A 56,486-nucleotide genomic window follows, 5' to 3' on the forward strand; every position below is an offset into this window, starting at 1 on the left:
TGGTGTTCATTTTCATGCACACGATCCCGCCCGGAACCCACCCAACGATGCCGAGATTCACGACAAAACGCTGCCAGATTTCACGACCAAAGCCAGAGCACAGTCGCGATCAGCCCCGGTGAGCGCACGCGAGTGTGTCCGTCGACGGGTCGGCACTCAGCGGACTTCGATGATGCCGCCGACGATCACGCCACGGTGCTTGGCCTGGTAGTGGACCTCGATCGCGGAATCAGCGCCGGACTCGGTCAGCCATCCGGTGATCCAGCGACACTCACCGCAGTGCCGCCGGAACCGTCGATTCTGGCGTTCGGCGCAAAGGTAGATGAACAGCGCGATGATAGCGCCGACGAACAGTAGACACAGCAGGCCGCCGTCCATAATCTGCCCGTCACCGGTTGACGCCGGCGCAGCCGGCGAGGCCGTCGGCGGCACCGGCACCCGCGCGTTGACGGGCCCTGTGCCGGGCTTCGGCGAGGCTGTTGCCCCAGTCCGAGTACCAGAGCCCCCGAGCCGAGCGGGCCGAGGCGCCACACTTGGTGCTGGGCCAGTAACTGCTCCAGCCGCAGTCGCGGTAGCCGCACGAGAGGTTGGCTGCCGCCGCGGCCGATTGCCACGTCGGATGGCCGGCAGCGATAGCCGAAGAGTAGCCGTTGTTACCGACTGAGATCGCCGCCCAGGTGACGGATGGATCGGCATCAGCCGTGCCAGGAGTCAGTGCCAGTAGAGCTGCTGCTACGGACATAAGCAGCGCTTTAGGGGAACGCATATGAAACTCCATAGAGATATCGGAGGGATTCGGACTCGTCCGGTCGACTGCGGCCGTTCGAGTCGTCTCCAACAGTGACCGGGCTGAGCGAACTGGACAGAAACAACCAGCATCCGTGCTGGTCAGAGCTGAAAGATGGTTTCCTGAACGGAAACGGCGCTGCGCCGAGGAGTTCTGGACCAGAAACGAAAGCTCCTGCACAACACCGCCGCTCGGGACTCACCTCGACGGTGCAACCCGGCCGGGCGCGCCTAGGATGATCGGGTTCGAACAGACAGGCGTGTCCAGGGGGAATGGTGGCCGAGGAATCACCCACACCGCGTGTGGAATTCGCGTCTCGACTGACGGAGCTGTTCGCTGCCGTACAGAATCCGGGCCTCGAGCGGGTCGCAGCGGCAGCCAACGCCCAGGCTCGACTCGTCCGCGGAGCCGCAGCGCCCGACGTTGTGAGGTATCAGAAGATTCACGCGTGGCGATCAGGGGTCAACCTGCCCAAGGACTTCGAGCAGATGCGGTTCGTCGTGGTGGCCCTGCGGGCGCACGCGAGCAAGAACAACATTCGGCCCGCACCGATTCTTGTCGACCTGGCCGCGTGGGAGGCACTGTGGGAGCAAGCCCGCAAACAGCCGGCCGTTGACGAGGCGTGCCCATACCCAGGGCTACGCGCCTACCGAAGTGAGGACGCGCACCGCTTCTTCGGTCGCACCGACGACACAGCCAAGCTCGTCGCCCAGATCAACTCAACCATCGAATCGGCCGACTCCACCGGCATCATCATGGTCATCGCAGCCTCAGGTGCAGGCAAATCCTCCCTGCTCTCGGCCGGGGTCTTGCCTGCGCTGCGCGACAGCGACGGGCCCGAATGGACCATCGCGACGATGTCGCCCGGGGCGCGACCATCAGCGGCGCTGACCGATGCGCTGAGATCGCCGACGTGGCCCGAAGGCGGCCGCGGGCTGCTGATCGTCGACCAGTTCGAAGAGCTGTTCACCGCGGCCGCGCTCTTCCGTCTCGCCCTGGAACAAGCCCAAGCCGGCACCTCCTGGCATGCGGGAGCCGAGCAGAGAGTCAGAGTCGGTGACATCGCCGAGGTCATCGGCCGCCGGCTGAGCGTGGCGGTCGAATCGGTTCCGGCACACACCTACGGTCCGCTCGGCCCCATCCTCGCCACAGACCAGCCCGCCTCCAGCGCCCACACCCAGCAAACCCTCGGCTGGAAACCCCAGCGACCCGGCCTTCTTCAGGACCTGGAAATATCCAGCCCTGATCGGCGAAGTCGCGAACGGCGCCCGCCGTGTGGCAGCGGGCGCCAGCCCGGTCGCGCGTCGGTGAATCGCACCGGCGAAACCTGCGCTCCACCCGGCCCGGTGGCCCACCTCACCGCTTGCACCCGGCGAAGCGAACCACCGACAGCCGATCGGGCAAAGGCCAGCCGTGCGTTCGGGCTCGATCGCTACGGTGATCCGGTGGCACCGCACAGCAGGAGAACTCAGGTTTGCCGGGGGCCGCGGTGGGTGACCTTCACTCTGAGAACACGCCCGTGATGGTTGGCCTCGACGATTTCGCCGACGCGTGCCACGAGCAATGCCGAACTCAGCGGCGCGGACTGTCCGAACCATCCGTGCAGCGGATCGGCGAGATTGTCCGGGACGACGTCCACGCCGAAGACCGGTTCGCGCGGGTGATTCAGGTCCTGGAGCAGGAATCGTTGGTTCATCGTGTGTCGCAATCCCCATCGATGTGTGCAGGCGGCCATGCCCAGTCCAGTCACGAGTCTGGAGCTCGGATGCCGACGACGCCTGTTGCCGGATGCTCCGACAGCCTGTCATGGGCGCAGTCCTCGAGCCAGGCCGACACGCTCAAGCGCCATCACCGATCCCCGACGGCGCTCGAGGCGGCGGGGCGCCCCGAGCGTCACCGGGTCGGTCGTTGTAGGCCACCGCTCGAGTCACCAGCGCGGGCAGTAGTGCTGTCCTCCACGGCGGTCTCAGGTGCGTTGGACTGTTCGACTGCGGTGATCCAGAGCCCGATCATCTCGGCGGTCTGGTCGATCACGGCATCGCGGTCCATGCCCTCTTCTTCCATCTTGACCGAGCGCAGCGCGGTGGAAAAGCCCGCGTTGAGCACTATGTAGGCCATGGTGTCGATGTCGATGCTGTGTGTCGGGCCCAGCGATTGGATCAGGTAGAGCTTGATCAGCGTTCGCAGCCGCACTTCGAACTGGGGGATGCCGCTGCCGTAGAACTGCAGATCGGCCACCAGGGCCCGCACGAGCGGGCCGTTGGCGACAAGGATTTCGACCCCGATGCGGATGATCGCGGCAACCGCGTCGCGCCGGGGCATGTCGAGGACCGAGGTGCTGAGCAACCGAGCGTACTGTTCCTCCGCCTCCACGAACAGGCTGTCGTTGAGTTCCTTGACGATCTCATCGCGGTCGGCGAAGTACCGATACAAGGTACCGATGCTCATGCCAGCTTCGGCGGCGATCCGGTTGGTCGAGGTGTTGGCGATACCGCGGGCGCCGAAGAGCCGGGCGGCCGCGTCGAGAATCCGCGCTCGCGTCTGCTTCGCACGCTCCTGCTGGGGCCGTCTGCGCTGTTGATCGGTGGGAGCTGGCATCAGATCGACCTCGAGACAAAGCGGAACAAGTGAGCGATAGCTCCGCATCATGATCACGAAAGCTCCGGGGCAGGTCAATTCGCGCCCACTGCAAAGCGCTCCCGACGCTTGGCACACGATCTCGATTCCGTGGTCGTGACACCTCATTCCGATGCTCGGCGCCGTGGCAGGCTGTCACCGATGCCGATCGGGCCAGACAGATGGCGGCGAGATCCCGCCCGGATCGGCCAGGAGTACGGCGCGAGGCGACTGTGATGGCCTGCCCCAGGTCTATCCCCTGATCAGCCCAAGTTGGTGGGGTTTCGCTGGGGCGAGCGCCTGTCAGTCGGTCGGTCGGCACACTCTGGCGCGGTATTCGGCCGGTGTCATCGATTCCGCTCGGCGGAACGTGCGGTAGAGCGAACGTTCATCGCGAAATCCGGCTTCGGCGGCGATCGCGGTGACCGTCTTGTCCGGATACGCCTTCAGGAGCCGTCGGACGTGCTCGGTGCGTAGCCGGCGCAGCGTGCCGGAAACACCTTCCGGTCCGACCACGCGGAACAGCGTTCGCCGCGATACCAGCAAGGCTCGGGCTACCTCGTCGGCGGTGAGATCCGGATTCCGGTAATTGGCACGCAGAAAGGCCTTCGCTCGCCGTCGCAGATCGGCTTCACTCTCATGCGCGGGCCTGTCCCGCCTTGCGGCCACATCGACCGCTGACCCCAACAGCCCGGGCACATGTTCGACCAGCACTCGTGCATGGTCAGGTTCGGTCACGGCCAGCTCGGCCACAGAGGTCAAGAAGCCGGCGACAAGTTGGGCCGCCGCTGGTGGCACCTGGATCGAGGGGCCGCCGAACAGGTCATTTCCCTGGGCGCAGCGCTGTGCCACCAGCTCCCTGCGAGCACGGACGACGATCATGGTCCGTGGCCGCTCGATCACCAGCCGTGCCGGGCGGGAGGTGTCGAACAATGTCAATGCGCCGGGGATCAATGCCGTACCCGGCTGCGGCGACGTACCCGAAATATCGACGATCGCGACGATGTATTCGTCGTCAGCGCCAGCGATGTGCTTGGCCGTGCGGGTCGAGAGCTGTCCACCACAACAGGACCAGATCATCTCGACCGAGTCGGTCGAGGCCAATCCGACGATCTCACCGAAGAATTCTTGTCCTCGCAGTGGAGTCAACGTCACCGGTGCGGCGCTACTTCCGACGACCTTCTGCCAGAAGTCCACAGCGATAGAGGATTCGACCTGCTCTGTGCTGATACGAGTCAGCCCTGCGGTCACGTTCCCTCCCCACGGTTTCCCAGCGGATTTCACCGTATCAATGGAATGTCTATGTCGCGCCGCCAGACGCCACGAGTGGGTTGTCATGATCTGGCGCCGCCCGCTGCGCATAGTCTCAGCAGCGTCGTCAATCGGCGGCGACCAGCAGCGCCGCTGAGCTGCGTCCTGCTCAGTGCCGTAACTCGTCTCGAAGCGTTGGCCAGCAACTCGAGTCCGCCCACGACTCGCTCCGTCCGTCTACATTCTGGCTGTAGGCGCGAATCGCAGATGACCGAGCAAGCGCACACAGTACCGCCAACCTAGGATCGTGGTCGGCGCCCAGGTCGTTCGCCGCGTCCGCCAGTTCTGTGTTTATGGTGTCGCAGAGGGTCTGAAGGCTGATCCCCTCGGCGGCGCACCGCGCTGCGAGCTGGTGCAGTTGGTCGAGCGTGGCCGCAGCGCCGATGGCCGCCGCGACAAGTTTGCGGTCGATCAAACGCTTTCCTCGCCAACCGTTTTGCGTCACAGCCCAGCCTCCGTTGTGCGTGTCCGACGAGGTCGAGCATACGGCGGCGCCAGACGGCGCGGCGCACTGTTGGGTGTGATCGCAAGAGCGTTTGCCAGATGGTTGTGATGCGCCACTGAATAGCCATTTGCCTGCGGTGATGTGCCGATCATCGAAGTAGCTGGGCGAGGATTTCACCGTGAGTGTTCGCCGTTGGCGCGCCGGATCCTCTGAGCCGACACAGGCGCACTCGGCAGCTGAATTCCTCCCGGGTCACGCCCGGATAGGCAGGTAAGGGCGGGGAGCATCCTTGACGTACAATACGGGTAGACCCGTATTGTACGTCGAATGAACGATTCCATCCGCGGGCGCCCTCGCGATCACCGCACCCACATCGCCATCCTCCAAGCCGCAGAGCAACTCGTCGGGGAGGTCGGCTATTCGGCGGCCTCGGTGACCGCGATCGCGGCGCGCGCCGGCGTCGGCAAAGACGCGATCTATCGTCGCTGGTCGGGCAAGCCCGAGCTGATCTATGAAGCCCTGTTCACTCGCGTCGACTTGGGGCCCGTGCCCGACAAGGGGACCGCCCAAGCTGACCTGACCGCACTGGTCGCGGCCTTGGTCGCCGAGTTCAGCGCACCCACGGCCGCCGCGGCGTTGCCGGGACTGCTCGCCGACTTCGCCGCCGACCCGACACTGCGCGCGGTACTGCGTGATTCGTTCCTGGCTCCGGCGAAACGCCGGATGGCAGAGATCTTCGAGCGCGCGCGTGCGCGCGGCGAAGTGGGCGACGATGTCGCGGTCGAACTCGTCCTCGATGCTGTCGCGGGTGCGGTCTTCTTCCATCTGGGTGTGCTCGGCGAGCCGGTGACCCCGGACTTGGCCGAGCGGCTCGGCAGGATCCTCTCCGCGGGAATCGGGCCGCGATGAACGGTTATCTGTTCGCCGCCGGCCTGGCCGCAGCGATGGTGGCGGTCATCCACATCGTCGCCGGGCACATCGACCCTGTGCGCCCGCTGCTGTCCAGCTCCCTGGCCGAGATCCCCAAGCGGACCCTGCACGCGGTGTGGCACCTGGTCAGCGTCGATCTGGTCGCCACCGCGACGACGCTCCTAGCGATCGCGTGGTGGCAACCGGCGGGGACCGAATTGGTCGCGGCGCTGACTGCCGCACGATTTGCGGCCTATTCGATCGTCTTCGTCGTGATCGCGTCGCGCGTACAGGCGAGCGCGCCGCTGCTACGCCTACCTCAATGGTCCCTGCTGGCACCAGTGGCGATATCGGCCGGGCTCGGCGCCTGGTAGACCCCGACTCGGTTCGCCGACGAGGCGATCACAGCCACTCCTCGCGCGGCGCGAGGCCCAGCATTGACCAGGTGGCGGTGAGGATGCGCCGCCTGCGTTCCGGTGGCCACGGATGGCCATTGTCGAAGGCTCCGATGATCAGGCCGTCGACTATCACATTGATCAGATCGGCGGCCTGGTCGGTGTCGGTGCGGCCGGTCGCGGCCAGGGCGTGGCGCAGGCGGGTATCCCACCAGTTGTTGAACACGTCGAGTTCCTCGCGCAGCGCGGGCTCGTCGGCGGAGCCGACGACCAGCGCGAGCCAGAACCGGTGAATGCCGTGGTCCTCGGCGGTGGTCAGGATTGCCCACTCGACCAACGTGCGCAGTGCGACAGTGCCCACCGCGCCCGCGATCGTGCGGTCGGCTTCTCGGCACCGAGCCTCGACCACGCGCCGCACGGCCAAACGCAGGATGTCGTCGCGGTGTCCGACGTAGTGGGTGACCAGCGAGGTGGAGGCACCGATTCTCTCCGCGACCGAGCGGATGGTCACCGCTGCGAAGCCGTGTTCGGTGGCGATCGCGACGACGGCGTCGCTGATGGCGGACAGGCGTTCGGGGCGGTCGACGCTACGGGGCATGGCGAAAGCCTAGCAGTTGTGCAACACTCGTTGTAAAACATGTGTTTGATAATGAGGAGTGACAGTGATGGACCATACGACCGTGGCAGTCGTCGGCGCCGGATTCGCGGGATTGACAGCTGCGCGCACGCTGCGTGCGGCCGGAGTCGACGTGGTCGTCCTGGAGGCAGCCGACCGGGCCGGCGGACGCGCGCTCACCGAGATATCCAGTGCCGGAACAGCACTGGATATCGGCGCGCAATGGATAGGGCATGATCACATCCAGATGATCGCGCTGGCCCGAGAATTCGCTCGCCCCTTGTTCCCCACACCGCAGTTCGGGAAGAGTCTCGTCCTGGCCCACCGCGGCCCGGTGCGCCTCGCCCCACTGACCGTCGCGGCGACCGGATGGGCGCTGCTGCGTCTGGAATTGATGGCCCGCACGACAGCGCGGGCACGATGGGACCGTGTCACGCTCGCGGAGTTCGTGGCGAGGATTCCCGGGGCGCGGGCACAGCGATTGACATCGGTGATCTTGTCGGAGGCTTTCTCGTGCGACCCCGGCGAAATCTCGGTTGCCGCTGTCGCGCACGGGATCCGGTCGGTCGGGGGCCTGCGGGTCATGCTGGGTACCAAAGGCGGCGTCCAGCAATCACTGCTGACCGGAGGCACGGGCGCATTGGCCCAGGCGCTGGCCGCCGAGCTGGGCTCGGTCGTGCGGCTCAATCGTCGAGTCAGCGCCATCGAGCGTTCACCGGCAGGTGTGGTCGTGCGATCCTCGGGCGGTGCGGTGGCGGCTGAGCGGGTTGTCGTCGCAGTGCCGCCGCCGGTCGCCGCCAGTATCGAACACCGACCGGCATTGCCCGCCGAACGCCGCCACGTTCAGCAGAACATGGCGATGGGGACGATCTACAAGGCGATCGCCGTCTACCGGACTCCCTTCTGGCGAGAACGGGGACTCAGTGGCGAGTCGATCGGGCTAGAAGGCGCGCTGTCGTCGACGTTCGACGTCTCACCACCGGCAGGGGCGGGGCACCTGTGCATTCTGGCGCCCGGCGAATCAGCCCGGGCGCTCGATCGTCTCGGACCCGATGAACGCAGAGACACCCTCCTGCGCGAGGTCGCCCGCCACTTCGGCTCCGGCGCTCTCGATACCGTCGACTGGTACGAGAAGTCCTGGCACACAGACCCCTACGTCATGGGTGGCTACTCCGCGCTTCCGCGACCGGGTCAGCTGGATGCGCTGATGTCGGCGGCGGCGGCGACCTGCAGCATCCATTGGGCGGGCACCGAGACAGCGCGCCGCTGCAACGGCTACCTCGAGGGAGCTGTCGAGTCGGGGAAACGCGCCGCCCACGAGGTCCTCACCGCACTCGGTGCCCGATGATAGCGATGGAGGCGTCGCACGTCGGCGAATCCTGATGCGCTCCGCAGTCGCGCGATGGCCGGGTCTGGCTCACTCCATGTTCGTATCGAATCCGGGTGGTGTCCTCGATCGCGCAGCTGCTGGACTTGTCCGACGACGGCCGACAAGCACTGCCCGACTCGACTGACGTCGTCGGGTCGCCCCGGCGTCGAAGCCGCGGCTGCCGAGCGGGATCACCGGCAATCACACTGCCGGGTCAGGGCCCGTTCGGACCTCCTCCGGATCGATGCCTCGAACGCTCCCCCGGCAGGGGCGGGAATTGGCCTCAGTGGTTCCATGTCGTCGCCAGCCACGCCGTCGGCGAGCAGCCGACCTTCTGGGTGAAGACCCTCGACAGCGCCGAGCTGTTGGCGTATCCGAGTTCGGCGGCGATCGATTTCACCGGATGCCCTGCCTGTAGTCGCAGCTGGGCCAGCGACAGGCGCCACCCGGTCAGGTATTCCAGCGGCGTCGCTCCGACGGTCTCGCGGAACCGGGCCGCGAAGGCGCTGCGCGACATGACAGAAAGGCGGGCCATCGAGTCGAGCGTCCAGTTGTCGCCGGGTGATGCGTGCACGGCGAGCAGGGCGGGGGCGAGCTGTGGGTCGGCGATCCCGGTGAGCAAACCTGGTGGCATCGCGACGGCGGCGGGGTTGTCGAGCATCCAGCGCAGCAACTGCAGCATCACGACCTCGAACAGGCGGTCGGCGACCACCCGGTGGCCGCACCGGTGCCGATCGATCTCACCGAACAGCAGTCGCAGCGCGTCGTCGAGTCCTTCGACTTGTGCCAGAGCGACGACAACGACCGTGGGAAGTGCCCGCGCCAGCGGATGATGCACGCCGCCTTCGAACTCGACTGTGGCGCACGCGAAGTCGCAATCCCCGCGCGGGTCGCTGTGGAAGTCGTGAGCGAGGGGTCGGGGATAGAACAGCACGCTGGGTCGCGAGACCGTCAGCCGTCGCAGACCGACCGACGGGACCGAATGCTCGACCGTGAGCTCCCCGGCACGAATCAGGTGCAAGAACCCGCGCCCTTCGCCGGCGCCGAAACGGGTGACCCCACACAGGGGGCCGGTGTGCAGCAGGTGGGCCCGCATCCGGAACTGATCCAGCAGCGGCGAGAGCCGGTCGAACGAGGACATCGCACGATGCTAGACGATCGGGCATTCAATCGATACTTTCGGTATCTATTCGGCGCGCATGGGCAGTGACGATGGAACTGCGCCCGAATCGATCGGTTCCCGCGCTTCACCGACACCACGGAGGCACACCATGTCGCACCTCTCACTCATCGCCCGCACCGATACCACCGGCACGACCCGCGAGCTGCTCGACCAGATCACCGGCGCTTTCGGCGCCACCCCGGCCATGTTCGCCGCGGTGGCGAATTCGCCTGCGGCACTGCGCAGCATGTGGGGTTCGTTCCAGGCACTGGGCGAGGGAACCCTCGGCCCGGCACTGGGCGAGCAGATCGCGGTGGCGGTGGCCAACCGAAACGGGTGCGAGTACTGCCTGGCCGCTCATACCGGTCTGGGCCGCAAAGCCGGACTCAGCACCGCGGCACTGCGTGCCGCCCAGACCGGTGACGCCGAGGACCCGAAGACCGCCGCGCTGCTGGGCTTCGCCCTCGAGCTCGTCGAGCAGCGCGGCCATGTCGGCGACGAACAGATCGCGGCGGTGCGCGAGCAGGGCTGGACCGATCCGGAACTGGTCGAACTCATCGCGCACGTGGCGTTGAACCTGTTCACCAACTATGTGAACGTCGCGCTGCGGGTGCCGGTCGATTTCCCGGCGGTTGCCTTGCGCTAGGCCGGGACGGACCGGTGTGCGCCGGATGGCCTACCACCGGCGCACAAGGGCCGAACAGGGAAGTGAATCAGAATCGGCGCCAGACCACCACCCCGGCCGGGCGCCCTGGACGCACCGTCCGTGATGACCGCCGCCCTCACCAGCGAGGACGCCCCGGAGGGAGTCGAATCCGCCCACCGCGTGACCCCGCCGGTGCGGCCCGGCGCGCCGTCGACCGCACCGGCAGGGTCAGCTGTCTGCGTTGAGCATCGCGGCGGTGAGAACCCCACCGGCCACACCCCAGCCGCCGTCGATGACTTCCTCCACGAGCACGATGGTGGTGGCCCGAGCGCGGTCACCGTAGATCTCGGCGTAGAGATCGGTGGTGCGTTCGATGAGCTTGTTCTTGTCTTCGTCGCTGACCGTGCCGGCGGGGACCTTGAAGTTGGCGAATGGCATGGCGATTCTCCTGTGGTGATTCGGTTCGTTCGTTCAGCGGGTGCGCAATCGGTCCGGCCGTGCGGAGGCCCCCTCACCCAGGCGGCCGCCATCAAACCATCCCGCCGTTGGCCCGCAGGATCTGTCCGTTGACCCAGCGGCCGCGGGGACCGGTGAGGAAGGCGACGACGTCGGCGATGTCGTCTGGTGTGCCCAGACGTTCCAGCGGCGGGGCCTTGGCCAGGATCTCGATCTGCTCGTCGGTCTTACCGTCGAAGAACAGGTCGGTGGCGGTGGGCCCGGGGGCGACGGTGTTCACGGTGATATCGCGACCGCGTAGTTCGCGCGCCAAGATGAGGGTGATGGCCTCGACGGCCGCCTTGCCCGCGACATACGGTCCGTAGCCGGGGAACTGGGTGCCGACGACAGAGGTCGACAAGCCCACGAAGCAACCGCCGGTCCGTAACCGTCGAGCGGCCTGCTGGGCAACCGCGAAGGTGCCGCGGATATTGGTGCGGTACAGCTGGTCGAGGACATCCAGATCGAGCTCGGCGATGGTCGACAGCGCCAGCCGCCCAGCCGAGTTCACCACGACGTCCACGCCGCCGAATTCGGCTTCGGCGCTGTCGAACAGGGCAGCGACCGCGGTGTCCTCCGCGACATCGGCGCGCACAGCGATCGCCCGCCCACCGGCGGCGGTGATCGCCGCGACGGTTTCCTCTGCCTCGGCCGTGCGGCTCGCGTAGTTGACCACGACCGCCATGCCTTCGGCCGCGAGCCGCTGCGAAATCGCCCGTCCGATGCCGCGGGAACCGCCGGTGACGATGGCAACGCGCTCGGGCGCTCGGTCAACACTGTCTGTACTGGTCATGCCCCCTATGGTGCGGTGCGTCCGCCTCCCTGCGACAGGGGGTGTCATCCCCTGTGCCAGCGGCCCCGGATGGGGAGACTGGACGCTATGGCCTCGAACAAGTACACGGAGCTGGGTGCGTTCCTGAGATCGCGCCGTGCACGAATCCGTCCCGACCAGGTCGGGCTGGTCGTCGGCCCGCGACGCCGAGTTCCCGGGTTACGTCGCGACGAAGTGGCCCAGCTCGCCGGCGCCTCGGTCGACTACTACACCGAGCTCGAGCGCGGCGCCGGATCACAGCCGTCGGAACAGATGCTGGCCGCCATCGCACGCGCGCTGCGCCTGACCGCCGACGAGCACGATCACCTCTATCACCTGGCCGAGCGCCCGCTGCCACGGCACGGTGGACCGGCGTCGCGAGTCCATCCAGGCATGCTCGACCTGCTCACCAGGCTGACCTCGACGCCGGCCCAGGTGATCACGGACCTGCACGTCACCCTCGTACAGAACCCGCTCGCCACCGCCTTGCTCGGCGACCAGTCGCACTGGCGCGGCAAGCCCGCCAGTTTCGTCTACCGCTGGTTCACCGACCCCGAAGCGCGGCGACTCTACCCGGTAGCCGACCACGACACCCAGTCGCGCGCTTTCGTCGCCGATCTGCGTGCCGCGGCCGGCCGCCGCAGCGCCACAGACCCCGAGGCCAGTTCACTGATCAGCGATCTACTGCGCCGATCGGACGATTTCGCCGCGCGCTGGGCAGCTCACGATGTGGCCTTCCGGCGCAACGACCGCAAACGCATCAACCACCCCTCCCTCGGGGTGTTGGAGGTCAACTGCCTCAACCTCTTCTCCGAGGACGGCCGCCAACGACTGCTCTGGTTCACCCCTGCCCTCGGCACCGACAGCGCCGACAAACTCGACCTGCTGGCGGTCATCGGTACCCAGACCCTCACCCGCTGAGAGGTAGGCAGACCAGCGCTACAGAAGGCCACCACCGCCGAGCACGACCCGGAGCGCCGAGTACGCGCTCTTCCAAGTGGTGTTCGCGGCCTCGGGCCCGTGGCGCGATCCAGCCCGATCGCGCCACGGACAGAGCACGTCAGTCAGACACGTGCTCGGTGGCGACATCGAGGATCCAGGTGACACCGAAGCGATCACCGAGCATCCCGAATGCGGGCGCCCACCGAGCTGGGCCGAAGGCCTCGATGATCGTCGCGCCGTCGGCGAGGCGTTCCCACAGCGCGCCGACCTCCGCGACGGACTCGCCGCTCACCGAGAGGAAGAACCGTTCCTCGGTGATGGTGGTGCCGTTTTCGCGGCGGGTGGTGGGCGCGGCCGGGGTGGCAGCGGCGGTGTCGTGGCCGGGCACGTCGTAGGCCATGACCCGGAACCCGTTGTCGGCCAGGACCTGGCCGAACACCACGTTCGTCGCGCCGGGAAGTTCGGCGGGCATCCCGAAGTCCGCATAGGTGGCGAGGGTGAGCTCACCCCCGAACACCGACTGATAGAACTCCAGGGACGGGCGGGCCTGACCGTGGAAGTTCAGGTGGGCAACAGTGCTGAGGGTCATGGTGATCGCTGTCCCTTCGAGTGGATGTCGCCGCCGGTCGGCGACGAAGACCACACTGACACCGGTAGAGGACAGAGAAGGTCCTCTACTCGTGGCAATCTGGCAACCATGCCGATATCGACCTCGACGGCGACCTCTCGCCGCCTGCTCTCGCTGCTGTCGTTGCTGCAGGTCCGCAGGGACTGGCCCGGAGGTCTGCTCGCCGAGCGCTCGACGTCAGTGTGCGCACGGTGCGCCGCGACGTCGATCGCCTGCGTGAGCTCGGCTATCCCGTTCAGGCGATCAAAGGCCCTGAGGGCGGCTACCGGCTGCAGGCGGGCAGTGAGCTCCCGCCGCTGTTGTTCGACGACGAGCAGGCCGTCGCGCTCGCCGTCGCGTTGCGGATCGCGGTGGGGACCGGCGCGGGAATCGAGGACAGCGCCGCGCGGGCGCTTGCCACCGTGCGCCAAGTCCTGCCGTCCCGATTACGGCAGCGAGTCGATGCGCTCGAGATCGCCGCGGCTGGGACAGATGTCCAAGTCGATACCCAGATCCTGATGGATCTGAGTATCGCGATTCGTCGCGCGGAGGAAGTCCGGTTCGACTACCCGGAGGCGACCGCGCCCGAGGCTGTCGATCCGCGCCCGCCCCGCCGGATACAACCCCACCACCTCGTAGTCCGGGACGGGCGCTGGTACCTGATCGGCTGGGACCCCGAGCGTGCCGACTGGCGGACCTACCGCGCGGACCGGATGACTCTGCGCATTCCCAACGGCCCACGCTTGGCACCCCGGCAACTGCCGGGCGGGGATGTCACAGCTTTCCTCTCCGCCCGCTTCAAAGGCTCGTCCGGTGCCGATGCCTGGCCGTGCGTCGGCGAGGTGATTGTTCATCCGCCCGCCTCGCGGGTTGCTCCGTTCGCCGGCGACGCAGTCGTCGAGGCGCTCGACCAGCGGCGAACCAGACTCCTGATCGGTTCGTGGTCCTGGGCGGCGCTGGCGGCGACGTTGGCGCGCTTCGACACCGAGATCGAGGTGGTCACCCCGCAACCGCTGCGCGACGCCTTCACCGAACTTTCCGGTCGCGCGGCCCGGGCCGCGCGGACCAGCGCATGATCTGGACCGGGTCCATTTCTCGCTGTGGAACCGGCGCGCTCGTTCAGCTGTCCGGCATGGTCACCTTCACCAGTTCCTCGGAGATCTGCCAGACGCGCCGGGCGTCTTCCACGCTGACGAGGCGGGAGTAGATCTTCTGCTCTGCGGGCGGGCCGCCGAGGTGAGCGGGCCCGCTGGGCCCATACAGCCGGCCGCCCTCGGCTGCCTCGGCGGTGGCGGCGTACAGGGCCGGGAGCTTCGCGGTCTCGACGGTCCCGAACAGGATGCCGCGGGCGGACAGTGCGCTGATGAGCCTCCTTCTCGGGGTCTGCTTGGCACGGCCGACTTCTGGGCGCGCGGCGAGTAGGTTCGTCGGCGCGACTCCGGGGTGGGAAAGATTACTGGTGATGCCCCAGCCGCCTGCCCGGCTACGCCGGTCGAGTTCGAGCCCGAAGAGCCCGAGCGCGATCTTGGACTGGCTGTACGCCTTCGATCCGTTGTAGGAGTGTTCCCAGTTCAGGTCCTGCCAGTTGATGGCGCCCTGGTTCGCGGCGATGCTGATCTGGGAACTCACTCGTGCGCGACCGGCCCGCAGCAGCTCCAGCAGGTGGGCCACCAGCGCGAAGTGGCCGAGGTGGTTGGTGCCGAACTGCAGCTCGAACCCGTCGGTAGTCGTTTGCCGATCCGGTGGGGTCATCACGCCCGCGTTGTTGATCAGCAGATGGATCGGGCGTCCGTCCTGCCGCAGGGTCTCACCGAGCGCGGCCACAGAGTCCAGCGATGACAGGTCCAGGCCGTACAGCGCCAGGCTCGCACTCGGGGCGGCTTGCCGGATCTTGGCGATGGCAGCCTCGCCCTTGCCCGGATTGCGTACGGGCAGCAGCACTTGCGCTCCGGCCGTGGCGAGTCGGGTGGCGATTCCGATTCCGAGGCCGTCGCTAGCTCCGGTGACGAGGGCGCGCTTTCCGGAGAGGTCGGGGATGGTGATGTCGATGACTTTGCCTGGCATGGGTCCGCTCCTGTCGATGTGTCGCTGGTTTCGCGTGCCGCTAGGCCGGAGCTCCGCCGCTGATGAGCAGGTTCTGGCCGCTGACCCAGCGTGCGAGGTCGCCGGCGAAGTACTGTGTCGCGTCGGCGACGTCCTCGACGCTGCCGAGACGTCCTTCGATGGGGCGGATGGCGAGGTTCTGGGCCCGCGTGGGGTCGTCCTCTGGCAGGTGGGTGAACACTCCAGCGCCCTCGATCTGGGTGGGGATGATGGCGTTGACTGTCACGCCGCGGTGCCCAACTTCCTGGGCGAGCACGGCGACGGTGAAGCGCGGGGCCATCTTGCTGGAGCCGTACAGGCCGAGGCCCGCCATGGGCAGGCTGGTGGTGCTGGATCCGATGTAGATGATCCTGCCGTTGTCCTCGACGTGCTCAGCGGCCTTCTGCAATGTGAAGAAGGCACCCTTGGTGTTGATGGCGAAAAGCCTGTCGAACTGTTCCTCGGTCACCTCGGCGATGGGTTGATCGATCAGTTCGACACCGGCATTGGCCACGACGATGTCGAGCTTTCCGAACACCTCGACGGACTCGGCGAAGAGTCGCTCGAGAGCCCGCACATCGGAGACGTCGGCTTGGATCGCGACCGCGTCCGAACCGAGATCCCGGATCTCGGCCACAGTCTTGCGCGCGTTGTCCTCGTTCGCGGCGTAGTTGATCACCACGCGAGCGCCCAGCGAGGCATACCGCAGCGCGATGGCTCTGCCGATGCCGCGGGCCGATCCGGTGACGAGAGCGACCTTGCCGTGCAGATCCGTCATGTCGATCACCCTTCTCACAGAAGTGCGAGGTACTGGATGGACGTACCCACGATAATATCAGGCAACTGTCTGATATTGGTTGTTCCGGGGGAGCAGGAGGAAGTAGCGATGCGTCGTGGACCAGGCCGGCCGAAACGCGAAACACACACACCCGACCACGCACAACTCATGCGCGACGGGCTGCGGGCCTTCGCAGACCTCGGCTACGAGGCGGTCTCGGTCCGCGAGCTCAACGAGCGCCTCGGCATGGGCCACACCTTCATCCACGACAGGTACGGCTCCAAGGAAGCCTTCTGGCGAGCGGTCATCGGTCACGAGGCCCATACCCTGGCCACCGAGCTGGCACCCACCCTGGCTGTAGTTCCCGACGACGATCTGCGCTGGCTGGTCGACGCGGTCCGAGCCTTCCACCGGGCCAGCGCGCACCACCCATACCTCAATCAGGTGATCGACTACGAAGCGGCCCGCGAAACCGACCGGCTCGACTACCTGTACACGGTGCTCGAACCCGTCGAGCACGTCGTACGCCCGGTCTTCGAACGACTCGTCGCCGCCGGACGGATCCGTGCCATGCCCTGGCACGTCTTTCACTTCGTCGTCACCAAACCGGCTCTGATGTACGGGCAGGAGCCGTGGGCTCGCCGATTCGGCCGACCCGACGGCGCCGAGGACAGCGCTGCGATCGCCGACGTCGTACTCCACGGCCTGCTGACCTGAACCACGCACTGCTCTGCACTGGCCTCGGCCGCGGCCTACGTCTCCCGGGGTATCCGGATCACGGCTGTGCAGTCCCAGCCCGGTGCCCGCACAGTTGCCCCGCCTCTCGACCATGCCAAGTCGAGACGGCACTCCCCTGACGCGGATCCGGGTCTGCAGCATTGGCCGAGACCTTCTGCGGGCGCCTGTCGCACCGCGCCGGTCGGAGCACGAAGTTGTAGGCCGCCGGTCGGTGGGCCGGGGCAGGCTGTGAGCTCGCACGGAGTGACCTTGCGGTACCACCTCGACCCACCGACGTCGAGCACCGGCGTGAGCCGGGCGTATCGGTCAGATACCCGACACCGACGACGCTGGCTGACGATCGCCGGGCAACGGACACGGTGGCTTGGTGCTCGCCCGAATACCAAGCCACCCGGTATTCGCTGCCCGCAACCAGAAAGACTGCCAGGCATTCAGCTCAGCACTGAGCTTTCACCTCCGCCACAGCCACCTTCTCCGCATGCTTACAGAGAACAAGGCCCGACCTGCAACTATGCGTCTTGCGGGCCCTACCGAACGACGGCGGCGGCAACAGGTGGATCACAATCGGTGACACCCCACCCGCAGCGTGCTCGAATGGACGCAGCGGCTGTTCTTGATGACACAGGGCTGGTCGTCCAGTCCCAGGCCCTGCCAGCGACCGACGAACCCGAGGTCTCGATGAGCCCCCGACCCCTCAACCACGACGACCGGTTCTCGGCCTTCGCCGACGAACCACCCGACCCCTGCACCCGCTTGCGGGCAGAACTCGACGTCCGCACGACCGTGGTGATCTTGTCCGTACACGGTGAGGTCGACGCCTATACCCTCCAGCACTGGCACCACCTACTCGACACCGCCCTGGCCGAAGCGAGCCGGGCAGGGCTGCTGATCGTCGACATCGGCGACCTCGCGTTCATCGGCTGCCGCCCGATCCTGGACTTGGCCGCCGAAGCCCAGCAGGCCGCGATGCACGGCATCCGGATCGTGGTGCTCAATCCGGTGCCCTCGGTCGCCGAACGCGTCATCACCGTGGCCGGCCTCACCCAATGGCTCCCGCTGCACACCAGCCTCACCGACGCCCTCATCGTGAACGCGCCCCGGCTGCATCCGGTCTGCATGCACGGCGACGACGACAACGCGTTTCCTGTCGGGCCGTGACCCGGCCCATCAGCACCGGTACCAGCTCGACCAGCAGATTTCAAGATCGAGGACCAGCTCATGCAGCGCAATCGGAACTACCGCTCCTCCCGTTTCATCGAAACCACCGAGCCGGAAGAACCACCGCAGGTCCGCTGGCCAGACCCCGGTCCGCTGCAGTCCTGGTGAGACGAGGTCATGACCGGGTTGCGTAAGTCCCGACCGGCACCCGCAGCCCGCAACAGCGGCGGTTGAGAGTTTCGGGCTCTCCCCTGGCGGGCTGACCTGTCAGCTTCGCGAGGTGGGCTCTGCCGACCGAGATTGCGTAGCTGCCCAGCTGGCGAGGAGTGTGAGCCGGTCTTCGGATGCGGTGCCGGGCTCGGCGGTGTAGGTGATCAGGTTGTGCACGGCTTGGCCGGACAGGGGCAGGTCCAGGTCCTGGAATGCCAGTTCCAGGTGGCCGACCTCGGGGTGCTTGACCCGTTTGATGCCATCATGGCGGATCAGGACGTGGTGTGGGGCCCACAGTTCGCGGAACTCGGGGCTTAGGGTGGACAACTCGCCGATGAGTTCGCGCAGCGCCCGATCACGGGGCTCGCGGCCGGCCTCGACGCGCAGCAGGGCGGCCGTGGCATTGCCGGCGGCGTCCCAGTCGACGAAGAAGTCACGTGCGCCGGGGTCGAGGAAGACGTAGCGGGCGATGTTGGGGCGGCCACGCTGGTCGATGGTGGCGCCGGCGAACATCGGCGCGAACATGGCTCGGGCCAGAGGGTTGCTGGCGACGACGTCCGTGCGGCCGTTGCGTACGAACGCCGAGGACATCGTCATGGAGTCGAGCAGCCACTGGACCTGGGGCGCGACCGCGACGTCCCGGCGACGCGACGGCGTGCGGCTCGCCGGCTGCGATGACCGGGCCAGGTCGAACAGGTAGGTGCGTTCGTCGTCATCGAGTCGCAGGGCGCGAGCGACCGCGTCGAGGACGTCTTCGGACACGCCGCCGATGTGCCCCTTCTCCAGCCGCGTGTACCACTCCGTGCTCACTCCGGCGAGGACGGCGACCTCCTCGCGTCGCAGTCCGGCGACCCGGCGGCGAGTGTTGGTCGGCAGTCCGGCCTGCGCCGGGGTGATCTTGGCGCGCCGGCTGGCAAGGAAGTCCCGGATGTCGCCGCGGTTTCCGGGTTGCTGGTCCATGTCATCACGGTAGCCGCTGGGCACGGCGCGAGGGGGGGTTGAGATCACACCCCCTATAAACGCGACCTTCTCCGGTGGCGGCCATCGCGATCTCCTGGAGACCGAACGTTGCGACACCATCACCAGCGGTGATGGGAAATGAGACTGGAGGTATGCGAGATGACGAGCAAGACGCTGACAGCGCCGACGGGGGCGCTGGGCACGTGGGCCTGGGGAGACAGCGGCGAGGTGGGCGATGGCTGGTTCGGCAGCCGGATGACCGAGACCGGCCTGCGAGAGGTCGTCGAGAAGGCGCAGACGAACGGGTTCACCCTGTGGGACACCGCGGTGGTGTACGGCATGGGCCACTCAGAGACCGTTCTCGCGCAAGCGCTGAAGGGCTATGCCCGGGATGAGTACCAGCTGTCGACGAAATTCACCCCGCAGGTCGCGGGTGAGGGCGACGATCCGGTCGCGGACATGCTGAACCAGAGCCTGGACCGATTGGGCACCGATTATGTGGATCTGTACTGGATCCATAACCCCGCCGACGTGGCCCGTTGGACGCCGCTGCTGATACCGCTGCTGCGTAGCGGCAGGATCAAACACGTCGGCGTCTCCAACCACAACATGAACCAGATCGCTCTCGCCGATCAGATCCTCGGCGAGGCCGGCTTCCGCGTGGAGGCGGTCCAAAACCATTACAGCCTGCTGTACCGGAGCTCTGAGCGCGCGGGCATCCTCGATCACTGCCGCGAGCACGACGTGCGGTTCTTTTCCTACATGGTTCTCGAGCAAGGGGCGCTGACCGGCAGGTACAGCCCGGCCCATCCGTTGCCGGAGGGCAGCAGCCGCGCGGCCGCGTACAACCCCATCCTGCCACGGCTGCAGGCGCTGACGGACAGGATGGGGGCGATCGGGCAGGACGCAGGGGCCTCGGCCGCCGACGTCGCGACCGCCTGGGCCATCGCCAAGGGGACTACCCCGATCATCGGGGTCACGCAGGCGAACTACATCGACGGGTTGGTCCGAGCTGGTGGCATCGAGCTCGCCGAGGAGGAAATCGCGGAGCTGGAGGCGCTGGCCGATGCTGCCGAGGTCGACACGCGCGGCAGCTGGGAGCACGAGATGTAGCCGTCGTCGGCGGGACCGAGAGACCACGCGTGAAAGGAGCGGGAGATTCGGCCGACGCATCCGACGGCCGGACTCTCGTTCTCTCGGCTTCGGTCAGGACTGTGCGCGGGCGGCGGCTTCCTCTGCGGCGACGGCGGGGAGGGCCACACAAGCCGGTGCAAACCGATGACGGTGGGGGTCGTGTCGGCGACCAGCTGACCTGAATGGCGACGTCCCGGACGGGATCGCGCTCCCGCACCGATCATCGGGTACCTGCTCGACACCTCGAGCCTCTTCGACGCGTACGTTCAGCACGGTTGATGGTCGTAGGCGATCAATGACCGAAGCGGAGGCCTGTTGTGTGAGATTAGTGGCGGTCAACGCCAGGCGCTGGCCGACTCGGACGGCGACGCCAGCGATATCACGACCGCCGGGCAGGCACATCCCGGGCAGCGTGCGCCCCACCACCGACATCAGATCCTCCAGACGTGACCTTTGGCGTTCCCGGATCCCCCGTGCCGAGGATGTCCGGCCCCGCGATGACGGTCACACAGAATCGGCGTCCGAGTTCACGGCCGAAGCGACAGCATCATCTGCCAGCGTGACCAGCCGGTGCAAACTCGAATCCACTCCGAGCTGGACAGCGTGGCGAAGGATCGTAGTGTCGGTGTCACCCAGCAGTGCGCTCAGCAGGAAGGTCTGGAGCTTAATCTGGGAGCCCTGCGGGATGGGGTGAACTGCCAGCTGAAAGGTGATGGAGAAGCCGATCGTAGTTGCGGCGGTCATCGTCCAGGCCGAGGCGCTGGTGCAGTGGGCAACCAGAAGGTCGACCTCGTGGATCATGTCGAACAGCTGGATCTGTGCGACCAGTCGGCTGCCTGCCTCGAGCTGATCGGGCACCGCGCCTATCCAGGCGTGGTGCGCCGACATCCACTGCCCTATCGCATCGGTCCGCGACAGCACGCCCCAGAGGGCTTCCGGGGAGAGCGGCACAGTCGTCGCCCCGGCTGCGCAGACAGCGGGTGAACTACTCGTTATGCCGCTTTCGAGGACCCGTCGGGGAGTGGCTTTCCGGGCGTGGTCGCTGTGTTGCATCGTGCTACCCCACTTCATCGAACGCTACGCGCCGTTGTCGTCACGTCCCGGTGATCGGTCGGTGACGAAGTGTGGGGGTCGATCGATCGACGGAGAATGCCGCGTTGCATCGCCGGTTGACCCGGCTCGTCTTGCGCGAGGTCCCCTTATTCTTCCTCCGGCGTTTCGCCCAGCCTAGCTGTCCGGGGCCAAAGCTCAAGCTGGCGTAGCTCTTTCACGCGCAGTCCAACTAGGAGGATACGCCGTTGGTGAGGCCTCATAGAACGTGAACGGGCTACTCACTCAAGAAGGAGTGTTGGGCCTGGAACTCGCACCAGTGTGTCCGCGTCGCACGGTGCTGGATGGAATTTCCAGGCTGTCCACGTCGGAGGCGCTGATCGCAGAGACGCCTGGCTGGCCGGTTCGGACCTCGGCCTGAGCTACCTCGTATCGGTAGACCTGCGAAGGCACACCTTCGCGGGCGGAGCTGAGGGGCACGATTATCGAGAAGAGCAACCTTGCCGGCGCCGATCTCAGTGACGCGGTCCTGGGCGAACTGAAACGTTGTGCACTACGACGGTGAGACGAAGTGGCCGACTGGATTCCAACCTCCCCTGAACGCTCTAGAGCACCGGGCCCCGCGACATACAGAAACCCGGATGCCGAGGAGTGCATCGCATGAATCGGGAATCCAAGTGACAGACCCACCTGCGAGACGGCGCGCCTCCCAGGCGGATTCCCGCGCCCCGTGGTCTGTTGTTCTCCGCGGGATCCGGGGTTGCCCGCGACACTGGCTGTCCTTCAGGATCCCGGAGCCGGGCAGGCGATGACGGTGCAGTCGGGGTTCGGGGCCAGATCGCGTAGCAGTACTTCGGGATCGGCGTAGTTGAACGGGTTGAAGTCAGGCTCGGTTGTCGGCGGCTGGTAGGGGCCGGGGTCGGGGATGTGATGGTCGCGGACACCACGCATCAAGATCCGGAAGAATTCGTGATAGAGGTCGCTGGCGGCGTGGTTGGTGCATCCGAGCGGGTTGGTGTCCCCGGCGACGCCGGTCCAGGTGACGGTCATGTTCAGGCTGGGAATGATGAAGTTGTTCTGGTGGAAGGCCCCCACGATGGCATAGAGGTCGGCCGGAGCCGACGGGATCATCCGGTGTTCGATGGCCGGCATCACCGGCATGTTCCCGCCGGTGCAGGACGTGCCGCGGTTGGTCCAGAACAGAAGTCCGTAGCAGCCGTTGGTAGGGGTGGGTTCGCCGACCTGTCGCACGTAGTCGGCGGGCACGACCTGGTGGCCGTTCCAGTTGCCGTTGTTCTGCATGAGCAGTCCGAGCTTCGCGTAGTGCGTCGGGGGCATGAACAGGTGGGCGTACCCGTAGGTGTTGCCGGAGCGATCGCGTAACCAGGTGTAGGCGGAACGGTCGATTCCGAGCGGGTCGAACAGCATGCGCTGGGCGTAGTCCTGCAGATCCTCGCCGACAGCCTGGGCGAGGACGAAGGCGAGCAGATCGGGAGTGCGCTGGCCGTAGGCGAATCGGGTGCCCGGCTCGTGGATCAGCGGCTGCGCCAACGCTTGTCGAGCGATGTGTGGATCGGTGCCGGTGGTGATGACCTCGGCCAGGATCGCTTCGTCGAGCCCGGAGGTCTGGGTGAGCAGGTGACGGATCGTGATCGATCGATGGGCGGGATCACCCCAAGCCGGCCCGGTGGGCAGGTAGCGGTCGATGGGATCGTCCACGTCGAGTTCGTTCTGGCCTGCCGCGATCCCGGTGAGTATCGAGACCACGCTCTTGGTCGAACTCCACAGCGGCATCCGGACACCGTCGATCGTCGCGTCGAACGGACCGGCCGCGACCAGACAGTTGTTGCGGAATATCTTGACCGAGGTCCGCAGATGCGCACTGGCATAGGCGATCGCGTCGTGCACCGCTGTCGGGTCCAGCGCCACGGATTCCGGTGTCGCGGTGTCGAAGCCGCCGGCGACCGACAGCGCGCAGTGCGTTCCCGGCGCTTGCGCGTGCACGGTCGATGCCGGGAAGACGACGGCAACGGTCACGGCGCAACCGGCGAGAACAACGGGAGCCTTCATTGTGTGTCTCCTCACGATCGGCGATGACCGCGGTGGGTGGCGGGGACGAAGTCCCGGCCGCGTGATGGATAAGTAGGGGTGGCGAGCGTGGATCCGCGTGAGTGTGGTGCTACCAGCGGTCTTCCGCGATGAGGCGGCGATAGGGTTCGACCGCGTCCGTCGGTTTTCGTGTCAGGCTCGGGTCGGTGACGACGTCGACGGTGTAGAGGCCGAAGCGGGGGTTGTAGGTACCCCATTCGTAATTGTCGGTCAGGCTCCAGTACAGCATTCCGATGATCGGCACACCGCGGCGTTTGGCCTCGCGCACCGAGTCCACGCTGTCGAGCAGATGCTGGGTTCGGGTCAGCCCGTCGGTGCGGGGTGCTCCGTTGTCGGTCGGCATCCCGAACTCGATGATGAAAACCGGCAGACCGGGATATCTGATCGCGTAGTCTTCGCAGACGCTGCCGATCACCCGCGGTGCCTGCGGGATCTCCCACGGTTTGCCGTCGAACAGATGCAGCATCCCCTCCACACCGATATCGGGGTAATAGAAGTCGAGCCCGAGGAAATCCATGTACCCGTCGGCGACCTGGCTCAGGAATGCCGAATCGGCCGCCGCGCGCGCCGGAGCGGGCAAGTTCGGGGTGGCTTCATTGCTCGACACCTGCGCGGTCGGGTCAGCGTGTTTGATGATCTGATAGGCCCGTCGGTGCGCGGTGACGAGGTTCGCGGCCATGCGCGCGGATTCGGTCGGGGCCAATCCTCGCATCCGGGTCTCGAGCACCACATTGACCGAAGGTTCATTGAAGATCAGCCACCACGGGCACTGACCCGCGAACTCCTCGGTGGCCTTGCCGACATAGCGCAGGAACCGCTCGACCGTCGAATCCGACACCCAACCACCCTGGTCCAGGATCCACGCCGGGTACACGAAGTGATCCAATGTCACCATCGGTTGCATACCCGCGGCGAGGATCTCGGCCACGACATCACGGTAGAACGCCCAGCCCTGCTCCGACCACACGTCGCGCCGAGGTTCGACCCGCGCCCAGTTCACCCCGAACCGGAACACCCGCGCCCCGAGGTCGGCGGCAAGGCGGATATCGTCGCGGTAGCGGTGACGGAAATCGACGGACTCAAAGTATGGCTCCATATCGGGATGCTCTCCGCTGGTGATGTAGGAGCCCCAGTTCGAGGCGGGCATATCGCCCTCGGACTGGAACGCCGAGCCGGCGACGCCCCACAGGAAGTCCGCACCGGGTCCTTCGGCTTGCGCGAGTGCTGTCCGCGGTGACCAGCTCAGCGCGGCTGCCGCGATCGCCGCGCAACCGAGCCGCAGTGCGTCGCGTCGTGGAATGTCGCGCGGGTCACGCCAAGAGTTCATCGCTCCAGCCTCGCCTCCCGACAGGCTAGGTAAAACTACGGATTTCCTCGGTGCGATATAGGGAACACCTATACCTTGGGGTGATGCTGACTTTGCGCGAGATGGAGGTGATCCTCGCAGTCGCCGAACACGGCTCCCTGACAGCGGCCGCCCGATCGCTGCACCTGTCCCAGCCCTCGGTATCGCAAGCCGTCAGCGCCGTCGAACGCCGACTCGGCGGCCCGGTATTCGTGCGGCATCCCCGTGGGATGAAACCCACAGTGCAGGGCGCTGCCGCCCTGCCCGTCATGCGCAGCTGCCTGCAAGCAGCGCGCACCGTCGACCGGCTCACCACCCACGGACACAACACCGGGTTGCTGCGGGTCGGTGCCGCGTCGATGGCGTCGGATGCCGTCTTTCTCGACGCGATCGCCTCTTGGCGCGAGACGAATCCCGACATCGACATCCACGTCGAAGAATTCACCGATCACCCGTACCGCCGCGCCGAGGACGGCTTCCTCGCCGGTGATCTCGATGTCGTCATCGGCATCGGCCGCGAACCCATCGGCTCGATCGGGCACACCGAAATCCTCGCCGTAGAGGAGCTTGTCGTAGCCGGCGCCGACCCCGAAACCCTGCGCGAACAAGCCAGCGCGTGGTGGATCGCCCACCCGCGCGGACACCCACTCGATGAGGCGATGAACAACCATCACGCCGCCACCGGCATCGTCGCTCGCTATGCCGCCCGCGCCGGACACCAGTCGACGGTGATCGCCATGGCCGCGGCGGGGATAGGCCTCACGGTGCTCCCCCGCACACTCGCCTACCAGTCCAAGCTTGCCTTCACCGCGCTGCGGCCAGCGGCCCGTGTCACACTGGTCGCGTGGACGCCGACCGCCCACGATCCTACAGCGCTGATGTTCACCTCCTTTCTGCACGAGGCGTACTCCGTTGAACATCGCGGCTGACCTCGCCCCCCACCGCCGTATTCGGCACTAGAGACTGGTGAGATCGCGTATTCAACTGTCGCAAGTTCGCGACGGGTCCACTCGTCTTGTGGCTGGCATAGCTGGGCGATCTCGTCACAGAGTCCCGAAGTCGCGGCAGAATGGCGGGTATGTCAGAAGCCAACGGCCCCTTGTTGATCAAGAGCAGCGGTAATCCTGCCGAGCTCGTGGAGCTGCTGGAGTGGTTTCGGCACGAGGGTGCCCTGCGTGGGCAGGTGAGTCTGTCCCCTGAGCAGACCGGCGGTGAGCAAACGGGCGAGGTGGCGGGCGCCCTTATGGTGACAGTTGGTGCGGGAGGGGCCGCAGCGGTGCTGGTCCATTCACTAACCGCGTGGCTGACCCGCCGCCGTTCCGAAACCACAATCACCATCACGCGCGGCGATGCCGTGGTCACCGTCAGCAGCAACCGAATTCAGGCCGCTGAACTGCTGCGGACGATGCAGGATCTGCTCGACGAGCAACGTGTTGACGTTACCGAAGTCACCAGCGCTGGGACCGGGGTGACCATCTCAGGCATCAGCATTGGGGGTAACGTTGTCGCGCAAAACAGCGCCATTGCGGGCTCCGCAGCCACCGTCAACATTTTCCAGGGCATGAATGACAAGCAGGCAGCACCGGCCGTCCGCGCCATCGCGTCATCTGGTCAGGACCGAGAGGGGACGATGTCTCGCGCTGCCAGTAGCTCCTGTGGGGTGGAACCCGATGCTATGACCGCGCCAGACGCTGTATCGGGCGCACTTACGAGCAAGGCTGGCGCGGACGGTTGGCGTGCGCGTGCGCGTGCATTCGTGAGTGGATTTGCCTCGGCAATAGTCCCAATACCGGGGCCACCGCCCCACCGACCGCCAGCTGCACGGCGCATCGGGCAGAGGATGCAGGCGATGTACTCGCAGCTCGAAGCCGCTATCGACGACAAGCCGGGGCAAGGAGTCAACCGATGACGAGCCAGCCGGAGCAGTCGGCCTCCACGCCTCCACCCCCACCTGCGACGCGCTGGGCCGATCTCCCCACTCCCGCCGACCTGAAACGGTGGGAAGCGATCAGGCCCGGCACCGTTGATCGCATCCTCACGGCCGTCGAACAAGCTGAGCGACACGACCAGCGAATCCGGTGGGCTGAACTCGGTCTGCGCGCGTTCGGCACCATCAGCGGGCTGACCACAGTGGCCATTATGGCGCTGACCGCGAAACACTTCGTCGACCATGGTGCACCCCTTGAAGGCGCTGGAATCATCGGCGCCGGATCTGTCTCAATTGTTACCGCATTCATCACCCTGGGCCGCAGAAACAAGTAGCGCCGTTGCCACCTTGTCGTCCTGACGAAGACTGGTGAGGATCGGGTGCGCCCACTGGGACGACAAGTGCCGGGTCGCGGTGTCGATCAACACCGGTGATGTGTCCGCGCACGAGGTCACCCGCATGATCTCTCGCGACGGCCGTCCGACCGCGTTGGGCGAAGCGATCGCCCACTATGGGCGGATCTTCAAAACCTTGCACATCCTGCGACTGGCCGACGACAAACCGTACCGGCGGGAGGGCAAACGCCAGTCCAACCTCACCGAAGGCCGTCACGACCTGGCTCGGTCGGTGTATCACGGCCGCAAGGGTGAGATGCGCCCGGCGTACTACGAGGGCATGGAGGAACAGCTTCACGCGCTCGGCCTGGTCCTGAACTGCGTCGTGCTGTGGAACACCGTCAACCTCAACCACGCCATCGAGGCACTGCGCGAGCAGGGGTATTCCGTGCTCGATACCGACGTCGAGCGGCTCTCAGCGTTTATCCGCTCCCACCTGGGTTTGGACGGACACTACAGCTTCGTACTGCCCGACCTGGGCGGAGTCGTCCGGCCGCTGCGCGACCCCGCTCAGGTCGGACAGGGATAGGTCTCCGGGCAGGGACAGCGGGTCTAGACTGCGTTCGATTCTCACGACCTCGGACCAGAACGGCGCATCGACGACGGAATTCAGCGGCACACCCGGGTATTCGGTCAGGTCAATCCGCCGTCGGCGCGGATGTTCTGCCCGGTGACCCAGCGGCTGTCAGGGTGAACGAGGAGCGCCACGAGGTCGGCGATATCGGTAGGTTGGCCGATGCGACCGAGTGCGGTCATCGCAGCGGCCCCCTCCACGGCGCCTAGTTGCGCGCTGGCACGCAGCAGATCGGTATCAGTCGGGCCGAGCGAGATGGTGTTGGCGGTGATGCCCCGGTGCCCGAGCTCGCGGGAACCGATGCGGGTGAGCTGCTCGACGGCAGCTTTGCCGGCCGCGTAGATCGCTTCCCCAGGGCTCGGCCAATGGGTGCCGACAGTGGAGACGGTGACAACCCGGCCGTTGTCACGCAGTCGCGGCGTTGCCTGAGCAAGGGTCAGGAATGTGCCTCGGGCGTTGACGGCCATCACCCGATCCCACTCGTCGATAGTAGCCTCAGCCAGTGGTGCGCTGGTGAATACACCAGCGTTGGCCACGAGAATGTCGAGCCCGACGCCCGCGGTCCGAAACACCTCGTCCGCCGCAGCGAACCCAGCAGTGACCTGGCCGGGGTCGGCGAGGTCGACCTGCACGGCCGATACTCGCCCGTTCGATGCGGTGATCTCGGCGACCAGCGCGTCGGCGGCATCGGAGCTCGTGGCGTAGGTGAACACCACGGTGGCGCCGTCTGCGGCCAACCGGCGGGTGATCGCGCGGCCGATGCCGCGCGACCCTCCGGTCACCAGGGCGCCTCGCCCCGCCAGCGGCCGGAACGCTCTGGCAGATGGCCGTGTCGAAGTAGTCATGCCGGCAACGGTGGCATCGATCGCGGCACGAATCGCTCCGCAATCCATGAGACGCTGGTGACCATGGTCGATACCAGTGTCCGGCTGCTGCGGCTTCTCGGGCTCCTGCAAACCCAGCGCCTGTGGACCGGGGCCGAGCTGGCGTCGCGTCTGGGCGTGAATACCCGCACGATCCGTGCCGACATCGCACGCCTGCGGCGGCTCGACTATCAGGTCGACGCTGTTCCCGGTGTGGCAGGCGGGTATCGACTCCGCGCCGGCGCGAGACTGCCACCTCTGCAACTCGACGACGACGAGGCCATCGCGGTGGCCGTAGCTCTGCGCACCGGCGTCGGTGCCGGTGTGGCCGGTATCGGCGAACACGCGGCCCGCGCGGCCACCAAACTCCAGCAGCTACTCCCGCCCCGTCTGCGTCACCGGCTACACACGATCAGCGCGGTCGCCGAGGCCATACCGAACTCCCGGGATCCGGTGGAACCCAGCATTTTCCGCGATGTCGCCACGACTGTCGAGCGCAGCGAAGTGCTCCGCTTCGACTACACCGATCGGCACGACACACCCAGCGAGCGTCGTGTCGAACCGTACCGGTTGGTGCACTCCGGCGGCCGGTGGTACCTCGTCGGCTACGACCTCGATCGCCAGGACTGGCGCAGCTACCGCCTCGACCGAATCTCACCGAAGACACCGACCGGACCCCGATTCACCGCCAGAGACCTCCCCGCGCGCGATCTCGCGACATTCGTGACCCGTGGACGGATGGCCGCACTGTGGAACTACACCGCCCGAGTGATCGTCGACGCGCCTGCCGAAACCGTCGCAGCGCGCATACCTCCCGGCATCTGGACGGTTGAACCGATCGATCCGCACACCAGCGCGGTCGAGGCCGGCGCACAAAGCCCGCAACTGCTCGCGGCATACCTCGCCGCGATGGACCTCGATTTTCGTCTAGAGGCAGGCCACGCACCCGAGCTCGCGGCCGCCATCGCTACGCTCGCGGCACGCTACACGGCAGCTATGCACCCTACGGAATCACCCGGACTCCAGAGAGGCAGCTGTTCGCTGAAAGGGCTTGCCATCCCTCCTGGTTGACGCGCCGGCGCCTCTGCACGCGTTGCACCTTCGCCGACGAACTCACCGATCTGCTCAGCGACGACACTGGCCCGGGTCCGAACCGACCTCGCACCGCTCGCCGCGCACCTGCTGAAAATGAGTTCGCCGCTGTCTGGGCTGTGTTGGCTCAAACACCGCAAGGGCCGCGTCCGCGCGCCTGCGGATTTGCTGGCCGAGCTCGGCCGTGGCGAGACCGCGTTGACCCACAAGCCATTCCACACCCTTCAGCCCTGGCGCGCGGCCGCGCACCTGGAGGAACTGCTGATGGTCTGCGGCATCCCGCCCCAGGTCTATAAACAGATCTGCGCGTTCGAACGCTGGACGATCAGACATCTCGCCACCATGACCGAGCCGGAGCATGCCCGATTGATCAAGCGGTTCACCGCCTGGGACGTGGCGCCCCGGCTGCGAGCGCGAGCCGCGCACAAGCCACTCACCGTCAGCAGCCACCGGGGCTCCAGCAGCCAGATCACCCAAGTGACAAGGTATCTCGGCTGGCTCGCTGAACACGACCTCACTCTGACCGACTGCGTTCAAGCCGACATCGATGCCTGGCACGTCGAACACAACGCCCACGCCCGCAACTCGATCCGAGGGTTTCTGCTCTGGTGCATCGCCAACAAGCTCACCCGCCGATTCCGGCTTCCCACCGTCGTGATCGGCCCCGCGACACCGATGCCGCAGCAGCAGCGGATCGACCTGCTCGGTCGAATACTCACCGAGCCCGACCACCCACTGAAGTCCCGCGTCGCGGCGGCGATCGTGCTGCTCTACGTCCAGCCCCTCAGCCGCATCGTCCGGCTCACCCTCGACGACGTGATCATCGACAACGACACCGTTCGGCTGCGGTTCGTTGATCCACCGTCACCGGCCCCTGGCCCGGTCGCCGAGCTACTGCTGTCCTGGACCGACCAGCGCACCAACATGAACACCGCAACCAACCGCGAATCCCGCTGGCTATTTCCCGGCCGCCGCGCTGGGCAGCCGCTCCACCCCGAAACCCTCGGAGCACGGATCAAAGCTCTCGGCGTTCCCACCACCGCCGGTCGTGTCGGCTCGCTGCACCAGCATGTTCTCGAACTGCCCGCGCCCGTCCTCGCCGACGCTCTCGGCTATCACCACAAGACCACTACCCGCGCCGCAGCCCACGCAGCTGCCGACTCGAGCCGCTACGCCCTCGGGCCACGGGCCCGGAAACCGTTCGGCTGGGCACCACGAACCCGTCACAGTTGATTACGAGACCCTGCCAGTCCCTCACGCCGTCAGGTGGTCTCCGCGACAGCGGTCCTCGCTCGACGCGCATAGAGCTGTTGCTGGGCGCGAGCGACGACTGATCCGTCGCTCGCGACGATCTCAGTGGAGTGACGGGTCACAGACTTGCTGCCATCAGCCGTCACGCCGCGAATCGCATCAACCTCATCCGATGTGAGTTCCATTGTCGCGGTGACGGTTCCACGGCCAGCTTTGACGAACTCGATGCTTGCTGAGGTGTTCCATACGACGTAGTCGGCTCCGAGCTGCTGCAATGCCATGAGCCCGAAGAACGGGTCGGTCATGGCCGACAACGTTCCGCCGAAGGCGGCACCGTTGTGATTGCTGTTCCACCAGCTGACCCGGTGTCGGACCCGAACAGTAGTCCAGTCGCCTGCCACGTGTTCAACGCGAACGCCGGCGAAGAGCAACGGCGGATACAAGCTCATCCCGATCCGGAACGTCCGCGGCGAGATGATCTTTCCAACCAACTTGCCTCCAGGCTTCACTTTCACCCCTATCGGTCGGCCTTCACCCTTCGCCGACTCGACGTCACCGACGCTCATGATCTTAGCCAGGATTGATGCATCAATGATTGACCTAGGTGAGATCGACGAGCGACCGCACGAATTCGCGACAGTTGAATACGCGCCTCTGCCAGTCTCGACCCCCCTTATCGCGCGATCGCATGCTTGATCCACGCCGATTCCAGCGGCCACCTCCGGCACTCGAGTAGAAGCGGGCAGCGGCTACGGCTCGGCATGGGGGTCTCGTTGAGCGAAAACCACCGGATCGCTGGCCAACCAGCCCTGTTCGGCCCAGTACGATGCAACGTTGACCTCGGCGTGCGCGTGGTGGCGGGAGCAGGGTTGGCTCACCGGTCATCCGTGTCAAACCTGGCTCTGCATGATCACCGGGCTACAGCCGGCACGACACGCGCCCTGGACCGAGATGCTCACCACCGCGGCGGCGCGGCTGCAGCCGGACTGATTACGGCGAACCTGCACCTTCGACCGAGGAAGATCGAACTATCCGGGCTCGTGGAACCCGGCAGCCAGCCCGCTGCGCGGGCCGTCTGCCCCTGCCCCGTGTCCCTGAATTCTATGATCGAATCGGCGATCCGAAACCCGTAGTCCTGGCCTGCCAGCCCGAAAGATCGAGGCTAGCGCAACCGACTCGCCAGCGCTGTGCCGTCCGCCTCGTCGACACCGAATGCGTAACCGCCAAGATTCCCTTGTTGACCGGCGCGCTCGATGACTACTACCGGCGACCGTTCGGATACTGACCGGGCGGAGTGTGGTCCAGGCCGGTCAGCGGGTGCGGTGTTCCCGACGCGACCTGGTCGCCGCGGCCCCACTGCCCTGCGGTGCAGGCTCGCCCGGCCCCTGCGGTGCCTGCGGGTGCTGTCCCCATTGCCTCTGTGGCGGCACGCCCTGACCCCATTGTGCCCGCTGCCCCGGCGCCAGCACCGGACCCTGCTGGCCCGGAACTCCCGGGGGCATACCGTGCGGCGTCTGCCCCGCCCACGCTTCCGCGGGCCCGGCTCCTGCGGCGGCCGCACCCTTGCACCACCGCCGCGTCGACGGCAGCACCGCCAGCACGAACGTCACCATCGGAAACACCAGCAGCAGCAGCGACACGACCCACGGAACCTCGACCTCCGCCCCCAGAATCGCGTTCACACTCGACTGCCCGAGCACAATCTCGAGAGGGTGCCCGATGCCGATCCCGTAGTCCCTCATCTGCACCATCACCGATACCGCGTTGAGCGCATACGCACCCACCGCGCCCGCGCACCCCAACGCCACCAGCGTGGGCCCCGCACCCCGCCGCACGAACACCAACACCGCCCCCACCAGCAACAACACCGATGACACGACGTCGATGACCAACGTCAACCCCGAAACGGCCGACACCCATCCCGGCGCGAACCCGATCCCGAACATCGGCCCCTCGGTACGCACCAGCCCGGCGACGACCCCAGAAGCACCGGCCACCCCACCCAGCCCGGCGAGCACCCCGGCACTCACCCCTCTCCCGCCACCGGCCGGGCGCTGCACGGGTACGCGATACATGTCTCTCCCCAAAATCCGACAACGCTGACGAAGCGTATTTCCATCCGTGACGTGCGATCGACGCGGGGCATCGAGGCAATGGCGGAGAGCGCGCCAGCGGCCGACGAGGATACCTTGGGTGGCGATGGTCTTGTGGTGAGTTCCGCCAACCGGGACTCACCGTCCATGTCCTGCACCCAATCGGTGTGTCCCCCAAAGGTTTCGGTACACTGCGCGAACCCCGTCGCCTACTGACTTCTACATTCGCCGCTGATCACCAGCACAGTCTCGAATCGTCCCTCGCAGATGAGCCGGTCGCGGGGCGTCACACATCCACATATCCGCGCCCCCGGGTCCCGCGAATCACTCTCCGCAACACGTTTTCGGACACCAGTCCCGCTAACGCCAGTTTCCGTTCGGCTGGACCCACGTGCAAGCTTGCGTGGCATACCCCTCTACGCGGACGCCGCCGCGCCGCGGCTTGTTCCCGCGCTGTTTGGAACTGGGACGCCGGACGACCGGCTTCGACGCGCTCAGCGCGCACAGCGCATAACCGCATCGCGCAGCTTGCGGCTGCGCACGTCGTCGAGGATAGCCATGCCCAGCCGGTTCATGGTGTAGCCGAAGCCCAACCCGGTGGTCGGGTCGGCGAAACCGAAGGAGCCGCCGAGACCGGTGGTGCCGTAGGCGCGCTTGTCCGAACCGAAGCGGAACGACCCGCGAGACTTGCGGAAACCCAGGTGGTAGCGGCTCTTGGTGTGCAACACCAGATCCGGCGCAGGGACATCGTCGGCGGTCTCGGCCAGTGCGAGTCGGTCAAGGACCTGCTCCGACAGCGGCAACACACCGGTGCGACCGGCTGCGGCGCCGTACACCCGCGCCAAGGCGCGCGCGTTGCCGACACCGTTCATGCCCGGCCACTCGACCCGCAGGAACTCATCTCGCGCGGCGCGGGCGGGCGCGCCGGGTCGTGGGTTGGTCAGCGCGCCGTAGGACAGGCCGCGCCTGGCGTAGACTTCCAGGCCGATTCTCAGCGGCAGATCGCGTTCGTAGCGCAGGATGTCCAGGCCCTTGGTCGCCGAGAGTACGGCCACCCGCTCCATCGGTTCAGAGGCCGGATATCCGATGAACAGGTCGGCGGCGAGCGGGCCGGCGATCTCCTGCGCGAAGAAACGGCCGACCCCGCGTCCGGCCGGATCCACCCGTCGTAGCAGCTCGTTCTGGTACAGCCCGTAGGTCAGGGCGTGATAACCGTGACGGGTCCCCGGCTCCCAGGCCGGCTTCTGCTCGGCCAGGATTACCGCGAGGGCGTCCTGATCGGCCAGCTCACCCAGCTTCACGATCCGGTCGAGCTGCGACAACCCCGCTTGGTGATCAATGAGCTGGCGCACGGTGACATCCTGCTTGCCGTTTGCCGCGAACTCGGGCCAGTGCTTGGACACCGGGTCCTCGTAGTCGAGCAGACCCCTCGAAACGGCGGCCGCGATCGTGAACGCCGACATCCCCTTCGACGAGGAAAACACCGGCACGATGGTGTCGCGCTCCCACGGCTGCACACGAGCGCGATCGCGATGACCGGCCCACAGGTCGACCACGGGGGCGTCTCCGTCGTAGACCGCGACAGCGGCGCCGATCTCGGCGTGGTCGGTGAAGTTGCGGCGGAAGGCGTCGGCGACGGGGCCGAAACCGGCCGCCACATCGCCGTGGATGGAAGGTGCAGCGCTCATTGTGGTATCGAGGGTAACGCCCACTCCCATGTTGGGCACCTCAGCCACAAGGGAATGCGTACCGGCACGAGCCGACGAGCGTCTCCCGCTCCACCCGCGGCATTTGAGAGCAGATCCCATGAACTTCCGCAGGGAAATCCAGCGGTGCCCGTGTCCGTGCTGTGCGACAGTCGAAGGAACCACACGGTCGTAACCTTGCCAGGTCCTCGGCCGCAGTGCTGCCCCAGCCGACGCGATGGCTACCGAGTTGCGAGCGCCGTTCGTCGACCTTATGGTCAGTGCACAGTTGTTCACTCAATGCTGGTCATTCGTGGGGGAATCATGACGTTGGCGACTATCGTCGGGTTGCTTCTGATGGTGCCCGCCGCCGCGGCGGCCGGTTGCGGCGCGATTGTCATCAGCTACTGGCTGAAACTCCACCATGATCGGCAAAGTCACCAATTCGCCCGCGACTCTTCGCTGCAAAAGTCCAGTTCCCAATCGGAATCGTCGGCGTCGTGAACCTCATCGGCGTGCCGCCGACGACCGCATTGACAGCGAATGTAGTGTTCGTCGGGACCAGTTCATTGCCGCGCCGCCGGGTTCTGTTCGGCTCCCCGGGCTGAGATGTCCACGCCTGATCTGCGCTTGTACGCCGCTATCGCTTCCAGGCCAAACACCATCGATGTGCACAGATCGAATGGCTCTCGTAGCAGCACGTCTGTGATGCCCGCGCTGTCCAGCGTCGCGCACCCAAGGTCGGCGACGCACAGCATCGCCGCTCCCAGTTGGAGGACGTTCCAGTTGGTTAGACACCCCATAGGCCGGTCAGCAGTCATCCCGACTGCCTGACTATCGCATTGAGGAAGGGGACAACATATGAAACAGGACTTCTACCGGCAGCTCTCACCTTCGTGCGGACTCCGCGTCAGCCCGCTCAGTCTCGGCGCGATCACTTTCGGCGGCGCCCATGGCATGGAGTATTTCGGACACGTCGACACCGACCAGGCTGCCGAACTCCTGCACATCGCGCAGGACGCCGGGATCACCATGGTGGATGTGGCGAACTTCTATTCGAAGGGCGTTGCCGAAGAGGTCCTCGGAAAGGCGCTGTCCACATCGGAGGAATTCGCCGATCTGCTGGTGACCTCGAAGGTCCGAATGGTGGTCGGCGACGGCCCCAACGATGGCGGACAGTCCCGCTGGCACATCCTGGACCAGGTGGACAAGACCCTGGGTCGCCTCGGCCGCAACCACCTGGATCTCTACTACCTTCACGAGTGGGACGGGCAGACCCCCCTGGACGAGACACTGCAAACGATGGACCACCTCGTGCGATGCGGCAAGATCCGCTATTACGGTGTCTCCAACTACACGGCATGGCAGTTGATGAAGACGCTGATGACCTGTGAACGCCACAACTTGATCAAGCCGGTGAGCCAGCAGATCTATTACACGCCACAAGCGCGCGAAGCCGAGTACGAGATGATCCCTGCGGGGATCGACCAAGGGATCGGCACCCAGGTGTGGAGCCCGATGGCAATGGGACTGCTCACCGGAAAATATCGCCGCGACCGGCAGCCGAGCGAAGGCGCCCGGATGGTCGACGGCGACGGCTCGGATCTGCGTGTACCCGATCACGAGAACCTCTACGACATGGTCGATCGCCTCGACCAGATCGCCACCGCGCGCGATGCCACGATCCCGCAGGTCGTTCTCGCCTGGCTGCTCACGCGTCCGGGTATCACCAACCTGGTCATCGGAGCGCGAACCCCCGACCAGCTCCGAGATTCCCTCGGCGCGCTCACCCTCGAACTGACCGATGACGAAATCACCCAAATTGCACAGGTCAGTCCGCCGCCGGTCCGATACCCCTTCTGGCACCAAGCAGATCTCGCCTCCGACAGACTTAGCGCCGCCGACCGCTCGATCATCGAAACCACAGCGAAGCAGACGTAATCCTACAAGGGGCCGTCGGCGGTGAACGTCCGGGTCAGGTGCCGAATCGCCGACCATGAGCCCGGCGGCCTCGGCCAACGATCAGGCGAGGCCAGGCCGGTCGGTGAGGCTGTCCCATAGACGGATTGTGGGCAGCCTAGATCGACCAGGTCATCGCCGAGCTCGAACCGATCGTCGGGGATGTCCACAAGGCCGAGGTCGCTGCGGCAGTCACCGGCGCGCTCGATATCTACGGGCCCGGGCCGTGGATGGATGCTGACTTGGCGAGCGTGGCCGGTGTGGACCTGACCGACCTGCGCAGGCTCCGCAACCAACTCCTCGCCGCCAGCCCGATCCACCGCTCGGGGCTGCTGCATGATCAGGTGACAGCGGTTAAGCAGCCTGGCGGACTGCTGGGGCCATGATGGTTTCAAATTCGATCGGGGTCAACCGCCCGAGGCGAGCCTGTCGACGCCGGCGGTGGTAGGTGCGCTCGATCCAGGTGACGATCGCGATCCGGAGCTGCTCGCGGGTGTCCCAACGCTGCCAGTCCAAGACGTTGCGTTGCAGCAGGCTGAAGAAGCTCTCCATGGCCGCGTTGTCACCGGCCGCACCGACACGGCCCATCGATCCGACCATGCGATGACGGTTGAGCGCGCCGACGAATCTCCGCGAGCGAAATTGAGATCCGCGGTCGGTGTGGATCACGCAACCGGACACGTCACCGCGCCGGGCAACAGCATTGTTCACCGCGGTCACCGCCAGTCGAGACTTCATCCGCGTATCGATCGAGTACCCGATGATCCGGTTGGAGAAGACGTCTTTGACCGCGCACAAATACAGCTTGCCTTCGTCGGTCTGATGTTCGGTGATGTCACTGAGCCACAACTGATTTGGTGCGTCGCTGCGGAATCTGCGCTGTACCAGGTCGTCATGGACGGGCGGCCCCGGTTTGCCGTTCTTGCCGCGCCGCGGCTTGCCGAACGCGCTCCACCACCGATTCGTCGAACATATTCTCCAGGCGGTCCGCGCACTCATCGATTCACCTGCTTCGCGGGCTTCGTCGGCGAGAAACCGGTAGCCGAATTCAGGGTCGTCGCGATGCGCATCGAACAACGCGTTGGCCCGATACGCCTCGGCGACGTCGCCAGTGGTCACCGGATCGGCCAGCCACCGATAGTAGGGCTGGCGAGCGAGCTGCAGCACCCGGCACGTCACCGCCACAGGGATCCCTTCGGCGGCAAGCTCTTTCACGAGCGGGTAGAGCCTTTTCCCGGGATCTGAGCCTGCGACAGATAGGCGGCCGCGCGCCGCAGGACCTCGTTCTCCTGCTCGAGCAACCGGATCCGGCGGCGAGCATCCCGCAACTCGACCGACTCACTGCGAGTGGTCCCGGGTTTGTTCCCGTCGTCGATCTCGGCTTGGCGCATCCATTTCGACAACGTCATCGGATGGACCCCGAAATCGGCCGCGACCTGCTCCAACGTCACTCCGTCGTCTCGGTTGCGGGCGACCCGCACGACATCGTCGCGGAACTCTTTCGGATACGGCTTGGGCACTGCGACATCCTCTCAGGCTCACGTCTCGGCAAGCCATCTCGGTTGTCACCTACCCCTGCAGCAGCCCCCACCCACCGCCCTTTCACCGAACTTCGCGATGCGACCGGTTCGCCTGGCATTGCAGACTGGAACACTGGGTGGATGGAATTGAACGGCAGGCGGTGACGCTGGAGGAACTGGCAGCGCCGGGCTGGTTGGCTACGGACACTTCACCTCGATGAGAGTCGAGCGCGGCGGCACAGTGCGCGGCCTATCGCTACACCTGACCCGGCTAACACGTGACTGTCGCGAGGTGTTCGCCACCGACATCGACACCGACCTCGTCCGTCGACTCGTCCGCGACGCGGTGGGCGAGGTGAAAGAGCCGATGGTCGCGCGGGTCACCGTCTTCGACCCCCGCCTCGAACTCGGGCGACCCGTTGCTGCCGCCGACCCTCAAATTCTGGTCACCAGCCGCAAGGCGCCCACCACCCCGCTGGGCCCGTTGAGCCTGCAGTCCGCGGTCTACGCCCGCGATCTACCTCGGGTGAAGCATGTCGGCCTCTTCGGGTCGAGCATCAACGCCGGGCCGCCCAGCTTGCGGGCTTCGACGATGTCGTGTTCACCACCCCGGACGGTGTGATCAGCGAGATCGCCACCAGCAACGTCGGTTCATCCGCGACGGCCAACTGATCTGGCCGCACGCCGACGTCCTGCCCGGCACCACGATGCAGCTGATCAGCCAGACCCGCGACGAGGACGGGCTCGTCGAGCAGGTCACCCTCGCCGACCTGAACCAATTCGACGCGGTGATGGCCACCAACGCCGCGGTCGGTGTGCGAGCGGTCAGCAACATCGACGAGACCGCCTGGTCGACCGAGCACGAGATGATCGCGATCTTGCGCAAACAGTACGAATCGATTCTGCCAGAACAGATCTAGCGAATCGGCAGTTCCTCGCCCCTGTGGCTAGGCTCAGGTGCCAGCGCACAGGGATGGCAGGCCGCTCGCGGTACCCGGGGCAACGCGTGGCCATGGGGTAACCAGCGGACCTCGGCCAAGGTGAACTGCCGCGGAACCGGACCCAACACCTCCACGCCGGTCGACCACTACAAGTCTGGGGCGACACCGGAGTTCTATCACCCTAATGTATCTAATGTATCCACACTAGGAGTCTGCTGCGATCACGAGATGGCGACACAGCTCGCTATCCGAGCTGGTGAAGGAGGCTACCCATGTTTGCCAGAAGCGACAGCCGACGCATTCATACCGTCGAGCTATCTGCGCCCAATTCGCCGATCTACAGCTCCACAGGGCGATAGGCTGATGTACACGTGCTGCTTGCGACGCAGGGAGAAGCGCTGTGGGGAACGACGCCGGATACGATTCGCTGCTCGACCGGTTCAGTGTGTTCGCTTGTACACGCACCGTCGGAGCGCCGATTCGGGGGCTACCGATCTTCGGCGAGGTCCTCTGGACGGTGCCCGCGTCGCCGAAGGCGGAGGACCGACGCTTCGAGGACGCCTGGTTTCGAGCGCTCGAGGAGGTTCCGCTGCTCGATGATCATGACCGGGAGAACTCCGCTACCGCCGTGGCGCAGGCGCTCACCGAGGTGTTCTCCGCCGAGACCCGCGACACCATGACCTCGTGGGAGTACCCAACAGTCATAGAATTCTTCGAGAGGGTTGTGAAGTGCGCGCTCGAGGAGCTCGCGGGGCAGACTTTCCATGCGATGTCGGTTGACCAGATTTGTGTCGTTCTGGTGAGTCGAATTCGACAGGTCGCCGAGCAGGACGGGCTCGACACCCTGGTGGCGCAGCAGACCGAACCCGCGCAACTGCGAGTTCCGCTCGGGCTGGTGGCCACGGACGGCAACGGCTACGCATCCTTCGATCTGACCCGGGTGCGCCGGGACGTCCGCCAGGCCATCGCCGGGGTCATGTACGACGAAGCGACGACGCGGAATCGCACGGACTCGATCGCGCTGCTGGTCCACCCATTCGGTGGCGAAGGACCGTTCGATGCGCTCCCCCAACGACGTTTCACCGAAAATGCCGTTGTCATGCGGCTTTTCATCGATCAACCCGATATCCCGGCCGACGTCGTCCGACTCGGACTGCCGAGCATGCAGAGCGTCGGATTGACCGATTGGCGTCTGTCGCCCGCGTCGATCGCGACAACCACCTCGGCAATGATCGGCGCGGACGGATGCCAGACCTTGCTCCCGCCGAACTCAGCCATCGACGAGTTCTCCTTCTACACCGTCGTAGGGATCTCCGATCCGGCGGCAGCCGCCCCCGAGGCCCACGGTGCGCAGCTCCGCGCCGCGTACGTGAATGAACACCGGTTGAGCTGGACGCCGCTCGGCCATTCGCTGGGACGGATCATCCAGACCTTCCCGCTCGCACCCGGGGAGGCGATCCGAGTCGCGGTCGTGGAATGGACCCGCCGGGACAAGACCATTCGGGACGAGACCACGAAGGTGGACGAGTCTGTGGTGCACGAACTGCGTCGCGACCGGGTCATCGGCGAGACCGTGCGGGCGGGCGTGGAGGAATGGCAGCGTGGTGGCTCGGTCATGGGCGGCCTGGCCAACTCGGTCGGCGGGGCGTTCGGATACGGCGGGTTGGGCGTGTCGGCGGGGAACTCGAACGCGCTGGGCGGCAGTTATTCGACCAGCAGCGGCAGTCGTGACATCGCCGCCGAGACGAATCAACGTCTCAGTGAGCGGGTGGCGCAGGCGAGCGCGGCCTCTCGCGAGTTGTACAGCACGACGGTCGTGCAGAGCGCGCAGGCGGAACGAAGCGCGGTCGAGACCAGGGTGATCGCGAACTACAACCACAGCCACACGGTCACATTCCTCTACCACGAGATCTACCGGCAGTTCAGGCTAGCGGCGGAGTTCGTGCGGCGACGGCCCGCGATTCTGGTGCCGTTGAAGACCGATTGGCTGGACGGTCCCGCGGTCAGCGCCGCTGTCGTCAAGTATCGCCCCGCCCTCGAGCGGTCACTGCTGGACGAGCGTTTCACTGGCGGGTTCGACGCGATCGAGCGACTGCGCGCACGGGGAGGCGCTCTCGCCGATCTCGATACACCGCTGCCCGAGCCGCCACCGCAGGCCACGGCCGCGCTGCCGGAGCCGCATTTCTTCTATTTCACCTTCGAGATCAGGACCGGAGGTTTGGTCGCCGAGGATTTCGACCACAAGGTCGATCTGTACTCGATCGTCCTCGGTCTGCCGGAGGGGCACTGTCAGTTGGTCACGCCCGGGGATGGGCAACCGCAGCAGGTCATGAACAACCGGGGCGCTTTTCGGCACAAGGACGCCATGAACAGGTTCACGGTGTTCCCGCAGTGGACTCGGCCGTCGTCCGGCGCGACATTGAATTTCGTGCCCTGGGGGCTGATGAGCGGCATCATGCTGCACGTGGCTTGCCATCCGGGCGACGACAAGGGCGCCGACGTGTCTTTGTCCTATATCAAGATCTCCGGCGTCGACGCCCGCGGTCAGCAAGACGCGCAGATCTTGTTCGAGCAAGACTATTCGGACGGGCATCTGGTTTTCCAGAACAACGAATCAGAGAAGGATCGGATGTTGGTGCTCCCGGTGCGCAGGCCCACGCCGCCCGCCCCACCCGCACCATACTATTCGGCCGCCGACCTGGCCGATCGGGCAGCGGCGGCGGCCTTGCTAGAGCATTTGCGCGACAATCGTCGTTACTACAGCCGCGGAATCTTTTTCGCGCTCGACATCTACAAGCGCGCGGATTTGCTCGCCAGCATTGCGTTGTCGGACGGATCGACAGTCCTGGACCACGTGGCGAACGAGCCGCTGGAGATCCTGGGCGACCATGTCGCCTTCCCCTGCACCGACTCGCGGTGGGCCTTCGCTATCGATGAGGCTCTGGCTAGGTCCGACGCTCAACTCGTCCAGGAGGAAATTCCGGTGCGCGAGCCGGTCTCGGTGGAGCGGCTCGTCACGCTTCCGTCGCGGGGTGTGTTCGCGGACGCGAAACTTGGAAACTGCAACATCTCGGAGGAGATCGACAACACTCGGTTCTGGGATTGGCAGCAGTCGCCGATTCCGCTCGTCCCCACCGAGATCGCCCCGGTGCAGCTTCCGGTCCCGCAGTACCAGGCACCGCAGGGGACGACCCCCACGGCCCTGCCCGATCCGCTAGCAGAGGTGAAGGATCCACCGCCAGCACCCGACCCCACGGGACTGTCCGCCGCGCTGAGCGCGTTGACGACGGCCAACATCTTCCGCGACATGTCGGGTACCGCTCAGATCGCAGACCTGTTGAAACAACTGTCGGACAACAGCGTCGCCATCGCCCAGACGGCCAAGGCGGCCCAGCCGACCGCCGGGGTGACTGCTGCGCCCATCATGGGCGGGCAGAGTACGCCCCCACAGCCGACAGCGTCGGTGCAGTCCGCAGACGGCAAGCCGGGGTCACCCGCGAGCACCCCGCAGGCCGTGCCGGTCACCATGGAGCAGCGGCAAGCCCAGGACATCGCCAATCAGCTGTCGAAGCTGCATGCCGCCCAGCAGTACTACCCACCCAAGGAGCAGGCGGAGATCCGCGAGGCCGTCAAGCCTTCCCTAATGAACGCGAGCTACAGTCCAGGCGGGGACCTCGCGATCGGTGCGCCGCCGGCAGGCGCTGGCGCGACGATCCCCGCGGGCGGCCTTACGATCACCATCAACACCGCGCAGGACGAAATCGACCTCGGTTTCATACGCATGACAAAGGCCCACCTCTTCGTCGAAGCCGTCATCGACAGTCAGCCCAAGACCCCCGACGCGGACAAGCCCGTGAGCTTCGGACTCGTCCCGGTCACCGGTCAGGGTGGCGCAGCTGACCGGCCGCCACAGCCAGGGCAGTCCGGCAAGCCAGGATCGTCGTCGACCATGCGCTGGTTCAACCTGGGACCAAGCACGTACAAGTGGAGATTCTGGCGCGGCACCTCAGAGACCGGCCCCGACTGGAAGGTGCCGCCGGTCCGCTCGAGTCTGGTAGGCACGCTGCGATTCACCGAGAGCGATACCTGGCCGGCGTAGGGCGTGCCGCGGCAGCCAACCGCTGCCCGAGGGGCGATTCAGATGCGGGCCAGACGGAGGACGAGTTCTGAACCTCAGACCGACCGACCACCTGCCCGTCCAGGGTGGCGACCAGCTCATCGGTGCCAGCCACACCACCGCATCGATGTCACCGCCGGTCACCGCCGACACCATTACGCGATAGCTGCTGTCGGGATCACGAAGGGTGTGACCGAATACGCCAGAAAGTGACAATGGGGGATCCGGTAGCTGAGGTGGTGCCTGTCCCTTTTGGGCATCCGTCGGGTAGTGGAGACGTCCGGTGCGTGGCTGCTTCCCAGCGGACTTGACCCCCTGAGCTATCTGTTGATGACCACCGGCTAGGCCGGGCAAGCCGACGCCGGGTTCCTCGACGAGATCACCTTCGAGCAGTTCCTGATGCGCGTCGAACAACTTCACGACGCCCACCAACACCTCGCTCGCGGCGAGCACGCTCCGGCCCGGCCCCCGACCGCTATCGCCACCGTCTTGAGGCTGCCCACCAGTTCGACGGCCTGACGATCACCACCGCGGTACAGGCGAAAACCGCGCTGGCCAACCCTGGTTCTGGTCGTGAATCTCGGCACCACTTCGGTCGCGAATCCAAACACCGCACGATTTGGTGTTCGTGAATCTCGACGGCATCTCAGTCGGACGACCAGTCGAACCGCAGCGCCGACGTCTGCTGTTCGCCACCCGTCATGGGGCCGCCTGGCAGTGGTCAACCTCAAGCACTCATCCAGGAGTTGGCCGACAGCTCGACATGAACACCCGCTACAACGGGCACAGCACCTCACATGCCGGGCAACGTCTGTACACACCCGAAACAGGATCCGACCAAGGCAAACCCCGAACGATGAATCTTGTGGTCGTTCCACAAACGGGAACGCGTCCGGGCGGAGCCGCAGCATGCGCGAGCGGCTCGCCCTCCCTGACGAATCGCACACCGGCATACGGGTTGTCCGGGTCATCGCTGCCCACGTCCACCGCGCGATAGATAACCGAGTAGACCGCCTCGTACTCCACACACCGAGCCTATCCGCGAACACGCCTGCTCACCCGAGGTCCAGTTCCGGAGAAAACGCGCGCTCATGCCGCCTAGCGGTCCCGCGGGGGCGTGGACTCCTCGCCTAGCGAAGGGAGAACGCGTTCCAGCCACGCTGTTCGAGGTCCCCGAGTGGCAACGCGACGATCCGTCACGATGACGACTGACAACCCAGCTACAGGAGGTCAGTTGGGTACCGCCGCATTGCAACCAGGTTGGTGCAGTGGTGTCGAGATTCGCGACCAGTCACGAACAAGACGCTGTCAAAATTCGCGATCAAGCGGTGTCCGAATTCGCGATCAAAGCCACCAACCCGGACCTCCAAATCCACCACGGCGCAATTGTCCTTTCCAGTGGACCTGACGTATTGCCATCGTTCTGGCACAAGTGCGGGGCTTCTGCCATTAGCCTGACGCAGATCGTTGGTTCCGACTGTTTGCTCGGAGGTCCGGGTCGTGGGTGCTGTCGTCGCCGTTGCCGGTGGTGATGGCTGCTGGGTGGAGTTCATCGATCCGGAGGTCCGAGCTCGCTGTCGGTTGCCTCTGTTGGCCTGCGCGACAATCCGTTTCGAGATGGTCGAACCGGCGCGGAGATTCCCTTCGTTCCGTGGTCAGAAGAACTTCTCGGGATCGTGGCGGTCGGCGACGATGGGTGGGCACATCGGCTACGAATCCTGGATGGAGCGTGACTGGCTGATACATCACCCCCCGGACGACGGGGAATGGGCGGCGACCCGGACAAACTCGCCACCGTCAGCGGCCGCACCACACCGGTTGTCCTGCACATCTTCCCCGAACTGGCCGCCCGCGACGACAACCTAAGCAACCTGGCATCGTCGCCGAACAACGAAAACGCAAGCAGCGCAACCACGAAGCCAAACAGCCGCTCTATTCGGCCATCCGCCGCGACGCTCTCGCAGGCATGTCGGGCAGAGCCATCGAACGCAAGCACCAGGTCGGCTGGCGAACCGTCCAGGCCGCACTGCGATCACCGAACCCGCCCACACGCAAGAAATATCCCCGGCGCGAGCGCCCCGGCCCGCGAGGACTGGAACCACACATCGACGCCCTTCTCGCCGACGCACCGTTAATCTCCATCCGGGAGATCTGGGAACGTCTACTCGACGACCACCACCCGGCCGTCACTTATCAAGCCGTCCACGACTATGCCTTCAGCCGCCGCGGCCCGGCGCCTCGGCCACCTCTGCCGGTCAGCGGGCATTCCGCCACCATGGAAGTCATGTCTGAGCCCTCCGGCGCCACCGAACACTTTGGTGAAACCACTACTGGTCAGGTTATTCTCCTCAATGGCGTGTCGAGCTCGGGCAAGTCCAGCCTCGCACGCCAACTGCAACTCGACCTCGAACGCCCCTTCTTCCACATGGGCATCGACATGATCGGCGCGATGCGCTCACAAACCCGAACCCACGAACTCGACCCGACCGAACTCGCTGAAGTCCTCAAACGAACCCGAGCCGGATTTCACCGAGCCGTCGCCGGAATGGCCCACGCAGGCAACGACATCATCATGGACCACGTGCTGAGCGAGCCCTGGCGGCTGAGCGACTGCCTGACCGTTCTCGCCGGCATCGACGTCGTCCTTATCGGCGTCCACTGCTCTGCCGAGGAACTACAGCGCCGCGAAGAGGAACGCGGGGACCGCCCGATCGGCACCGCCGCCCAGCAGATCAAATCCGTCCACGCCCACTCAATCTATGACTTCGAAGTCGACACCAGCACCAGCTCCATCGAGGACTGCTCCGCCCAGATCAAGAAGTTCGTCGACCAAACCCCATCACCGCGAGCATTCGATCAACTTCGGGCCGCATCGAAACACTGACTTGCGTCAACAATCTGGCAGAAAATCAGCCCGGCCTTCTGCCACATACATGACACACCCCTGATCACGGCCCGAGTGCTACGTCACGTCAACTGGCATCGGACAGCAATGCTGACCTGCGTCTGGCGACCGGAAACGGCCGCTTGCGCCACCACCGACCCCGGCGCCGCGCCCGCCTGGCCGCGCTGCCGGTCCAGTTGCAGCAATATCACCTACACCGACCGCGACATCACCCAGCTGAATCGGCACATCACCGTGTTGCAGGACGACCTGGCCACGCTAGGGATCCCCACCCCTCTGCGTCACCGCCTCAGCGAGCGCATGACCACCTGAGAGCTAGCGGTCCTCCGACACGAAACGAGCCGTCCGGAATGAGAGACACGACAATGCAGCACAACAACTCTCATGCCCGCCGAGACAAGGAGCGAGGCGAGATCAACGCCGCGGCCGACCGGCTCATCGCGGGCACGGCGCAACGCAGCAGCGGCAGCCTCTCCGTTTCCACCCCCGCGACCGAGGCCTGGCATGGGGCGCCAACGACTCTACGAGCACCACGGCGACCTCGTCGCCGAGTTCAGGGCGGCGGCCGGAAGCGGGCCGGTCACACCGAATATCGCGGCGCTGCAACGACAACTCGACAACGCTCAGCTGCGGATCCGTGAACTGGAAGCCCAGCTCGGCGAGACCGCGGCGCGGAACAAGTCCCTGCGCGCGGTCATCGCCGAACTCACCCAGGAGACCTACACTGACAACATCATCCAGCTGTCCAGCAGGCATGGCAGCTGAGCCGCCACGCCTGCGCAGCTCGCGACTCAGATCATCATCGCGATCACGCCGATCACCGCCACCCCGATCAGGATCACGGCTCCCACCGCGGCGAAACCACGAAGAACAGCGTCACCCGAACCGGTCGTCGTTCCGGAGACGACACCCGGATTGGGCGGCGTCGTCGTTGCGGGGGAGGCAGCCGGATTGGACTTCGCCACGATATAGGTCACCAAACCGCAGATGGCCGCCACAGCGAGGACCAGCAGCAGGGTCAACACAACCTCAAGGGTTGTAAGGTTCATCGACTTCAACTCTCCGACAAGGGGCCGGAGTCGAATCCAGGGCACGCCGAACACCGACTCACGACCCAAGCGAAATGGGTCAAGGTCGGGATCGGTTCCAATCGAACCAGTCACTTACTCTCGGCTCTTACGCGCTATGGCTGCGAGTGGGCTGGTCCCAGGTTTCCGTCGAATTTAGCGCCTAGCGAGCATCGACTAACCCTGAGCGACAACCTCAGATCTTCGCCATCCTCAACGACTGCCGCCTCAGCACAGTATGGCACACGGCTCGAAAGTCCTCCGCCACACCATCGCTAGCCGCCGTCCGCACCAGGTCCTACACCACAGCCGCGAGCGTGAACATCTCGGTGAATCCAATGAGCAACGCGGCGTTGGTCGCAGCGAAGCCGCCCAATGCCGCAGTCATACCGCTATCGCCGTTGGCCTTGATCATGATCGATGCGCCAAGGCCGCACACGATCGCAAACAGAACGACCATCCCGAAGACGAGGGCGATCACAACAGACGGGAGATTCATCGACTCGACTCTCTCGATCGAGGGTCTGAAGTCGACACCTACACACGGCAAGCCGAGTGAATGGCCGTGTGAACCGGCGATTCTGCACGGAGGGCTGTTCGGCAGGACGAAATTCGCCAGCAGCCAAAATCATCGTGACCATCATTGACGCGGTGCCCCACATACGAATCCACGGCTTCGGCATCAAGACCTCGGCCAGGGCGCCTACGGCTGACTCCTCGACTCCGCCGACTCGATGGCCTGATCGTTCCGCGCTCGCCACTCCCCCAGCCCTAGCTGGCTGCTCACACCGCACATGCGCCAACTGCCGACTCTTCGCCCTGCAATGGCGTACGCACGTGCTCACCGCACTCGACGCACAGCACGCCCACCCGGTAGGGATCCAGCTGTCGCTGTTCGCCCCCCTCCACCGGTTTGCAACCGCCATCGGCGAGTCACGGGAGCCGGTAGGCGAAGTTCCGGTTGAGGCATTGAGTGCGCGCGCGACCTCTCGGGCAACTGCCGCCTCCTCGACCTGACCACACGAACCACGCCCGAACAGACTCCCACTCTTTGCCGCGCTCCCGATCGACGCCGAGGTACGTCGGTCGAGGAAATAACGGGTGTCGCCTCGCGCCGTCATGGGCCAGACTTTCAAGGTGGAAGACGATTGGGACGAGCTGCAGGAGTGGACTCCTGACGCCGATGACATGCACGAAGCGGTCGATCTGATCGATCAGTTGTGCGGTGCCTTGGTCGCGGTGAGCACCAAGGGTGGCGATGGCAACCCTCGTGCTTACCGCAAGAACCACAGTGAACTGGCGAAGATCCTGCGTCCGTTAGGGATTCGCCATCCCTTCCCTTGGAAGGACCTACATGACGGCGAGGAGTTCGCTCGGGCGAACTACGCCAGCTACAACGAGCGAAGAGACTACTTCAAGGCTCGCGCCGAGAAGGTCAGGGCGCTGCTTGCGACCAGAATCAACGACGACGCTGCCGGTGATGTGACCGCAGCCGTGCACGGGCTACTGAGTGCATCCGATGAGCTGATCGCACCGACCGCGCTCCGGAAAGAACTCCAACGCATGGAGTCCAGCCTGTCGAGCGATCCCAGCGCAGTCATCGGCAAATCGAAGAACCTCATCGAGGCGACCGCGAAAGCCGTCCTGGTCGAACTCGGCCAGCCCTACACGAACGACAATTTCGCCAAGCAAGTGAAGGGCGCGATGAAGGCGCTCGGAATCGACCCCGCGACCACCATCGGATATGAACACGAACTCGCCACCGTGGTCACCAGCCTGACCGAACTCACCACCGCTCTGCGGAATCTACGCAATCAGGCCGGTGATGCCCACGGATACGGCGACGACAAATTTCCAGCTGGGCTCGACCTCCGCTACGGTCGCCTCGCCGCTCGTTCCGCGATTGCGTGGGCGGCATTCATGCTCGACACATTGCATGACCGACAGCACGGTCGAACAGCGATCTGACCGGGCCGCCAACCCATATTTCAAAGCGGCGCGGTCTTCGTCTTGCATCATTCTAGCGACCCAAGAATTAACTGTTTCGCACATTCGACGGAGAATTGTGGCCGCCGACGAAAAATCTCCATCCGTGTTACAATTGAAGGTACGGATTGCCATTCTGCGCAATCCCACGTATCAACGGGAAAGGAGTTGTTTATGATTGATTATACCAAATCTCAACAGAGAACGTCGTGGCGGTCGCCGCGATATGATGGATATCGTTCGATCTATTCTTATTAAGATTATAGTCGAAATCGCTTTCCGATTTATAGGCTGATCGTAACGCCAAAGTCCAGGGTCGGCATCAACACCCCACGGGTCCGATGTCAGCCCTGGGCTGTATTGAACCCCCGAAACGACGCCGAGGACGCCGCCGGGCGCGACGCGAGGCGAGGTGAGGATGGATCGCCGATGGAGCCCGGCCGTGGATGGATGCTTTAGATACAGTTAGATGAGGGGATCGAGTGGCGCGACCAGGCGGCCGCAGACGGAGAGGATGACGGTGACCGAAGACAAGGAGCGCCGCAAAAGTCCCGAACGATCGAGCTTCTCGGATAACCACCGATGCCGACCCAGCCGTTCACTGGACTCGATTCCCTAACCCGCGCGCCGTGTAGCGGCCGATGCCCGCGTATTCGGCAAGGGACAGCAGGCGGTGAAAGTCGTGGGCGGTGGCGGGATCGTCGCAGCGGTACTGGATTCGGCCGAGGATGGCTGGAATGGTGAGGTTGGGATCGTTGATGAGCTCGGTGTGGGCTTCGATGTCGCTGACCCAGAGGTGACGCCAGTTTCGGGGATCCTGGTCGAGATGCTGGTCAGGGTTGGGGTTGAGGGTGTTCCAGCGGTTGGTGAGGGATCGGGCTACGGCGGTCGGGTCAGGCCAGGGGGCGAAGAGCCGCCCACCGTTCGAGCACCACAGCTGGACCGTCCAACTCGATGGCCTGGCCGCATAGTGCAGCATCGACGCCAGGAGCGGCCCACTGGATTCCGCCGTGCCCGCTGACGGAGATCGGAGCGATGCTCGAGCACCGTCAGCTACCGCCGGAATCGCTGTGCACCGCAGTCGGTTCGGCGGGCTGTACTCCAGCCAGAAGAACGCGCCAGTTGACGGATCTAGTCGCCCGGATTCTGGCCAGAAACATCGGGGAAGGATCTGTCACAGTGAGGCGCGATTGGTCGAGAACCCACTGCTAATAGGTGGCGCTGCTTCATGCCGGAGGCAGATTTGAACCTGCGACCTGCGCCTTATTAGGCGCCGAGCTACCGAGCTGCTCCGCTCCGGTACAACTCGACTCCGGCAGCCGCAGACTGTCGGAGTCGAGGATCTGGCGCAGGGGGTGCACCGAAACGCAAACGAGGAGCGGGCCTATGGCCTACTCCTCGCGCACTGTAAATCTACCAGCAGACGCAACGTGTCAAGCCTCGACGCGCTACGTGATCAGCAGGGTGCCTGCTCTTCTGCGGCCATCTCCGTCATCATCTTCGTGTGGCCGCCAGATGAGCTGAACGACGACATGAATGTGGATACTGACGGCCTGATTCCCTGCAGCATCACGACGACGTCGGAGTGGATGTGGTAATCGCGCTTCAGCTTCTCGATCGGGAACTGTGCGGTAAGGCTCAGCACCTCGATCCCGACCACGACGTTCATCGTGTCGAGGTCTACCAGGATGTTGTCCGAGACCTCTTCGGTCCGGTCGACGAGCGCATCACTCAGCTGGATGTAGGCTGCGCCGGCGTTGTGGTCTATTTGAACTTCTACGATCGCCATGTCGTCACCTGCCCTTCCAAGCTACTGACTTCACTGTAAGGGTCCCCCAGTGATCGGTGAACGCTAACGTCCATACCTTGAGTGGATCGTTATTGAGGCCGGGGCCGCGGTGCGCAACACCGCCGTCGTCGCCCGGGCCCTCCCACCCGCAGTTGCGTAGGGCCCTGTCAATGTCACCAATAGCGACGCCACGCTGGCGCATCCGGTTCTTCGCGTGTCTTGTCAGAATGATGTTCACGATGTGTGTTTGACCTCGAATGCCAGGTGCCGCGCCGCCGCTCCATCCACCTCGATATCGACCTCAACGAGCCCCGGGGCCGTGACCTGAATCATGGTGGACATCGCAAAGACAATCCCGATTTTGCCGTCGTACACTGCGGTCGTCTCGTCTGGCGTAAGCACGCCGCTGGCGGTGATTGGCACGCTCGGCGCAGGACTGGTCACCGTGAAGCCCAACTCGACGGCCTCCGTCCCCTCTGGGGCCCTGACCCGTCCCGCGACGGATAGCAGGTGAACGGCGGGAAAGGTCGCAGCTTCCACCGAGATGTAGCTGGCACCAACGACCGTCAGCTTGCCGTTTTCCGCCGTCGCATACTCGGCGATGAACGCATAGTCCAGTTCTGCCACTTCATGGACCCTACGGAGTCGAAGTGCCATCGGGGTGCCAATCGGCACATTCTATCGAATCCCACGCCCACCGAGCGTGTTTCGGCGTGTTGCATTCGGTCGGTCGGACCACTCTGGCTGGTAGTCGGGATGCTCGGCCAGACCGCAGCCAGCGGGTAGAGGACAACCTCCTCTGCCTCGATCTGCCGGTTCGCGCTCACCATCCCTTCGGCTTGCCGATCTGGACCAGGCCGCGAGGACCGCAAAGACTCAGATCTGCGGCGGCCACCGCCAGCCGCTCGGTAACTGATCAGGTTCGTTCCAATTCTCCTCGATGCACCATTCCTCCCAGGGCGAGCCGTTGCCGACGCTGCGCTGACCCGCACCGAGACCGTGCGACAGACCGCTGTCGAGAAACACCTGGGACAGGCGAGTGCTGGAGTCGAGCACCGGGTGTGTGCTCAGGTCCAGCTCGGACGGCGGGTGCGGCCACAGCCGGGCGACCATCCCAGCTTCGCTGAACGGGTGGGACAGATCATGCAGCGGGTGAAAACGAGTTCGAACTGCACCACCCGGTCGGTGCTGAGAAGAATGAACGCGGTGCTCCGCACATGTCCCTCGCCACCTTGCCCATCGCGGCGCATGGTGTGGCTGAGAAAGACCGCCTCGAACACCGGGTCTGCTTCGCCATCAGGTCCTGTCACCGCGACCCACAGCGACACATCATCAGGGAGCTGGCCAGACTCCAACTCCGATCTGGGCGGGGTAGTCCAGCCACGGAATGCTGGCGTTCTTCTTGTCACCGGGGCGAGCGGCGAACGCAGTATGTACCAGCGGGATGCGCGCACAGCAACAGATTCTTGACCACCCAGCGGGCGACATGACCGACCTCATCGGCAGAACCCAGCGCAAAACCCTGTCCATCAACTGCCGCACCGGCTCTTTCGCCGGGAGCTCGAAGCAGGTATTGAGGTGGCTGTTGGTCTGCGTACACAGATCGAGCATCACCCGCCACATCTTCGGGCTCATCGCGCGAGTCCCATTGCAACTAACCAGCGGAACGCCGTTGACCTCCAGGACTGACTGACCGGATCGTACTGAGGACAGCGGCCGGGTCGGTTTCTGAGCCGCGCTGGCCGACGGCCGACGCCGCGATATCGCCCGCATGTCTCCCGACGGCCAAGACATAACTCGATCGCATCTTCGTCAGCTTCTTGCTCGCCGCCACCGACTCTTACGCAATTGGACTGGAGCCGATGTCAGGTGCTGGACGAACCGCCGAACTACAGACGACATGCCATGACGGATTCGAGAGGCGCATCGTGTTGAGGTACAACAGATCCCAGCCGTCGTGACCGCCGCGTTCGGCCATATCGGGGAGCGAGTATGCATCTGAGTCGGCTGCACGTCCAGGGGCTTCGGGCGACGGCACATGGTGAGCTAGAGGTCAGTTTGCCGGGTCGATTCAGCGTCTTGATCGGCGCAAACGGTGCTGGGAAAACGACCGTGAGCGAAGCTCTATATCTTAGCCACCGGAAGACCTTTCCACACCTGTTGCGACCTGTGGCGGAGTCTCTCGGACCAATCGATCGCAGGATCAGTGTTGAGTACTCGTTTGCCGGTGACGCCACCGACGAAGGCCCACTGGACAAGACACTTCAGGCCCAGAGCGGGCGGGTCGCGCCCGGAACGGTGGCCACGAGTTGGGTTCGGTCGTTGCATCGCGATCTAGGACGCGTGCGTGCCGAGTCACTCGGCACTAGCTCTATCGAATCTTCGTTGTTGCTCATCTATTTGCCCGCCGCCCGTAATCCGCTCGATGAGCTGGCCAGACGCGAAGCGCGAATACTCGTCGAGCTGCTGCGGGCCCAGCAGCAGAACCGCGGCCGCGGCCGTGACCTCACCGCATTGCGCGCCAACGCTTCCCGCCTGTTGGAGATGCTTGCCAGCGATGGCCTACTCACAGCGCTGGAGAACCGGGTCGGTGAGCATCTGCGTGCGCTGTCGGCCGGAGTTGGCAGGAACTGGCCTTACATTCGCGGGCAGGTCATCGATGACCGTTACCTTGCCCGTGTTCTCGAGCTTATGCTTGCAGCCTTCGAAGGCCGCGAGCACGCGCTTCCCCTCGATGTGGTGGGCCTTGGCTATGTCAACCTGCTCCACATCGCAATCACGCTCGCAGCGATCCCCGACGCGGGGCTCGCAACGTCGGCGACTTCCGGAGCCCAACTTGATGACGACGTGAACGGGGACCCGCTCTCAACACGTCCGAGGATCGACGTCGCGCCGGATCAAATCAACAACGGGCCAGACCTCCAACGCGCTGACGACCGGCTACGGCAGTCCCTGGCGGAGAGTGAAAGCGCTGAGGACTCGTTCTTTCCCAGTGACGCCTTCCATGTCACTTTGGTTATCGAGGAGCCCGAGGCACACCTTCACCCCCAGCTGCAGCACTCTCTCGTTCGGTATCTGCGGCGCGAGGTTGCACGCCGCCCCGAGTTGCAGGTGGTCCTGTCCAGCCATGCAACCGATGTGATCACCTCCTGTGATCCCGAGGAACTCGTCGTCGTGCGTCGCGAACTCAACGGACGCCTCGTGTCTCGCGCCGTGTCCACGATCCCTTTCACAAAGAAGGACGAGGTTCTGCGTAAAGCTCGCCTGCACCTCGACGCCAGTCGCTCCGCGGCGCTGTTCGCTGAGCGCGTCCTGCTCGTCGAAGGAGTCACCGAAGCTGCGGTCGTGCGCGAACTAGGGTGGGTCTGGGCGAAGCAAGATACGGACAGGCAAGCCTTCGTCGATGCACTGAGCATCGTGCCGATGGGAACGAAGGTGGGAGCCTGGGCGGTGCGCCTTCTTGCCACCAAGAACCACGAACTGTGCCGGCGCATCGCAGTATTGCGTGATAGCGATTTGAGGTTCGAGGAAACTCCCACACAACCAGTTTGGGCCCGCGAGCATGACCCCGACAGAGTCCTGATAGCCCATAGCCACCCGACGCTCGAGCCTGAACTCACTCTCGGAAATGAGAACTTGATCGGGCACGCGCTCGCAGAGCTCCAAATCGATCTCCCGAGCCCCATCACCGCAGAAGCAATCCACGAGTTGTTCCGCAGCGCGAAAACATCCAAGAACTGCACACCGATACCAGCTGGCCCCGCGACGCGCCGCAAGGGCGAGTTCGCTCTCGCCCTTGCCGGAGTAGTACGTGATACCCGGCGTAGAGGCGGCCAGGTCACTGTCCCCAGACCGATCGCGGAGGTCCTCGACTTCCTCTATGCCACCGTCGCACGAACTTCGGACATCGACCTTTCCGACGACGATCCGGAGGCCGAATCAACTGACAGCACTGTCGGTCCGACCACCCCTGAGCCAGTCGAGGTTTCGTGACTACCACCGACACAGTCAGTCGGAACACCGCAGGGCTCAGCGATCAGCAAATTCTTGCCGCCGCAACCGCGTCCGACCGGGTCTTCGTCGAAGCCGGCCCCGGCACGGGCAAAACCACCGTCTCGGCGCACCGTTTCGGCGTTGCCAGGTACTCCGCCGACTCGCGCATGGATCCTCGTGCTGTCGTCGCAGTGAGTTTCACGCGCGCGGCGACACGATCCCTGACGCACCGAATCCAACGGCTGTGGGGACGGCAGGTCATGGCATGGCCACATCGAGTTGTAACTCTCGACACGATCATGAACGAACTACTCCACGAACTCCTGGGAGTAGGACTCCTCCGATGGCCCAATGACCACACGCAGCTCACCATCGAAGACAGCTGGTCATCCTTCGCGCCCGTCGCTTGGACCCGTACGAGCTATACCATCTCAATCACCAACGGTGACATACATATTCAACGCGCATTCCGGCCGACTGAACGCTCAGCCGTTCCTGCCACGGTCTGCATACCTCAACTCGAGAACGGTGTATGCACCCATGACGATGTCAGAACCGTCTTGCAGTTGGCGCTCGACGACCCCGCCATCCTGGCCTTTGCCCGAGAGCGGTTCAGCACCACAACCCGCGCGCTGATCGTGGACGAGGTGTTCGACGCCAACGACCTCGACATCACCATCATCGACGTTGCCATCGAAGCAGGTACCGAAGTCACGCTGGTCGGAGATCGATGGCAAGCCCTCTACGCCTTCCGCGGGGCCAAACCCGCACTCGTGTCTGCACTGCTCACACGCCGCGGCTTCCAAACCGTGGAGCTGACACGATCGTTTCGCTGGCAGCACCCTGACCAAGCTAGACTCGCAGAACAACTCCGTGCCCGCCAGCCGGTGAGGCTTCCGATCGCCAGCCACACCACTGACCTCGCAGGGCTCGATGTCGTCCTCGCATCGTGGTGGAAAGAACTCTGGGAACTCGGCCCTGGCGTGTTGCCCCTCGCTTTCCACGGTTTTAAAGGGGGAATCGAAGAAGCGGCCACCGTGCTCGTCCTCGACTACGTCACGCGAAACATTCTCGATCTCAACGCCATCTACATCAACGACGCACTGACATCCCTCGCCATCTCCGATCGTGACACCCCGCTGCAGATCGGTGCCGAGCTTCAGGCGATCACCGAAACTCTCAAAGGCGGTGATGACAAGAAGTCCGTGATCGAGGCATACGGCCAGCTGTCAAGGCTCATCGCACAGATCTCACCGCGACGATTGCGCCCCGCCCACGCCAGCCACACCCAAGGACTGAAGCGAATCCAGCAGCGACTGGCTTACCCCGGCCGCCCGGTGCCTGCGTTGACCACCCACCAGGCCAAAGGTAACGAATGGAACGCCGTCGGCGTACGGCTGTCCGACGATTGGCGTAAAGCAGTCGCCCGCGGCCTAGACCCCGAACGCGAAAGCGATCGAAAACTGTACGTCGCATGCACACGAGCCCACCTCCTGACAGTCGAAGTGAGCTGACTTTGCCTGCTGGGCAGCAGTATTTCGTCGTGGTTTCCACCACGACCATAGGCGATAAGCCGTTGGCAGGTATCGGGCCGACCCTCCCTGTTCAACCTTCGTGTCGAGGGCTTGCTGCCCGGCTGGCGGAAGCACCCGGG

The 56,486-nt window shown here is 65.2% G+C and carries 54 protein-coding genes and 1 pseudogene; 29 read left to right on the top strand and 26 right to left on the bottom strand.

The genetic code is table 11. The annotated features are described in order from the left end of the window. Positions 1–156: 156 nt before the first annotated feature. On the bottom strand, positions 157–438 hold the full coding sequence (locus tag ACWEVR_RS29640) for a hypothetical protein (RefSeq protein ID WP_452469697.1): 282 nt from the start codon (positions 436–438) through the stop codon (positions 157–159). Beyond that, positions 389–778: a DUF4189 domain-containing protein gene (locus ACWEVR_RS29645; protein WP_452469619.1), complete on the bottom strand. Its 390-nt coding sequence runs from the start codon at positions 776–778 to the stop codon at positions 389–391. Before ACWEVR_RS29645 ends, ACWEVR_RS29640 begins: the two co-directional genes overlap by 50 nt. 497 nt (positions 779–1,275) lie before the next feature. Between ACWEVR_RS29645 and ACWEVR_RS29650 the strand changes: the two genes are divergently transcribed. Then, positions 1,276–2,310 carry an nSTAND1 domain-containing NTPase gene (locus ACWEVR_RS29650; protein ID WP_452469620.1) on the top strand — a complete coding sequence of 345 codons (1,035 nt, stop codon included), beginning with the start codon at positions 1,276–1,278 and terminating at the stop codon, positions 2,308–2,310. Between the two features lie 370 nt (positions 2,311–2,680). Here the strand turns inward: ACWEVR_RS29650 and ACWEVR_RS29655 are convergent, their stop codons facing one another. Together ACWEVR_RS29655 and ACWEVR_RS29660 are read right to left on the bottom strand one after the other, a co-directional pair. Then, positions 2,681–3,385: a TetR/AcrR family transcriptional regulator gene (locus ACWEVR_RS29655; protein ID WP_452469621.1), complete on the bottom strand. Its 705-nt coding sequence runs from the start codon at positions 3,383–3,385 to the stop codon at positions 2,681–2,683. Positions 3,386–3,706: 321 nt separating this feature from the next. Continuing rightward, a complete protein-coding gene (locus ACWEVR_RS29660; RefSeq protein WP_452469622.1) occupies positions 3,707–4,765 on the bottom strand; it encodes a helix-turn-helix transcriptional regulator in 1,059 nt (352 codons plus the stop codon). A gap of 721 nt (positions 4,766–5,486) precedes the next feature. Here ACWEVR_RS29660 and ACWEVR_RS29665 point away from each other — a divergent pair. Together ACWEVR_RS29665 and ACWEVR_RS29670 are read left to right on the top strand one after the other, a co-directional pair. Then, a complete protein-coding gene (locus ACWEVR_RS29665) occupies positions 5,487–6,068 on the top strand; it encodes a TetR/AcrR family transcriptional regulator (RefSeq protein WP_452469623.1) in 582 nt (193 codons plus the stop codon). Further along, on the top strand, positions 6,065–6,442 hold the full coding sequence (locus ACWEVR_RS29670) for a hypothetical protein (RefSeq protein WP_452469624.1): 378 nt from the start codon (positions 6,065–6,067) through the stop codon (positions 6,440–6,442). The genes ACWEVR_RS29665 and ACWEVR_RS29670 overlap by 4 nt, the downstream gene beginning before the upstream one ends. Before the next feature lie 28 nt (positions 6,443–6,470). Here ACWEVR_RS29670 and ACWEVR_RS29675 read toward each other — a convergent pair whose 3' ends face one another. Next, entirely contained in the window at positions 6,471–7,061 is a 591-nt protein-coding gene (locus ACWEVR_RS29675) for a TetR/AcrR family transcriptional regulator (protein ID WP_452469625.1), read from the bottom strand. 67 nt (positions 7,062–7,128) lie between these two features. Here ACWEVR_RS29675 and ACWEVR_RS29680 point away from each other — a divergent pair, with 67 nt between their 5' ends. Beyond that, positions 7,129–8,427, top strand: a complete 1,299-nt coding sequence (locus ACWEVR_RS29680; RefSeq protein ID WP_452469626.1) for a flavin monoamine oxidase family protein — start codon at positions 7,129–7,131, stop codon at positions 8,425–8,427. A gap of 304 nt (positions 8,428–8,731) precedes the next feature. Here the strand turns inward: ACWEVR_RS29680 and ACWEVR_RS29685 are convergent, their stop codons facing one another. Further along, the gene (locus tag ACWEVR_RS29685; protein ID WP_452469627.1) at positions 8,732–9,589 is read right to left on the bottom strand and encodes an AraC family transcriptional regulator; all 858 of its coding nucleotides are present in this window, start codon (positions 9,587–9,589) and stop codon (positions 8,732–8,734) included. A 130-nt stretch (positions 9,590–9,719) separates the two neighbouring features. On the opposite strand from ACWEVR_RS29685, the gene ACWEVR_RS29690 reads away from it, so the two are divergent. Continuing rightward, entirely contained in the window at positions 9,720–10,256 is a 537-nt protein-coding gene (locus ACWEVR_RS29690; protein ID WP_452469628.1) for a carboxymuconolactone decarboxylase family protein, read from the top strand. Positions 10,257–10,484: 228 nt separating this feature from the next. Here ACWEVR_RS29690 and ACWEVR_RS29695 read toward each other — a convergent pair whose 3' ends face one another. Further along, positions 10,485–10,694 carry a tautomerase family protein gene (locus tag ACWEVR_RS29695; RefSeq protein ID WP_452469629.1) on the bottom strand — a complete coding sequence of 70 codons (210 nt, stop codon included), beginning with the start codon at positions 10,692–10,694 and terminating at the stop codon, positions 10,485–10,487. A 91-nt stretch (positions 10,695–10,785) separates the two neighbouring features. Further along, the gene (locus tag ACWEVR_RS29700) at positions 10,786–11,544 is read right to left on the bottom strand and encodes an SDR family oxidoreductase (RefSeq protein WP_452469630.1); all 759 of its coding nucleotides are present in this window, start codon (positions 11,542–11,544) and stop codon (positions 10,786–10,788) included. 87 nt (positions 11,545–11,631) lie between these two features. Between ACWEVR_RS29700 and ACWEVR_RS29705 the strand changes: the two genes are divergently transcribed. Continuing rightward, positions 11,632–12,483 (top strand): helix-turn-helix transcriptional regulator, encoded by an 852-nt coding sequence (locus tag ACWEVR_RS29705; RefSeq protein WP_452469631.1) that lies wholly within the window; start codon positions 11,632–11,634, stop codon positions 12,481–12,483. 139 nt (positions 12,484–12,622) lie between these two features. On the opposite strand, the gene ACWEVR_RS29710 is transcribed toward ACWEVR_RS29705, so the two are convergent. Continuing rightward, complete coding sequence (locus tag ACWEVR_RS29710) at positions 12,623–13,093, bottom strand: VOC family protein (RefSeq protein ID WP_452469632.1); 471 nt, start codon at positions 13,091–13,093, stop codon at positions 12,623–12,625. A 230-nt stretch (positions 13,094–13,323) separates the two neighbouring features. Here ACWEVR_RS29710 and ACWEVR_RS29715 point away from each other — a divergent pair, with 230 nt between their 5' ends. Then, positions 13,324–14,187: a helix-turn-helix transcriptional regulator gene (locus ACWEVR_RS29715; RefSeq protein WP_452469633.1), complete on the top strand. Its 864-nt coding sequence runs from the start codon at positions 13,324–13,326 to the stop codon at positions 14,185–14,187. Between the two features lie 43 nt (positions 14,188–14,230). Here ACWEVR_RS29715 and ACWEVR_RS29720 read toward each other — a convergent pair whose 3' ends face one another. After that, a complete protein-coding gene (locus ACWEVR_RS29720) occupies positions 14,231–15,175 on the bottom strand; it encodes an SDR family oxidoreductase (protein WP_452469634.1) in 945 nt (314 codons plus the stop codon). 40 nt (positions 15,176–15,215) lie between these two features. Further along, positions 15,216–15,971, bottom strand: a complete 756-nt coding sequence (locus ACWEVR_RS29725) for an SDR family oxidoreductase (RefSeq protein WP_452469635.1) — start codon at positions 15,969–15,971, stop codon at positions 15,216–15,218. Between the two features lie 168 nt (positions 15,972–16,139). Here ACWEVR_RS29725 and ACWEVR_RS29730 point away from each other — a divergent pair, with 168 nt between their 5' ends. Both ACWEVR_RS29730 and ACWEVR_RS29735 read left to right on the top strand, forming a co-directional pair. Next, positions 16,140–16,688, top strand: a complete 549-nt coding sequence (locus tag ACWEVR_RS29730) for a TetR/AcrR family transcriptional regulator (RefSeq protein WP_452469636.1) — start codon at positions 16,140–16,142, stop codon at positions 16,686–16,688. 699 nt (positions 16,689–17,387) lie between these two features. Continuing rightward, positions 17,388–17,867 (top strand): anti-sigma factor antagonist, encoded by a 480-nt coding sequence (locus tag ACWEVR_RS29735; RefSeq protein ID WP_452469637.1) that lies wholly within the window; start codon positions 17,388–17,390, stop codon positions 17,865–17,867. Between the two features lie 267 nt (positions 17,868–18,134). On the opposite strand, the gene ACWEVR_RS29740 is transcribed toward ACWEVR_RS29735, so the two are convergent. Next, complete coding sequence (locus ACWEVR_RS29740) at positions 18,135–19,037, bottom strand: helix-turn-helix transcriptional regulator (RefSeq protein WP_452469638.1); 903 nt, start codon at positions 19,035–19,037, stop codon at positions 18,135–18,137. Positions 19,038–19,196: 159 nt separating this feature from the next. Here ACWEVR_RS29740 and ACWEVR_RS29745 point away from each other — a divergent pair, with 159 nt between their 5' ends. Continuing rightward, positions 19,197–20,150, top strand: a complete 954-nt coding sequence (locus ACWEVR_RS29745; RefSeq protein WP_452469639.1) for an aldo/keto reductase — start codon at positions 19,197–19,199, stop codon at positions 20,148–20,150. Between the two features lie 525 nt (positions 20,151–20,675). Here the strand turns inward: ACWEVR_RS29745 and ACWEVR_RS29750 are convergent. Then, positions 20,676–21,122, bottom strand: a complete 447-nt coding sequence (locus ACWEVR_RS29750; protein WP_452469640.1) for a hypothetical protein — start codon at positions 21,120–21,122, stop codon at positions 20,676–20,678. Between the two features lie 565 nt (positions 21,123–21,687). On the opposite strand from ACWEVR_RS29750, the pseudogene ACWEVR_RS29755 reads away from it, so the two are divergent. Then, positions 21,688–21,786: pseudogene (locus tag ACWEVR_RS29755) on the top strand (hypothetical protein); the annotation flags it as partial. Between the two features lie 218 nt (positions 21,787–22,004). Here the strand turns inward: ACWEVR_RS29755 and ACWEVR_RS29760 are convergent. Both ACWEVR_RS29760 and ACWEVR_RS29765 read right to left on the bottom strand, forming a co-directional pair. Next, positions 22,005–23,291 carry a serine hydrolase domain-containing protein gene (locus tag ACWEVR_RS29760; RefSeq protein WP_452469641.1) on the bottom strand — a complete coding sequence of 429 codons (1,287 nt, stop codon included), beginning with the start codon at positions 23,289–23,291 and terminating at the stop codon, positions 22,005–22,007. Between the two features lie 109 nt (positions 23,292–23,400). Next, positions 23,401–24,657, bottom strand: coding sequence for a family 1 glycosylhydrolase (locus tag ACWEVR_RS29765; RefSeq protein WP_452469642.1), 1,257 nt, complete (start codon positions 24,655–24,657; stop codon positions 23,401–23,403). Between the two features lie 83 nt (positions 24,658–24,740). Here ACWEVR_RS29765 and ACWEVR_RS29770 point away from each other — a divergent pair, with 83 nt between their 5' ends. The 4 genes from ACWEVR_RS29770 (at position 24,741) to ACWEVR_RS29785 (ending at position 27,526) form a co-directional block, all read left to right on the top strand. Beyond that, positions 24,741–25,604, top strand: a complete 864-nt coding sequence (locus tag ACWEVR_RS29770; RefSeq protein WP_452469643.1) for a LysR family transcriptional regulator — start codon at positions 24,741–24,743, stop codon at positions 25,602–25,604. Between the two features lie 149 nt (positions 25,605–25,753). Continuing rightward, positions 25,754–26,584: an effector-associated constant component EACC1 gene (locus ACWEVR_RS29775; protein ID WP_452469644.1), complete on the top strand. Its 831-nt coding sequence runs from the start codon at positions 25,754–25,756 to the stop codon at positions 26,582–26,584. After that, entirely contained in the window at positions 26,581–26,937 is a 357-nt protein-coding gene (locus ACWEVR_RS29780) for a hypothetical protein (protein WP_452469645.1), read from the top strand. The genes ACWEVR_RS29775 and ACWEVR_RS29780 overlap by 4 nt, the downstream gene beginning before the upstream one ends. A 34-nt stretch (positions 26,938–26,971) precedes the next feature. After that, a complete protein-coding gene (locus tag ACWEVR_RS29785; protein ID WP_452469646.1) occupies positions 26,972–27,526 on the top strand; it encodes a Tn3 family transposase in 555 nt (184 codons plus the stop codon). A gap of 104 nt (positions 27,527–27,630) precedes the next feature. Here the strand turns inward: ACWEVR_RS29785 and ACWEVR_RS29790 are convergent, their stop codons facing one another. Next, positions 27,631–28,416, bottom strand: a complete 786-nt coding sequence (locus tag ACWEVR_RS29790; protein WP_452469647.1) for an SDR family oxidoreductase — start codon at positions 28,414–28,416, stop codon at positions 27,631–27,633. 63 nt (positions 28,417–28,479) lie between these two features. On the opposite strand from ACWEVR_RS29790, the gene ACWEVR_RS29795 reads away from it, so the two are divergent. Both ACWEVR_RS29795 and ACWEVR_RS29800 read left to right on the top strand, forming a co-directional pair. Further along, complete coding sequence (locus tag ACWEVR_RS29795) at positions 28,480–29,505, top strand: helix-turn-helix transcriptional regulator (protein WP_452469648.1); 1,026 nt, start codon at positions 28,480–28,482, stop codon at positions 29,503–29,505. Positions 29,506–29,622: 117 nt separating this feature from the next. Continuing rightward, positions 29,623–30,759: a hypothetical protein gene (locus ACWEVR_RS29800; protein ID WP_452469649.1), complete on the top strand. Its 1,137-nt coding sequence runs from the start codon at positions 29,623–29,625 to the stop codon at positions 30,757–30,759. Between the two features lie 29 nt (positions 30,760–30,788). Here the strand turns inward: ACWEVR_RS29800 and ACWEVR_RS29805 are convergent, their stop codons facing one another. From ACWEVR_RS29805 to ACWEVR_RS29815, 3 genes are all read right to left on the bottom strand, one after another. Next, complete coding sequence (locus ACWEVR_RS29805) at positions 30,789–31,343, bottom strand: DUF4442 domain-containing protein (RefSeq protein ID WP_452469650.1); 555 nt, start codon at positions 31,341–31,343, stop codon at positions 30,789–30,791. A gap of 744 nt (positions 31,344–32,087) precedes the next feature. Further along, complete coding sequence (locus tag ACWEVR_RS29810) at positions 32,088–32,852, bottom strand: hypothetical protein (RefSeq protein WP_452469651.1); 765 nt, start codon at positions 32,850–32,852, stop codon at positions 32,088–32,090. 512 nt (positions 32,853–33,364) lie between these two features. Continuing rightward, positions 33,365–34,558, bottom strand: a complete 1,194-nt coding sequence (locus ACWEVR_RS29815) for a serine hydrolase domain-containing protein (protein WP_452469652.1) — start codon at positions 34,556–34,558, stop codon at positions 33,365–33,367. 297 nt (positions 34,559–34,855) lie between these two features. Here ACWEVR_RS29815 and ACWEVR_RS29820 point away from each other — a divergent pair, with 297 nt between their 5' ends. Together ACWEVR_RS29820 and ACWEVR_RS29825 are read left to right on the top strand one after the other, a co-directional pair. Further along, the gene (locus ACWEVR_RS29820; RefSeq protein ID WP_452469653.1) at positions 34,856–35,059 is read left to right on the top strand and encodes a hypothetical protein; all 204 of its coding nucleotides are present in this window, start codon (positions 34,856–34,858) and stop codon (positions 35,057–35,059) included. A gap of 357 nt (positions 35,060–35,416) precedes the next feature. Next, positions 35,417–36,496: an aldo/keto reductase gene (locus ACWEVR_RS29825; RefSeq protein ID WP_452469654.1), complete on the top strand. Its 1,080-nt coding sequence runs from the start codon at positions 35,417–35,419 to the stop codon at positions 36,494–36,496. 372 nt (positions 36,497–36,868) lie between these two features. Here the strand turns inward: ACWEVR_RS29825 and ACWEVR_RS29830 are convergent. Then, a protein-coding gene (locus ACWEVR_RS29830) for an IS3 family transposase (RefSeq protein WP_452469655.1) occupies positions 36,869–38,034 on the bottom strand; the annotation gives its coding sequence in 2 pieces (ribosomal slippage) (positions 36,869–37,747 and positions 37,750–38,034; 1,164 coding nt in all). Positions 38,035–38,251: 217 nt separating this feature from the next. Here ACWEVR_RS29830 and ACWEVR_RS29835 point away from each other — a divergent pair. The 6 genes from ACWEVR_RS29835 (at position 38,252) to ACWEVR_RS29860 (ending at position 46,762) form a co-directional block, all read left to right on the top strand. Then, entirely contained in the window at positions 38,252–38,656 is a 405-nt protein-coding gene (locus tag ACWEVR_RS29835) for an aminotransferase class IV (RefSeq protein ID WP_452469656.1), read from the top strand. An 85-nt stretch (positions 38,657–38,741) separates the two neighbouring features. After that, positions 38,742–38,954: a hypothetical protein gene (locus ACWEVR_RS29840; RefSeq protein ID WP_452469657.1), complete on the top strand. Its 213-nt coding sequence runs from the start codon at positions 38,742–38,744 to the stop codon at positions 38,952–38,954. A 421-nt stretch (positions 38,955–39,375) separates the two neighbouring features. Then, positions 39,376–43,074 carry a hypothetical protein gene (locus ACWEVR_RS29845; protein WP_452469658.1) on the top strand — a complete coding sequence of 1,233 codons (3,699 nt, stop codon included), beginning with the start codon at positions 39,376–39,378 and terminating at the stop codon, positions 43,072–43,074. 1,984 nt (positions 43,075–45,058) lie between these two features. Further along, positions 45,059–45,976, top strand: coding sequence for a phosphotransferase-like protein (locus ACWEVR_RS29850; protein ID WP_452469659.1), 918 nt, complete (start codon positions 45,059–45,061; stop codon positions 45,974–45,976). Positions 45,977–46,084: 108 nt separating this feature from the next. Beyond that, positions 46,085–46,309 (top strand): hypothetical protein, encoded by a 225-nt coding sequence (locus tag ACWEVR_RS29855; protein WP_452469660.1) that lies wholly within the window; start codon positions 46,085–46,087, stop codon positions 46,307–46,309. Between the two features lie 192 nt (positions 46,310–46,501). Further along, on the top strand, positions 46,502–46,762 hold the full coding sequence (locus ACWEVR_RS29860) for a hypothetical protein (protein WP_452469661.1): 261 nt from the start codon (positions 46,502–46,504) through the stop codon (positions 46,760–46,762). A 26-nt stretch (positions 46,763–46,788) separates the two neighbouring features. Here ACWEVR_RS29860 and ACWEVR_RS29865 read toward each other — a convergent pair whose 3' ends face one another. Together ACWEVR_RS29865 and ACWEVR_RS29870 are read right to left on the bottom strand one after the other, a co-directional pair. After that, complete coding sequence (locus ACWEVR_RS29865) at positions 46,789–47,160, bottom strand: hypothetical protein (RefSeq protein WP_452469662.1); 372 nt, start codon at positions 47,158–47,160, stop codon at positions 46,789–46,791. 202 nt (positions 47,161–47,362) lie between these two features. Further along, positions 47,363–47,563, bottom strand: coding sequence for a hypothetical protein (locus ACWEVR_RS29870; RefSeq protein WP_452469663.1), 201 nt, complete (start codon positions 47,561–47,563; stop codon positions 47,363–47,365). 134 nt (positions 47,564–47,697) lie between these two features. Between ACWEVR_RS29870 and ACWEVR_RS29875 the strand changes: the two genes are divergently transcribed. Continuing rightward, positions 47,698–48,081: a deazapurine DNA modification protein DpdA family protein gene (locus ACWEVR_RS29875; RefSeq protein ID WP_452469664.1), complete on the top strand. Its 384-nt coding sequence runs from the start codon at positions 47,698–47,700 to the stop codon at positions 48,079–48,081. Between the two features lie 84 nt (positions 48,082–48,165). Continuing rightward, entirely contained in the window at positions 48,166–49,032 is an 867-nt protein-coding gene (locus ACWEVR_RS29880) for an abortive infection family protein (RefSeq protein WP_452469665.1), read from the top strand. 616 nt (positions 49,033–49,648) lie between these two features. Here ACWEVR_RS29880 and cas6 read toward each other — a convergent pair. From cas6 to ACWEVR_RS29900, 4 genes are all read right to left on the bottom strand, one after another. Next, positions 49,649–50,029: a CRISPR system precrRNA processing endoribonuclease RAMP protein Cas6 gene (gene cas6, locus ACWEVR_RS29885; protein ID WP_452469666.1), complete on the bottom strand. Its 381-nt coding sequence runs from the start codon at positions 50,027–50,029 to the stop codon at positions 49,649–49,651. A 477-nt stretch (positions 50,030–50,506) separates the two neighbouring features. After that, positions 50,507–50,839, bottom strand: coding sequence for a DUF2283 domain-containing protein (locus tag ACWEVR_RS29890; protein WP_452469667.1), 333 nt, complete (start codon positions 50,837–50,839; stop codon positions 50,507–50,509). A 234-nt stretch (positions 50,840–51,073) separates the two neighbouring features. Further along, positions 51,074–51,466, bottom strand: coding sequence for a DUF6941 family protein (locus ACWEVR_RS29895; RefSeq protein WP_452469668.1), 393 nt, complete (start codon positions 51,464–51,466; stop codon positions 51,074–51,076). Between the two features lie 249 nt (positions 51,467–51,715). Then, positions 51,716–51,952 (bottom strand): hypothetical protein, encoded by a 237-nt coding sequence (locus tag ACWEVR_RS29900; protein WP_452469669.1) that lies wholly within the window; start codon positions 51,950–51,952, stop codon positions 51,716–51,718. A gap of 1,275 nt (positions 51,953–53,227) precedes the next feature. Between ACWEVR_RS29900 and ACWEVR_RS29905 the strand changes: the two genes are divergently transcribed. Further along, on the top strand, positions 53,228–54,832 hold the full coding sequence (locus ACWEVR_RS29905; RefSeq protein WP_452469670.1) for an ATP-dependent nuclease: 1,605 nt from the start codon (positions 53,228–53,230) through the stop codon (positions 54,830–54,832). After that, positions 54,829–56,346, top strand: coding sequence for a UvrD-helicase domain-containing protein (locus tag ACWEVR_RS29910; RefSeq protein WP_452469671.1), 1,518 nt, complete (start codon positions 54,829–54,831; stop codon positions 56,344–56,346). Before ACWEVR_RS29905 ends, ACWEVR_RS29910 begins: the two co-directional genes overlap by 4 nt. Positions 56,347–56,486: the final 140 nt, after the last annotated feature.

It is taken from the genome of Nocardia sp. NPDC003979 (genome assembly GCF_053605015.1).

Bases quoted from the DNA above. Each gene is read 5' to 3' on its own strand.
- ACWEVR_RS29645 (WP_452469619.1), bottom strand. From the start codon at position 778: ATGGAGTTTCATATGCGTTCCCCTAAAGCGCTGCTTATGTCCGTAGCA.
- ACWEVR_RS29650 (WP_452469620.1), top strand. From the start codon at position 1,276: ATGCGGTTCGTCGTGGTGGCCCTGCGGGCGCACGCGAGCAAGAACAAC.
- ACWEVR_RS29655 (WP_452469621.1), bottom strand. From the start codon at position 3,385: ATGCCAGCTCCCACCGATCAACAGCGCAGACGGCCCCAGCAGGAGCGT.
- ACWEVR_RS29660 (WP_452469622.1), bottom strand. From the start codon at position 4,765: ATGCGCAGCGGGCGGCGCCAGATCATGACAACCCACTCGTGGCGTCTG.
- ACWEVR_RS29665 (WP_452469623.1), top strand. From the start codon at position 5,487: ATGAACGATTCCATCCGCGGGCGCCCTCGCGATCACCGCACCCACATC.
- ACWEVR_RS29670 (WP_452469624.1), top strand. From the start codon at position 6,065: ATGAACGGTTATCTGTTCGCCGCCGGCCTGGCCGCAGCGATGGTGGCG.
- ACWEVR_RS29675 (WP_452469625.1), bottom strand. From the start codon at position 7,061: ATGCCCCGTAGCGTCGACCGCCCCGAACGCCTGTCCGCCATCAGCGAC.
- ACWEVR_RS29680 (WP_452469626.1), top strand. From the start codon at position 7,129: ATGGACCATACGACCGTGGCAGTCGTCGGCGCCGGATTCGCGGGATTG.
- ACWEVR_RS29685 (WP_452469627.1), bottom strand. From the start codon at position 9,589: ATGTCCTCGTTCGACCGGCTCTCGCCGCTGCTGGATCAGTTCCGGATG.
- ACWEVR_RS29690 (WP_452469628.1), top strand. From the start codon at position 9,720: ATGTCGCACCTCTCACTCATCGCCCGCACCGATACCACCGGCACGACC.
- ACWEVR_RS29695 (WP_452469629.1), bottom strand. From the start codon at position 10,694: ATGCCATTCGCCAACTTCAAGGTCCCCGCCGGCACGGTCAGCGACGAA.
- ACWEVR_RS29700 (WP_452469630.1), bottom strand. From the start codon at position 11,544: ATGACCAGTACAGACAGTGTTGACCGAGCGCCCGAGCGCGTTGCCATC.
- ACWEVR_RS29705 (WP_452469631.1), top strand. From the start codon at position 11,632: ATGGCCTCGAACAAGTACACGGAGCTGGGTGCGTTCCTGAGATCGCGC.
- ACWEVR_RS29710 (WP_452469632.1), bottom strand. From the start codon at position 13,093: ATGACCCTCAGCACTGTTGCCCACCTGAACTTCCACGGTCAGGCCCGC.
- ACWEVR_RS29720 (WP_452469634.1), bottom strand. From the start codon at position 15,175: ATGCCAGGCAAAGTCATCGACATCACCATCCCCGACCTCTCCGGAAAG.
- ACWEVR_RS29725 (WP_452469635.1), bottom strand. From the start codon at position 15,971: ATGACGGATCTGCACGGCAAGGTCGCTCTCGTCACCGGATCGGCCCGC.
- ACWEVR_RS29730 (WP_452469636.1), top strand. From the start codon at position 16,140: ATGCGCGACGGGCTGCGGGCCTTCGCAGACCTCGGCTACGAGGCGGTC.
- ACWEVR_RS29735 (WP_452469637.1), top strand. From the start codon at position 17,388: ATGAGCCCCCGACCCCTCAACCACGACGACCGGTTCTCGGCCTTCGCC.
- ACWEVR_RS29740 (WP_452469638.1), bottom strand. From the start codon at position 19,037: ATGGACCAGCAACCCGGAAACCGCGGCGACATCCGGGACTTCCTTGCC.
- ACWEVR_RS29745 (WP_452469639.1), top strand. From the start codon at position 19,197: ATGACGAGCAAGACGCTGACAGCGCCGACGGGGGCGCTGGGCACGTGG.
- ACWEVR_RS29760 (WP_452469641.1), bottom strand. From the start codon at position 23,291: ATGAAGGCTCCCGTTGTTCTCGCCGGTTGCGCCGTGACCGTTGCCGTC.
- ACWEVR_RS29765 (WP_452469642.1), bottom strand. From the start codon at position 24,657: ATGAACTCTTGGCGTGACCCGCGCGACATTCCACGACGCGACGCACTG.
- ACWEVR_RS29770 (WP_452469643.1), top strand. From the start codon at position 24,741: ATGCTGACTTTGCGCGAGATGGAGGTGATCCTCGCAGTCGCCGAACAC.
- ACWEVR_RS29775 (WP_452469644.1), top strand. From the start codon at position 25,754: ATGTCAGAAGCCAACGGCCCCTTGTTGATCAAGAGCAGCGGTAATCCT.
- ACWEVR_RS29780 (WP_452469645.1), top strand. From the start codon at position 26,581: ATGACGAGCCAGCCGGAGCAGTCGGCCTCCACGCCTCCACCCCCACCT.
- ACWEVR_RS29790 (WP_452469647.1), bottom strand. From the start codon at position 28,416: ATGACTACTTCGACACGGCCATCTGCCAGAGCGTTCCGGCCGCTGGCG.
- ACWEVR_RS29795 (WP_452469648.1), top strand. From the start codon at position 28,480: ATGGTCGATACCAGTGTCCGGCTGCTGCGGCTTCTCGGGCTCCTGCAA.
- ACWEVR_RS29800 (WP_452469649.1), top strand. From the start codon at position 29,623: ATGAGTTCGCCGCTGTCTGGGCTGTGTTGGCTCAAACACCGCAAGGGC.
- ACWEVR_RS29805 (WP_452469650.1), bottom strand. From the start codon at position 31,343: ATGAGCGTCGGTGACGTCGAGTCGGCGAAGGGTGAAGGCCGACCGATA.
- ACWEVR_RS29810 (WP_452469651.1), bottom strand. From the start codon at position 32,852: ATGTATCGCGTACCCGTGCAGCGCCCGGCCGGTGGCGGGAGAGGGGTG.
- ACWEVR_RS29815 (WP_452469652.1), bottom strand. From the start codon at position 34,558: ATGAGCGCTGCACCTTCCATCCACGGCGATGTGGCGGCCGGTTTCGGC.
- ACWEVR_RS29820 (WP_452469653.1), top strand. From the start codon at position 34,856: ATGCTGGTCATTCGTGGGGGAATCATGACGTTGGCGACTATCGTCGGG.
- ACWEVR_RS29825 (WP_452469654.1), top strand. From the start codon at position 35,417: ATGAAACAGGACTTCTACCGGCAGCTCTCACCTTCGTGCGGACTCCGC.
- ACWEVR_RS29835 (WP_452469656.1), top strand. From the start codon at position 38,252: ATGAGAGTCGAGCGCGGCGGCACAGTGCGCGGCCTATCGCTACACCTG.
- ACWEVR_RS29840 (WP_452469657.1), top strand. From the start codon at position 38,742: ATGCAGCTGATCAGCCAGACCCGCGACGAGGACGGGCTCGTCGAGCAG.
- ACWEVR_RS29850 (WP_452469659.1), top strand. From the start codon at position 45,059: ATGTCGGGCAGAGCCATCGAACGCAAGCACCAGGTCGGCTGGCGAACC.
- ACWEVR_RS29855 (WP_452469660.1), top strand. From the start codon at position 46,085: ATGCTGACCTGCGTCTGGCGACCGGAAACGGCCGCTTGCGCCACCACC.
- ACWEVR_RS29860 (WP_452469661.1), top strand. From the start codon at position 46,502: ATGGGGCGCCAACGACTCTACGAGCACCACGGCGACCTCGTCGCCGAG.
- ACWEVR_RS29870 (WP_452469663.1), bottom strand. From the start codon at position 47,563: ATGAATCTCCCGTCTGTTGTGATCGCCCTCGTCTTCGGGATGGTCGTT.
- cas6 (WP_452469666.1), bottom strand. From the start codon at position 50,029: ATGCTGCACTATGCGGCCAGGCCATCGAGTTGGACGGTCCAGCTGTGG.
- ACWEVR_RS29890 (WP_452469667.1), bottom strand. From the start codon at position 50,839: ATGGCGATCGTAGAAGTTCAAATAGACCACAACGCCGGCGCAGCCTAC.
- ACWEVR_RS29900 (WP_452469669.1), bottom strand. From the start codon at position 51,952: ATGGTCGCCCGGCTGTGGCCGCACCCGCCGTCCGAGCTGGACCTGAGC.